Genomic DNA, 57,671 nt, shown 5'->3' with positions numbered 1-57,671 from the left:
GCAGGGATATGACAGTATCATTACAACTGACGCATTGCATTTTGTTGAACAGCTTGAAAGACATTTTGGTGAAAAAAGAAAGAAACTGTTACAGTACAGAAATGAAAGACAGAAGGAGATTGACGAAGGAACACTTCCGCATTTTTTGCCCGAAACGAAGCATATTCGTGAGGGAGAATGGACGATAGCGCCTTTACCAGATGATTTAGGGGACCGTCGTGTAGAAATTACCGGGCCAGTTGATCGAAAAATGGTTATTAATGCGCTTAACTCTGGAGCGAATGTATTCATGGCATGTTTTGAGGATGCAACATCGCCTACTTGGGACAATGTAGTAGAGGGACAAATTAATTTAAATGATGCTGTAAATAAGACGATTACTTATGAAGGTCAAAATGGGAAAAGCTATTCACTAAATAAGAAAACAGCTGTATTAGTAGTACGTCCAAGAGGATGGCATTTGGAAGAAAAACATGTGCTAATCGATGGAAAACCGATCTCCGCAAGTCTATTTGATTTTGGTTTGTATTTTTACCATAATGCTATCAGGCTAACACAAAATGGAACAGGTCCTTATTTTTACTTGCCAAAGCTGGAAAGCCATCTCGAAGCTAGGCTTTGGAATGAAGTCTTTACTTTTTCTCAAAAATTTATTGGAATTCCAAATCGGTCGATAAAAGCAACAGTTTTGATTGAAACCATTATGGCTGCTTTTGAAATGGATGAAATTCTTTATGAATTGAAAGACCATTCGGCTGGACTAAATTGTGGACGCTGGGATTATATTTTCAGTTTTATTAAGAAACTGAGAAACCAAGAGAATGTGATTTTACCAGATAGATCTATTGTGACCATGACGGTTCCGTTTATGAGGTCGTATTCGCTACTAACCATTCAAACCTGTCATCGACGTAAAGCACATGCAATCGGAGGGATGGCAGCACAAATTCCTGTTAAGAATGATCTAAAGAAAAATGAGGGAGCATTTGCAAAGGTTAGAGCGGATAAAGAAAGAGAAGTGCTTGATGGGCATGATGGCACATGGGTGGCGCATCCAGGGCTGGTGCCTATCGCTTTAGAAGTATTTAACAAAGAAATGCCGACACCAAATCAAATTCATACATCGAAGCAGAAACATATTCAAGTTTCCGAGTCTGATTTATTAGAAATACCTGTTGGGTTTATAACTGAAGGGGGAGTACGGCAAAACATAAGTGTCGGAATTCAATATATAGAATCTTGGTTAAGTGGGAGAGGGGCTGTGCCGATTGACCATTTAATGGAGGATGCGGCTACTGCTGAAATATCCCGAGCGCAAGTTTGGCAATGGATTCGCCATTCAAGGGGAGTTTTAGAGGATGGTAGAAAAATAACAATAGAAATGTATGAGGAATTTAAACAAGAGGAGCTTGAAAAAATCCGCTATGAAATGGGGGAAGAAGTGTACTCTTCTAGAAGATTTGAAGAAGCAGTTCGATTGATTGACAGGCTAATAAAGGAAGACGATTTTATCGAATTTTTAACATTACCAGGTTATGAGATTCTTTAATTGGGAGGCTGGAAGACGATGAATGAGAGAGTAGAAAAGCTGCAAAATGAATGGGAGTTAGCGGAAAGATGGGAAGGTATAACAAGAACGTATAGTGCTGAAGAAGTCATTAGACTAAGAGGGTCTATTGATATTGAACATACTTTGGCAAGGCGAGGATCAGAAAAATTGTGGGAATTGTTGCATACAGATGATTATGTTCCTGCACTTGGAGCCTTAACTGGAAACCAGGCGGTCCAGCAGGTGAAGGCAGGGCTTAAAGCCATTTATGTAAGCGGTTGGCAAGTTGCGGCGGATGCGAACCTTACTGGGCATATGTATCCTGATCAAAGTCTTTATCCAGCCAACAGTGTCCCACATGTAGTAAAACGCATCAATCAGGCACTGCAGCGAGCAGACCAAATAGAGCATGTAGAAGGTAGCGCTTCAACTGATTGGTTTGTTCCGATTATTGCAGATGCTGAAGCAGGGTTCGGCGGCCAACTAAATGTGTTTGAATTAATGAAATCAATGATTGAAGCGGGGGCTGCTGCCGTTCATTTTGAGGATCAACTTTCCTCTGAAAAAAAATGCGGTCATTTAGGTGGAAAAGTATTATTGCCAACACAAACAGCTATTCGGAATTTAATTTCGGCACGCCTTGCTGCAGATGTTATGGGGGTACGGACGGTGTTAATTGCTCGAACGGATGCAAATGCAGCGGATTTAATTACAAGTGATGTTGATCCAATTGATGCGAAGTTTATTACTGGAGAAAGAACACCTGAAGGTTTTTACCGAACGAGAGCGGGTATAGACCAAGCAATCGCAAGAGGATTAGCTTATGCACCATATGCCGATCTTATTTGGTGCGAAACCTCAGAGCCTAACCTAAGAGAAGCGGAACAATTTGCAGAAGCGATTCATGAAAAGTTTCCTGGCAAACTATTAGCCTATAATTGCTCACCATCCTTTAACTGGAAAAAGAAATTGAGTGAGGAAAAAATTGCTACATTCCAGAAACAGTTAGGGAAAATGGGCTACAAGTTTCAATTTGTAACATTAGCCGGATTTCATGCACTAAACCATAGTATGTTTGAGCTTGCGAAAGGATATAAGGAAAAAGGAATGGCGGCCTATTCAGAAATGCAACAAGCTGAATTCTCCAATGAACAATATGGTTACACAGCCACTAGACATCAACGTGAGGTAGGTACGGGATATTTCGATGAAGTCTCCATGGTGATCACAGGTGGAACATCTTCCACAACAGCATTAAAGGGTTCAACAGAGGTGGAGCAGTTTTTGGTATAAAAGTAAAAACGGTTAATAGAGAAAGAATCGTTATTTTCAGAAGGTAATGATTCTTTCTCAATTTTTTTAGAAATCCATATGAAGATACGATCATTTTTGTAAAAAAATAATAAAATTTACTATTTATGGATAAATTGTACGGTTGTTGCTTTCATATGATAATCTATTAATATAATATACAAAATTATTAAAATATTTTGCAATTTATAAAATAATCGTTGTAAAATAGAAGGTGAATAGACAATTACTGAAAAGAGGTGGATTATTTTGGAATTAGATCAAAATTGGAATGAAAGAAAAGCTATTCAACTGCGAATGCAGCAGCTGCAAGAGGAATCAAAGGCCATTCGAATAGAGTATGAACGATTATTTAATCGATTAAGAGAATTGGATTCGTTACATAAAAATATTTCTAATAGCCAAGAGGTTGAAAATATAAATAATAAGGATGCCACTAAAACGCAAAAATCGAAAGAATCCCAAATAGAAATAAACACTCCGAAAGAGGAGAATGATGATATTTTTTCCAAGATTGAAGAAATAAGAAGGAGCATAAGCGGTAAAGCCCCAGATTCTTCAATCTTGTTACCAAATATGATAGACCAAAAGCAAAATGAAGCTATCCTTGACGGAGAGATAACAAAAATCGAAACTGCGCCAAATACAAGTAAGAAAATAGCTACGGCAGCGGAAATTTTAAGTAACCCACCAAGTAGAAATAAATCCCAATATAAAGATTACATTATTTTGACTCATTTAAAATCGAAAAAGATGCTAAAGACAGCCCAGGTAAAAGAGATTTTGACGGAAAATGCATTAGATATTAAAAACACAACAGTAGTATTAAAGGTTCTAATGGAGAAATACCCCGAAATTACCAAAGTCGGTCATGGAATGTATAAGTGGGTAGAACTATAATATCATACAGCTTCTTCAAAACAGTTCACTTATCTATTCAGAACTGTTTTTTCTTATGTGGCATAAAATATCTGCTCGTTTTCGTTGTGGCTTCAATAAAAGGAAAGATTTAATTCCCTGACCATTCAAATTTGCTATAATATTTTTAATTACATTCAAGGAGGAATTTTAAATGTCAAAAATGACTACAAGATTGCTAAATCAAGAAGTGGGAGTGAATAGTTACTAATAAAAAAATGTACACTCCTGCTTCTTCTTCAACTGAATTCTAAATTTTATTGAAGTGGGAGAATATGATGAAAAAGAAACGAACAGCAAAGCATAATATAACTGTTTTATTTTGGGTGCAGTTTTTTTCGACGATGAGCTTTTTGCAGCCTGTCATGACGCTTTTTTATATGGAACGAGGACTTACCGAAAAAGAGATTCTACTCGTGTTAATGTTTTGGAGCGTAGCCGTTATGTTAGGGGAAGTGCCTTCGGGTATATTTGCGGATCGCTTTGGTGCAAAGAAGTCCTTTCTAGCAGGGGCAATTATTAACATTGTCAGCTATAGCTTATTGTTTTTTGCACACGAGCCCTGGGTTTTCTTTATGTATAGTGCATTGAACGGTTTGTCTGTTACCTTCTTTTCAGGAGCTGATGAAGCGCTGATTTATGAATCCTTAAAGGAAAGCGATGAACAGCATTTAATGGACCGGGCGATGGGAAAAATCCAATCGGCAGGATTTATTTCGGCGATGATTGCCGTCCTATTTGGGGCGTATGTTGCAAAGGATTTAAAAGAAACACAGTTCCAGTTATTAATTGCATTAGGACTTGTTTTCTATACTGTCCAGCTCGTTCTGCTCTTCTGGATTAAAAATCCGAGTTCCTTCACTGCATACAGAGAAAATCCTTTTAAACAGGTGTCAGAAGGTATAAAAGTAATTAAAGATGCACCGCAGCTGTTATATATGTTTTTAAACGTAACCTTAGTGTTTATCCCGGCAAGTGCTGTATACGAGAATTTCAATCAACCATTGTTTACACATGCAGGCTTACCAGTATATTTAATTGGAATCGTCTATGCGATTGCAGCCATCATTGGTTATTTTGCTTCTCAATCGGTAGGCTGGCTAGGAAAACGCTTTTCAAGAATTATAATGTTAAATATAACCGGACTGTTAGCCGTAGTTGGACTCTTATTGTCTGCTATGTATGGTCAAACACTTTGGATTGTACTAGGAGCTTTTTTTATTTTAAAATTTGTGCGGGCAGTCAGATATCCTATTTATTCGCAGCTGAGCAATGATATCATTCCATCTGAAGTAAGGGCAACAACAATATCCTTACTTTCGATCATAGATTCCATTTGCGATTTACTTGTATTTGGAATTATTTCCATCATTGCTGTGAAAGGGTTAACAGGTATTTTTGTAGGCTGTGCAGCACTAGCTTTAGTTGGGACACTGCTGCCAATAAGAGCAGTGAAGGCAAAAATGAAATTAGAAAATAGTTAATGTGGGGGGACAAGTCGAAAAAGGCTTGTCCTTGCCTATTAATGGACGATTCTGCTATCATCAGTACAAATGCGGAAGCCGTTAGGTGCTGTAGCTAGACGTAGACAACATTTATTAAAGAATACCCACAGTGTGAAATTTTAACATTTCCTAAAGTATATTTAAATTATTAACGCGAGGTGACATCAGACATGTCAAGGATTTCAAAGGAACAGGTTTATCATGTTGCGAATTTAGCTCGACTAGAAATAAATGAACAAGAAGCAGAAAAGTTTACAAAGCAGCTGGATGATATTATTAATCTTGCAGAATTATTGAATGAGGTTGATACCTCTGATATTAAACCAACCTCCCACGTATTTAATATTCAAAATGTCATGCGCGAGGATGTGGCGGAAGAAGGTTTGCCACGTGAGGAAGTATTGAAGAATGCACCGGATCATAAGGATGGACAAATACGAGTTCCGTCCATCATAGAGTAAGGAGGAGAATAGATTGTCGCTGTTCGAACACAAGATTTCAGAGCTGCATGAATTCATACATAAAAAAGAAGTCAAAATCTCCGAATTGGTAGATGAATCGTTTAAAAGAATAGGGGAAGTCGATCAAAAAGTCCAAGCTTTTTTAACATTGGATGAAGAAAATGCACGAAAAAAGGCAAAGGAATTAGATGATAAAAACGGGACGGATTTCTCTAAAAATCCTCTATTTGGTCTGCCCATTGGAATTAAAGATAATATCGTCACAAAAGGACTGCGCACCACCTGTGCAAGTAAAATTCTAGAAAACTTCGATCCAATTTATGATGCGACAGTAATGGACAAATTACATAAAAGCGGGACAATTACCGTTGGGAAATTGAATATGGATGAGTTTGCAATGGGTTCTTCGACCGAAAATTCAGGGTTTCATAAAACGTTAAATCCATGGAATTTAGAAGCAGTACCAGGCGGTTCCTCCGGTGGTTCAGCGGCAGCGGTCGCTGCAGGTGAGGTTCCATTTTCATTGGGGTCTGATACTGGTGGATCGATTCGCCAGCCAGCAGCTTTTTGTGGGGTTGTTGGATTAAAGCCTACGTACGGACGTGTTTCACGTTTTGGTCTTGTTGCTTTTGCATCATCATTCGATCAGATTGGTCCTATTACGAGAACGGTAGAAGACAATGCATATCTTTTACAAGCCATTTCAGGTGTCGATCCTCATGATTCTACATCTGCAAATGTTGAGGTGCCAAATTATCTTGGGTCGCTTACAGGTGATGTAAAAGGGTTACGAATTGCGGTACCGAAGGAATACTTAAATGAGGGTGTTAGCGTAGAAGTACGGGAATCTGTACTTGCTTCATTGAAAGTCCTTGAAGGATTAGGAGCTACTTGGGAGGAAGTTTCCCTACCACATTCGAAATATGGAGTAGCAGCTTATTATCTTCTCTCCTCATCTGAGGCATCGTCTAACTTATCTCGTTTTGACGGAGTACGGTACGGATATCGCACCCAGAATGCAGAGAACTTAATTGATTTATATAAAAAGACTCGATCAGAAGGTTTCGGAGAGGAAGTAAAACGCCGGATCATGCTTGGAACTTTCGCATTAAGCTCCGGATACTATGATGCTTATTATAAAAAAGCACAACAGGTTCGTACATTGATTAAAAATGATTTTGATGATGTCTTTGCAAAATACGATGTGATTGTTGGGCCAACAGCACCAACTCCTGCTTTTAAAATTGGTGAAAAAATTGCCGACCCATTAACGATGTATGCAGAGGATCTTTTAACAATACCTGTGAATCTTGCTGGTGTCCCGGGAATTTCAATTCCATGCGGATTTGCGAACGGTTTGCCAATTGGCTTGCAGATCATTGGAAAACATTTTGATGAAAGCACTGTCTACCGAGTTGCACATGCATTTGAGCAGGCAACGAATTATCATACACAAAAACCACAGCTGTAAGGGGTGAAAAACATGAACTATGAAACGGTAATTGGGCTTGAAGTCCATGTGGAATTAAAAACGGATTCAAAAATATTTTCTTCTGCTCCAGCTCATTTTGGTGCGGAGCCAAATACGAATACGACGGTTGTGGATCTTGGCTATCCAGGTGTTTTACCGGTTTTAAATAAACGTGTTGTTGAATTTGGTATGAAAGCTGCAATGGCGTTAAATTGCCAAATTGCAACTGAAACAAAATTTGATCGCAAAAACTACTTTTATCCGGACAACCCGAAGGCATACCAAATCTCACAATTTGATCACCCAATTGGGGAGCATGGTTGGATTGAGATTGAAGTAGATGGTTATAAAAAGAAGATAGGGATTACTAGAATTCACTTGGAAGAGGATGCAGGTAAATTAATGCATACTGGTGATGGCTATTCCCTTGTTGATTATAACCGACAGGGGACACCGTTAATTGAGATTGTATCTGAACCAGATATCCGTACTCCAAATGAAGCATATGCTTACTTGGAAAAGTTAAAATCCATTGTTCAATATACAGGTGTATCCGATTGTAAAATGGAAGAAGGCTCCTTACGATGTGATGCCAATATTTCATTACGACCAGAGGGACAAGAAGAGTTCGGGACGAAAACGGAATTGAAAAACTTGAACTCTTTCAACTTTGTCAGGAGAGGATTAGAGTTCGAGCAGAAACGTCAAGAAGAAACTCTTCGTTCCGGAGGAGTTATTGAACAAGAAACACGTCGATTCGATGAGGCAACAGGCCATACCTTATTAATGCGTGTCAAAGAAGGTTCTGATGATTATCGCTATTTTCCTGAGCCAGATTTAGTTCCGATTTTTATCGATGAGGAATGGAAGGAAAAAGTTCGTGCAGAAATCCCAGAACTTCCAGACGAACGCAAGAAACGTTATGTGGAAGAACTCGGTCTTCCTGTTTATGATGCTGGGGTTTTAACGATGACAAAGGAAATGGCTGATTTCTTCGAGGCAACCGTTGCAGCTGGAAGTGAAGCGAAACAAGCGTCGAACTGGATCATGGGTGAGTTATCAGCTTATTTAAATGCGGTACAAAAGGAACTTCATGAAATACCACTAACACCGGAAAGTTTGGCAAGTATGATCAAGCTTATTGAAAATGGAACAATCTCTTCTAAAATTGCGAAGACCGTATTCAAGGAGCTAGTGGAAAAAGGCGGAGATCCAGAACAAATTGTGAAGGAAAAAGGACTCGTACAAATTTCTGATGAGGGCGCCATATTAAAGGTTATCACGGAAATATTAGATACCAATCAACAATCAATAGATGATTATAAGAGCGGTAAGGCGAAGGCAGTTGGATACTTGGTTGGCCAAGTGATGAAAGCAACAAAAGGTCAAGCAAATCCACCGATGGTAAATAAATTATTGGTGCAGGAATTGGATAAGAGATAATCAAGTGAGGTAGATTCTTTTGCATCTACCTCGTTTTTATGTGCAAAAACATTGGTGCTTAATAAGGTTGCGGAAAAATCGGATGAAAGTGCTGAAAGAGTAGGTGGAAACGCTGAAAAAATCGAGCAAAATGCTGAACTTTTGAAAAGAAATGCTAAACTCCAAGAAGGAAATTGGTTAATTGTGTAGGAGATGGAAGCTTTTACACAATCCTGATAGAAATAGAAATTTGTCGAAAATTATCCAAGCACCTTTAAGTTAATTTTAATCTTTAAGTGTAAAAATTAAGATGTAAATAAATTTAAGGGTGTGAGAACAAACAATGTGTAAAGGACATTTCGATTTTACTCAAACATGCGCATATTGTTTGCGAAGAACAGGTGAAGGAATTGATTTTGTGCTACCTGTTTATGACTGGAGAAGTGAAAAGTTGCTCGGATATTTTTGCAAGGAGCATTATTTACAAGTAAAAGCTCGTAACATTATTCAATATAAAAAAGCTAACTAAGTAGAAAAGTGAAATTTCCATCATCGTCATTTATAATGAAGAAAAGGAGGATGGATATGACTACTTTAAATGAATGGTTTGATAAAGGAATGACCTCCAAGGAATATATTGATTCCATGCAGGTACATAAAGAAAATTTATTATCGATATATGAAGGCTTTCGTCTATCTAATGAAGATGAGCCCTTTTTCAAAGCGCTTAGTGAAAAAGGTTTAAGAACCATTGTTATTACAGAGGACTGGTGCGGAGATGCAATGGTGAATGTACCAATCCTTTTAAAGATTGCGGAAGCAGCAAATATTGATGTTCGTATGATCTTAAGAGACCAAAATTTAGAGCTAATGGATCAATATTTAACAAATGGAACAGCACGTTCGATTCCAATTTTTATTATTATTGATAAAAATGGTGTTGAAGTAGCAAAATGGGGACCGCGTGCTCCGAAAGTTCAAGATATGGTTACTGAAATGCGCTCAGGATTGCCACCCAAGGAAGATGAAAGCTTCAATGAAAAACAAAAAGAAGTATTCGCCAAAATGTTAGCCGCATATACACAGGATACCTCTGTATGGGAAACAATCTATAGCAGCTTAAAATCAACATTGAATATGGCATTGTAATTAATAGATTTCCGTGTGTTCTGATAATATGGGAAAACAGAATAAGAACAAAAATAACACTCAATAATCGCTTTGAGTGTTATTTTTTTATAGATGTGGACAGAGGATCCGTTATTTTTATATAAAGCATCTAATATAAGAAATAGGCGGACACAGAGTACTTTATTCGGGAAAAACATAAGGAAATAACGGCTATTTTACACGAATAACGGAATCTAGGTCCTCAAACATAAGAAAATAGTCCTTTTTTATGCAAATAACGGAACTAGGGTCCTCCTAGCTAGAAAAAGTAACATCAATACTAGTAATCAATTTAACAATCTAAATTTCAAGACGATAATATAATAGAGTGTAAAACTCTAAGAAAATAGCGCACCAGCTTCCAAATCAGCTCGTTATGTATTTTCTATACGGTCTAGGGTCCGCCGAAATATATAGTATACTCACCATTTGTAATATTATGAATTTAGTTATTTTTCACTATATAATCATAGTGTTTTGCATTATAATGTGGGTAGAAAGTCTTAACAAAATAGGGGGTACAATGTGAAAGAAACTAAAAAGAGCCTTTTTGGTAAAATACTTCTATTTAATTCTATGTTTGTAATTTTATCCGGAGTATTCGTCACTGGAATATCATTTTACTTTAAAAATGCCAATGCGAATACCCTCTATATTTCATTAGCTGGGACGATTGTCATAGCTATTATCAGCATTAGTCTTTTTATTTTGTTTTATAAAAAGAAGTTCACGTTATTAAAAGAACTTGTCGTTCTTACTGAAAATGGCGGAAACGGAGATGTTTCCAAGCTATACATAAAGAATTCAAATGACGAAATAGGGTCGCTTAGCAGTTCACTACAAAAATCTTATAAGGATGTAAATGAATTAATCAACAGTTTCAATGAAGCAAGTTCCAACATCCTTGAATCCGCTGCTGAGCTCTCGGCTATTTCTGAAATAACTACTGGAAGCAGTGAAGAGATAAGTAGGGCGATTTCGGAAATATCCGAAGGAACACTTAATCAAGCCTCTGAACTTGAGACAACCATTGAACGAGTGAATGCCTTAAACGAATCAATTAAGACAATGAATGAACAAAACGAGATGATCAAGAATATTACTTCAGACACTGAGAGCGCAACAAATCAAGGGAAAGAAATAGTTCAATTATTGAAAAAGTCAAATGAAGAGTCGATGAAAGCATCTGATGAAATCAGTATTGGGATTACGAATTTATATAATCAAACGAAAAATATATCCAATATAACGGAAACCATTGAGAATATTGCATCTGAAACAAACTTATTGGCTTTGAATGCTAGTATTGAAGCTGCAAGAGCTGGAGAGCATGGAAAAGGTTTTGCGGTTGTAGCAAGCGAGGTTCGGAAACTAGCCGAGCAATCAAACACAGCAACAAAGCAAATCCAAGATATGATTGCGGGAATTGAACAAGAAACAGAGAAAACCGTTATGGTCATGACGCAAACCATTACACACTCGCAACAACTAGATGAAGCAGTGAAGTCTACAGAAAGAGAATTTAATTCCATTACGGATGCTGTAACGCAAACCATTGTGGCTGTTGATAAGCTTTATGTAGAACTTCAAAACGTTACCGAGCAAAATAACAACATTACACAGGCAATTCTGCATGCATCTAGTGTTTCTCAGCAAACAGCGGCTTCGGTTGAAGAAATAACGGCATCGATTGAAGAACAAAATACATTAATTTCAAATGTTTCCGAATCAGCTCGGAAATTAAGTGAAATAAGTGGAAATCTTTTTAACATAGTAGATAAATATATGGTTTAAGTAGATTAGCTTGTCTTTCGTAGACAAGCTATTTTGTTGGATTTTAAACAAGAGGACAAAAATCATGCGGAAAAATGGTATAATTTCATCAATTAAAGATTAGCAGGAAATTTGGTATCTCTTAGAGAAATAATCCTTTAATCAGGAAGGATTGATCAACATTGGAAAATGCGATTCTTACATACTTGAAATATTTGAAAATAGAAAAGGAAACCCCATCACTGAACTATTTGCAACGATTAATTCATCATCATCTTTCACTCATTCCATATGAGACCATTAGTAAATTTCACTATTTCCAGAAAGAGCTAAACTTTCTCCCCTCATTAGAAATGTTTGTAGAAAATTTGGTGGAAAGAGGATGGGGAGGAACATGCTATACATTAAATATTAATTTTATGAGACTATTATTGGCTCTAGGATTCGACTGTTCGCTAGTAAGGGTAATTCCCGGGCATGTCGCTATCATGGTGACGATTGATGGGCGAAAACTATATGTAGATGTCGGCTACGGTTCGCCGATTATGAAACCGGTAGAGTTGGATGCGAAGAGGAGGCATGTTCTCCACGGATTTGGGGAAGAAATTGTCTTTGAAAAAAGAAATTCTGAGCGCTATGAAATTGATCGGCGCTCAAACGGTAAGTCGTTTGTCCGCAAAGAAATTGAATGGATTCCCCTTACAGAAGAAGATATCAAAGTGGATATTGAATCTTCTTATTTCGATCATGATCATAATACAACGATGAGGCGCATTACAGCGGTGCGTTTTAATGGGCATGAATGCTACTTTCTGCGTGATCGCTCGATTAAAGTAATGACCTATCGAAATATAAGAGAAATTCAGCTAAAAGATATGAATAAATGGTTAAAGCTAGTACAGGAAGTCTATCAAATTGATGAAACTTCACTGATAGAATCGGTTGGCTTTCTAGCAGAGCGTGGGGTTCATTTATTTGGGAAGGTATGATGAAGATTTATGGTGAAATCAAGGGGGAGTTATGCGAATAGTAGAAGTGGTTCCATATAATCATCAATGGCCGCAAATGTTCGAAGACGAAGCTAGTAAAATTAAAACGATATTGAATGAAATAATGGTACAAATTCATCATATCGGCAGTACATCCATTCCTAATATGTCTGCAAAGCCGGTGATTGATGTTTTAGTAGAAGTTCATTCGATTGAAAAAGTAGATTTGTATAATCAGGAAATGATGAAGTTAGGGTATGTTCCTAAAGGAGAAAATGGCATTCTGTATAGGCGCTATTTTTCCAAAGGGGGCGATAACCGAACGCATCATGTCCATATTTATCAAACGGGAAATCCGGAGATCACACGGCATTTACAATTTCGGGACTACTTAACGGAACATCCTGAGGATGCAAAATTATATAGTGAGCTAAAACAGTCACTTTCCAAGCAATTTCCTGCAGACATAGAACAATATATTTTGGGAAAAAATGCTTTAGTAAAAGAATTAGATCAGAAAGCAAAGTTGTGGGGGTTAAGAAATAACCTCAAACATCAAAGCTAAGCCGATTCCACCTCCGCTTCCAATCGCAGCTATTACATACCTGCAGTCTTTTGTGCGTTGAACTTCATAAAATAATCTTGTAACTAATATGCTCCCGGAGGCGCTATAGGGATGTCCTAATACAATGCTTCCGCCTCTTTTGTTTAATTTTTCATAGGGAATTTCAAGCTCTTTTGCGCATGCGACAACCTTTGAAGCGAAAGCCTCATTAATCTCGAATAAGTCGATATCACCAATATCTAAATTTCGTTTTTCTAATAGACTTTTAATTGCAAATACTGGGGCAATTCCCGGATAAAAAGGATGTACTCCCGTTACCTCACTACCAACAAAGCGCAGGATAGGTTGTAAAGAGAGGCTTCTAGCCAACTCCTCACTCATTACTACCACAGCACATGCACCGTCATTGATGCTGCAGCTATTTGCTGCAGTCACAGTACCGTTTTTTACAAATGTAGAAGCAGCTCTAGACAAAAGACGTGTCATATCTCTTTTGCGGACTAATTCTTCATCGATAAAGTGTCTTTCAATTGGGAGGATTTCTGGTTTATACATTCCTTTTTCAAAAGCATCCCAAGATCGTTCAAAGCTTAAAGTTGCGAATGCATCTTGTTCTTCACGGGTAATTTGGTATTTATTTGCTACATATTCCGCAGCCACTCCCATATCAGGATCGCCGATTTCGTCCGGAGAAAATCGAGCTCTTTTTTCAAAAGGAGATGTACTAACGCTCTCGACTCCACCTGCAATATAACAATCGCCTGCTCCCGCCTCTACTAGATAGCAAGCAAGTCTAATCGCCTCTAGCCCCGCACTGCATTGTCTGTCGATGGTTAACCCGGGCAATCGAAGAGGTAAACCTGCTTGTAAGCTCGATAGTCTAGCAATGTTACCGCCTGGCCCGACAATATTCCCTATAATGACATCGTTCAAATGATCCTCTAATCCTTCACCCAAATGTTTTATAATGGGTGCTAATAAATCCTGAACCTCTAAGTTCTTAAACAATCCGTTCTCTTTCCCTATAGGGCTTCGCTTCGCTTTCACGATAACAGCTTTTTTCATTTCTTCAGCACTCCGTCCGAAAGCATTTTCCTTACTTGTAACCGTGCAATTTTTCCACCAGCAGTATGCGGTAAATCGTCGACAAAAAACCACTTACGAGGAATTTTAAAATTGGCTAATTTCCCCTTGCAATATTTTCTCAATTCGCGTTGTTCACTTGTTCCTTTAATTACCGCGGTTACGATTTCTCCCCAATATGGATCCGGTGTCCCAATTACCGCTACCTCTTCGACATCAGAGTGTGAAGAAAGAACAGATTCCACTTCCTCGGGGAAAATATTTATTCCGCCGTAAAGAATCATCGAATTTTCCCTTCCCATTATGTATAAAAATCCATCTTCATCAAGATATCCCATATCACCTACTGACATCCATTGATCATTTCTTTGTGGAAGTATTTCATCTTCACTTGTTAAATAACCAATAAAAATCATATCGCTTTTGACGAATATTTTTCCGATCTCATTTGGTGCGGCTACTTCTTCTTCCTTTTTTACTACTTTAATCTCTACATTATGGCACGGTTTCCCTACCGAAGTTGTCTTCTGGATAAAATCATTTTGTGTTAAAACGGAGACAAAGCTCAATTCAGATGCCCCGTAAAACTCATAAAGCATTGCTGATGGAAAGAGTGTCTGTAATTTTGCTTTCGACTCCTTTTCCCATTTAGCACCGGAGGAAAAAATCTTGAGTGGCCTAGAAAATGGTTTTTTCTCTTTCAAAAGAGCTTCTACCATAGTAGGCACTGAATACATCACTGAAATTGGCTGACTCTCCAGGATTTTCAGAGTCGACACTGGATTAAAGCTTTCTAAAAGATGAACGGTTCCACCTAGAAATAGTGTGCTAATGGCTCCGTATAAAAAATGTGAGTGGATAAGAGCTCCCGGGACTAGAACATGTTCTTCTGCTTTCATATGAAAATCCACGATGTTGCAATCAAAGCTCTTAACCCATGAGCGATGAGAACGAATAAATGCCTTCGGTTTTCCTGTAGATCCGGAGGTAAAGCCCATGTAAAAAGGCTCTTCCTCGCTCACTACAGGTTCAATAGGATTGGGTTCGATTTCATGAAGCTTCTGCTGAAACTCATCAACATGTAGAATATGATGATTTGTTTGGGCCAAACTTTCAAAGCGTTGATCGGAAATGATAATAATATCTGGCTTGCAAATATCTAATCTATCCTGCAATTCAGATAGACTCCATTTAACATCGAGAGGAACTGCAGTCCATCCTGCATGTGCTGCTCCTGCAAAAATCTGCAAAAATGAAAGACTATTTGGCAATAAAATGCCTATTCTTTTATTGTTCGCTTGCTGCATTTGCAGCCAACTGCTAGTAATAGATACCTGATGATACCAATTCTCGTAGGTTACTATTTCATTCCTTGTTTTGATTGCAATACGATTTGGCAACTGTTTAGCATGTAAATGATATGTATGTGTAATGGTCATGGTAATCCCTCCATATTGATTAATTTATGGAAGCAATCTTTTTGGCAGCCGCTTTCTTATACTAATCGTCAATAGGGAAGCAAGAATTGCTTTTACAATATCTCCGGGTATGTAAACAAGGCTAAGCTTTATCGCTTGCATCAGTTTGATTTTCATCACAAGAGCTTGAACCGGAACGCCGATGCAATAGACAAATAGAATTCCACCTATAATGTTTACTATAAGAATCTTCGTAAAGGTTGCTTTTCTAAATTTCATTATCCCCCAACCAATGATAAATGCTGCGATAGTATAACTAATAATAAAACCTCCACTTGGTCCTACTAAAACACTTAACCCACCTCTACCGCCGGAAAGGATCGGTGCACCTGCTGCTACTAAGAGTAGAAATACTAACTGACTTAATCCTCCGAGTCTAGCTCCTAATAAACTTCCAGCCAGCATAACACCCAATGTTTGAAGAGTGATAGGAACCGGTGTAAACGACAAAAAGATAGGGGGAACAAAGCCCAAAGCTGCCATAATTGCTGTAAAAAGTGCTACAAAAACCATATCTCTGATTTTCATCATCGATTCTCCTTTTTATTTTATAGTAAAATTGATTAGAACATAAACATTCTATAAATCTTTTGTTCTAATTGTCAACTTATATTTAAAAATGGTTAACAATTAATTTTTTAAAAATTACTGTAGGGTTGTTTCATCCTAATTTCGTTTATAAAGGGTGAATGGAATAGAAAGGGGGGAGAGAGCACTTGGATGCAGCTTTAATTGAAAAAGCGAAGCATGGGAATGATCATGCATTTCGATTACTTGTTGAAAAATATCGGATACATGTTTTTCATACCGCTTTCGCAATTCTTCGCAATCAACAGGATTCTGAAGATGCAGCCCAAGAAGTGTTTTTGAAAATCTATGCCTCTCTCCCCCAATATGAGGATCAAGGTTTTAAAACATGGATAACAAGGATTGCAGTTAATCATACGATTGATTTGAAAAGAAAGAAGACCAGAAGACAAGAGGAAACAGTGATAGAGTTTCAGCCCGAATTCCATCACGCCGGAAAAGCAGAAACAACAGAGGTTATTGTTTTAAAAAAGGAGCAAAAGATTTTATTTCAAAAGCGATTAGGAGAAATTCCGGATAATTATCGTGATGTCATTGAAGGATTTTATATAAAAGAAAAATCCTATCAGGAATTGGCGGAAGAACAGCAGGTTCAAGTGAAGACCATTGAAACAAAGCTATATCGTGCAAGACAGTGGATGAAAAAGCATTGGGAGGAGGACGATTTCAGGTGAATCATATTTCATATGAAAAATGGCTTCAATATGTAAAAGGTGAACTAGATTCAGATACGCAAAAACAATACGATGATCACTTATATAGCTGTGACCAATGCTTGTCCGTTTATTTGGAGGCTGTCGAAGCGGTGGAGCAAGCGCTGCCAATCATGAGTAACGAGGATATCTTTACGGATATGGTAATGCAGCAAATTGAAGGACAAAAGAAGAATACAATCACTAAATCTCCAAAACAAAGCTTTTATCAAAAAGCCATCTTTCATTACTTAATTGCTGCAGCTATGACAATTATTTTAATGACTTCAGGTGTATTTTCACATCTGACAAATGCGTTGAATGATTTTGAAGCGAATAAAAAGAAGGAACCGTCCGTTGTTACAGGACTTATGAATAAATCTGTTTCATTGATTGATAAGGTTGAAAAGGAATCTAAGGAGGGAAATAAATAATGAATAACAATAAAAATCCCATCAAAGCGTTTTTACTCGGTTTTTTTCCGGGTGGTGGGTTGGTGTATTTAGGAAAAATAAGTGGTATTTTTTACACTATATCTGTCTGTGGGCTAGCCTTTATTTCTATATTGTTAGTGCTTAATTCTAATGATATACAAAATGCAGCAGCATGTACTTTCATTGGTTTTGTCATTTACATTGTTAGTATCATTGTTACGGCAGTTAACGCATCAAGACTTAACCAATCAAATGGAGAAGGAGTTCCTGGAGAATCAATCAATCATGATAGCCAGCGTTTTTACACTATCCTATTATCCTTTATCCCAGGTGTCGGTCATTTCCAACTAGGTTTAATGAACCGAGGATTAACACTTTTAACTACATTCCTCGGATTAGGTGTAATGGTCGTTTTTATTACTGCTCTTACGCATCGTGGAGAATTCATGGTTTTTCTCGCATTCTTGCCAATTATTTGGGTGTATGGATTTTTTGATGCGATCCGCCAGCTCACGAAAAAGCAACAAGGAGAAGCGTTAGTGGATCGCTCTATTTTCGAGGAGTTTGAGATGAGAAGAGAGGATGGGAAAAAGAGTAAGTCCATTGCAACCTTCTTATCCATCTTTCCAGGAGCGGGACACTTATATTTAGGATTGCAAAAACGCGGTATTCAATTAATGGCGGCATTTCTATTCTCCATCTATATATTGGACATTTTGAGATTGGGAATATTCTTATTTTTAGTGCCAATCATATGGTTTTACAGCTTTTTTGACGGCCTGCAAAAGGCATCGAAGTATGGGAAGGAAGAATTGGAGGATAAACCGGTGATTTCTTATTTAATCAACCATCAAAAATGGGTAGGGATTGGGTTAATCATTCTTGGTTTATATTATTTGATCTCTAACATTGTTTTACCAGTTGTATCTCCAGTGATATACAGCGCCATTCATATTGACATAAGATATTGGTTCAGTAATTACTTCCAAACAGTATTTGTTTGTATTCTCCTTATTGGTGGAGGGGTTAAACTTATGTTTGGCACGAAGCGGAAAGGGGAAGAAAAAAACATATGAAAACATGGAGAGTCGGGAGTATGTCAATGGGAGCAGCTCTAGTTTTTCTAGGAGTGTTCCTGTTATTGACACAAGTGTTTCATTGGAATACTGCTACTGTTTTAGTGACTTGGTGGCCACTTCTACTCATTATTTTAGGAGTGGAAATCCTTTTATCGTTATATTTTTCAAAGCAGGATAAGCCGGTGGTAAAATATGATATCCTTAGCATCTTTTTTATCGGTATCATTGGCATGGGCGGGATTGCACTAACTATTTGCAGTTCGACTGGAATTTTAAATAAAGTAACATATGCAATGGCTGCTGAAACAAAAACGTTAGATTTACCGAAATACAATAAAACCTTAAAAAATAATATTAAAAGAGTTGTACTAGAAACACAAAATCAGCCAGTAACAATTGAGTCCACAAAGGAAAAAACAATCTCAGCCTTTGGAACATATAAAACGGAAATGGTGGATAATCATTCTGCAATTAAGGAAGTGAATGATTATTTAATGGAGGAAGAAACAGGAGATACCATCTATTTGAAATTGAAAGATGGCGCAAATCAAAACCAGCCTTTTTATAATGATACTCAAGTATCCGCAACTATTCTGGTTCCCGATAATGTTAGGCTCGAAGTGGAAGGAAACTTTAATTCTATTATTTTAAAAGTAAGAGATTTATCAAATCATTGGTTTTTGAATAATGTTTCCGATGCTGCTATTCAAGTAATAGGTAATCCGAATTTAATGGTACAAGCTAATCAAGCTGATCAACTGTCGGGTGATGGTTGGATAAAAATGAAGAAAAAAGGCAATAATGGTGATGTCGAGCAGAAAAATGCAAAAATCACATTTGGGGACGGAACACATCACATCGTCCTAACAAAAACATCTACTGTTTCCGTCACACACTTGCCATAAGTGATGGAAACCTGTTAACTAGATTTTTACAGTGAAAAGAGTTATGATTATCGAGAGACAATTTCCATTCTGGCTTATGGCCAGTTTTTCTTTGCAATTAGAAAAGCGTAAGGTGCCTTGCACATTCGCTAACCGATAGGCGCTTGTGCTAGACAGATACTTAATTACGTGAAGCGAAGCCTAAATTTACGAATCATATTAATTTTCCAATGCAGTGTATACATATAGAGAATTCATCGTGAAGATATTAGATTAGGATGATGAACATGAAAAGAGCAAGAATTATCTATAATCCTACGTCAGGCCGGGAACTTTTCAAAAAGCATCTTGCAAACGTGCTGCAAAAGTTTGAAAAGGCTGGCTATGAATCGTCTTGCCATGCGACGACATGTGCGGGAGATGCTGTTGAAGCGGCAAAAGTTGCGGTTGCTCGTCAGTATGATTTAGTCGTTGCAGCTGGTGGAGACGGGACCATTAACGAAGTCGTCAATGGACTTGCTGAACAGGAATATCGACCAAAGCTAGGTGTTATCCCTGTTGGAACAACGAATGACTTTGCCCGTGCATTGCACATACCCCGAGATGTGGAGGCAGCAGCAGATATTATTGTTCGAGGAGATACCATTCCAGTCGATATTGGAAAATACAATGATGGTTATTTTGTCAATATTGCCGGTGGTGGAAGACTGACGGAACTAACGTACGAGGTCCCTAGCAAATTAAAAACGGTGATCGGTCAGCTTGCCTATTATTTAAAAGGAATCGAAATGCTGCCATCTATTCGAGCAACAGATATGAGAATCGAATATGACGGAAAGCTTTTTGAAGGAGAAGCCATGCTTTTTCTTGTTGGTTTAACAAACTCGATTGGTGGCTTTGAAAAATTAGCTCCTGATTCCTCGATCAATGATGGCTTATTTACGTTGATGATTTTGAAAAAAACAAATTTAGCAGAATTTATTCGAGTGGTATCCCTTGCAATTCGCGGGGAACATGTGAATGATCCAAACGTCATTTATGCTTCTGCAAATAGAATTAAAGTAAACTCCAGCGAAAAAATGCAAATCAATATTGATGGTGAATTTGGTGGACATGTTCCTGCCGAATTCGAGAACTTGTACCGTCATTTAGAAGTATTTGCACCGATTGATCAAATACGGCCACAAGATAAGATAGAATCATAAGAAAAACGTTTACCGACGAGGTAAACGTTTTTTCTTGCATTTAGCGATTATGAGCTGGATTAATGGGAATAGTCTATCACCGCTCAAAATTTTACCGTTATAATCTATTTTGAGAAAAATACCCTAGTAACACCGTATAAATAGTCCTGCAAGATGAAAGAATTGGTCCCATCCCAAATGCATATTCCCCATAAATGGTGACAGAATAACTTTATGTATAAGAAAGGGGACAACGGGTTATGCAGACGGAACACAATATTAAATTAACTTCAAATGAAGTTGCCCAACTTTGGTCGGCGTATATGGATAGCAGCCTAAGTAATTGTGTGTTTAGGTATTTTTTGGAGATAGTTGAAGATGTACAAATTAAAGAACTTATCGAAAGAGGGTTACGTCTTTCCGAAGAGCATATTCAGAAGCTGTATACCATTTTTACGAAGGAAGGCTATCCAGTTCCGTATGGGTTTAAAGTAGAAGAAGATGTGAACCCTTCTGCACCAAAATTATTTTCAGACATTTTTATTCTTTATTTCATTCATCATATGGGTGTAATGGCATTAGGCTTCTATCCGATCGCCAAAACAGTCTGTTCCCGAGCGGATACTCAGAAATATTTTTCAACTTGTATAAGTGAATTGGATGAGTATGATACGTTAGCTTCGAATTTATTGTTGTCAAAAGGATTATATATACGTTCACCACATATAACCCCTTCAGAAAAAGTTCATTTTGTGAAAAACGATCACTTTTTAGCAGGGTGGTTTGGAAGAAGGAAAACATTAACCGTGATGGAAATTTCCAATCTAGTTGTTAATTTGCAAAGAAATACGTTGGGGAAGGCAACGATGATTGCCTTTAGTCAGGTAGCAAAATCCAAAGAGGTTCGACAATTTATGATAAAAGGTAAGGAAATTGCTGAAAAACATATGAAGGTGTTTGGCAATGTTCTATTGGAGAGTGATCTTCCTGTTCCTATGGGATGGGAAACAGGTGTCACCTCCTCTCAAGTTGCACCTTTTTCAGATAGATTAATGATGTTTGCGACAACAGCGTTAATTGGCTTAAGTATTGGATTTTATGCGACTAGCATGGCAACCTGTTTTAGAAAGGATGTTGCCCTTGATTATGTACGGTTATCAGCTGAAATCGGTGAGTTTGCTGATGACGGAGCAAAACTTATGATCAAAAACAGATGGTTAGAAGAACCGCCTCTTTCGGAAAATCGGGATCGACTAGCGAAACAATAGCAAATGGAATTTTTTTATACAAACGATTGATTAAATAGGTGAATGCTATGCCCAGCAAGGGATAGCGTTATTAATCAATCGATTGATTAATATATAATTTTGTGAAAATTTATTCATGAAAGAATTTTTCTTGAAATTAGTTCTTGAACTTTTGAATTTCTCATGCTAAAATTCATTTCAATCTAAATAATATATTCTAAAGCAATGATGAGGATATGAATCATTTCTAATTTTTCTTAAAAGAGAACAGGGTCATCGGCTGAAAGCCCTGAGGAAAACGAATGATTTACCACCTTGGAGCAATGACGGGGAAATGCGAGGAGCGAAAGTAACCGTCATCGGGAAAACCGTTACTAAATTGAGCATAAATGCGGAGAACTTGCGTTTATGGAATTAGGGTGGAATCACGACCGCACTCGTCCCTTATAGGGGAAGGGTGCGTTTTTATGTACAATTTTATAGTTCAAAGCAATGAAAAGGACATGAATCATTCTTAATTTTTCTAACAAGAGAACAGGGTCATTGGCTGAAAGCCCTGAAGAAAAGAGAATGATTTACCACCTTGGAGCAATGATGGGGAAATGCGAGAAGCAGATTAACCATTATCGGGAAAACCGTTATTTTACTTGAGCATAAGTATGATGTACTTATGGAATTAGGGTGGCACCACGACCGCACTCGTCCCTTACTGGGGATGGGTGCGTTTTTATTTTACAATTTTATAGTTCAAAGCAATGAAAAGGACATGAATCATTCTTACATTTCTTTACAAGAGAACAGGGTCATCGGCTGAAAGCCCTGAAGAAAAGAGAATGGTTTACCACCTTGGAGCAATGATGGGGAAAAGCGAAAGTAACCATCATCGGGAGAACCGTTATTTTTACTAAAGCATAAAGCACAATTGATGTGATTTATGGAATTAGGGTGGAACCACGACACACTCGTCCCTTTAGCGGATGAAGTGTGTTTTTTTATATAAAAAAATTAGGAGGAATAAATGATGTCGAAACAAATTGAAGTGGATAAAAGAAATCACAGGAAATTAGGCCAAGAATTAGAACTCTATGCATCCATGGAGGAAGCTCCGGGAATGCCGTTTTTCCTGCCAAATGGGATGGTCCTTCGCAATGAGTTAGAAAACTTTTGGAGGAAAAAGCATCAAAAAGCAGGCTATCAAGAAATCAAAACACCGATTATGATGAAGCAGGGGCTTTGGGAGCAGTCAGGTCATTGGGATCATTACCATGAAAACATGTACTTTTCAGATGTGGACCAGCAGAGCTATGCTATAAAACCAATGAACTGCCCGGGTGCTATTTTAATTTTTAACCATAAAAAAAGAAGCTACCGGGAACTTCCTATCCGTTATGCCGAATTAGGCTTAGTTCACCGTCATGAATTATCCGGATCACTAAACGGCTTGCTGAGAGTTCGGTCATTTACTCAAGATGATGCCCATATCTTTGTTAGAAACAATCAAATCGAAGCGGAAATTGGGAAGGTTCTAGAATTAATTGATGAGATATACTCTCATTTTGGTTTTAAGTATAAGATAGAGCTTTCTACTCGTCCGGATGAGTTTTTGGGTTCAATAGAAATGTGGGACCAGGCAGAATCAGCACTAGAATCCGTATTAAAGACAAAATCGTTAAATTATCAAGTAAATCCAGGAGATGGTGCATTTTATGGACCGAAAATAGATTTTCATATACTAGATTCCCTTGGTCGAAGCTGGCAATGTGGAACAGTTCAATTAGATTTTCAAATGCCGGAAAAATTTAATTGTTCCTATGTTGGAGAAGATGGAAAGCTACATCGTCCAGTATTGATTCACAGAGCAATCTATGGTTCTATTGAGCGTTTCATGGCTATTCTAATCGAACATTTTGCAGGCGACTTCCCGCTTTGGCTAGCACCAGTTCAAGTGAAAGTACTTCCGATTGCTGAACCTCATAAGGACTATGCCTTTTCCCTTAAATCCATGCTAGAATTGGCGGGTATTAGAGTAGATATCGATGAAAGAAATGAAAAAATAGGGTTAAAAATAAGGGAAGCCGAGAAACAAAAAATCCCTTATATGCTTGTGGTGGGAGACAAAGAGGTCGAGAGTCAATCAGTCGCAATAAGAAATCGGATAAACAAAAGCCAAAGTTCCATGAGTGCAGAGGAAGCATTTTATTATTTCAAACAGGAGATTATGAAATAATAATAATGGATTAACAGTAAAAAATAGAGACTGATTCTAGGTGAATTCGTCTCTATTTTATGGCTGTAAGTATGCTATTTAGACGGACTGTAAACAGAGTAGTGATCCAATTCTACGCTTTGACTGTTTATAGAAAAAACAAATTTTAACGTATAAGCACCATTTGAATAGCTGAGTATCTCTTCATTATTTCCAGTTGTAACATCTGAGGTTGGTGAGCCAAAGTAATTTTTTATATCGATACGGGCTAAATTATTCAACTTGGGGTCAAAGGACCGGATTTCAAATAATAGTTGCTCTTTATTATATGCAACGACTACATGTTTTTTGCTGTAAGTGCTGTATGTCCCTTTAGCTACTGCTACATAGTCGCGTTTATCATCTTCTCCCCATTTTTTTCTAACAGTATCTATTGTGCTTCCAAGGTGAAACTCAGCATTTATGATTTCTCCCTTTTTCGCTTTTGTAGCAATATCCTTGAGGAGATTATTTTTTGCTGAATCAGTTGTAGAGGAACTAGTTGAAATAGCTTTTTTAATTTGCGCATTCAGCTTTGTTATATTGACAGGTGGAACTTTATTATTCGTAAGTTTATATTTTCGCTTAAGGGATAAAATCCTGTAGACACTCTTATTAATGGTGCTTTCGGAAATGGTGTGATTTTTGGCCGCTTTGTATAGACTGTTGTATACAGTACTAACATTTTCTTTTCCGTGTCCGACTAGAATCATATCACTTCCGGCATTTACAGCCCTCACAGCAGCATCTTTTAGGCTATAGTGTTTAGCGATCGCTCCCATGGTCATGTCGTCCGTTATAACAACTCCATCAAAACCTAGTTGTTTTCGTAAAATCCCCGTAATAACAGTCTTAGACATAGAAGCGGGATACTTAGAATCTAACTTTTTCATCAATATATGTGCCACCATTACCATATCTGCTTGGTTTTTAAAGGCATTTCGGAACGGTATTAGTTCCAATTTATTTAAACTAGATAAATCTTTATACACTACAGGAAGCGCTAAATGAGAGTCAACAGAAGTATCTCCGTGTCCGGGAAAATGTTTGACTACAGGAATGATTTTTCCAGAACGAATTCCCTTCATCATAGCTACTCCTTGTTTAGAGGCAATACTTGAATTGGTACCAAATGAACGATCGCCAATTACGGTATTTTTAGGATTACTTTGTATGTCTAGCACTGGAGCGAAATCGACGTTGAACCCAAAAGATGTCAACTCATTTGCAATCACGTTTCCGATATTATACGCGTATTTTTCATTATTTGTTTCCCCGATTGCCCTTGCGCGAGGGGTGTTTATTATTGATGCAGGCATACGGTTAACTCTTCCACCTTCCTGGTCAGTGGAGATAAAAAGAGGTACCTTATTTATAGAATTGGCTGTTTTCAGCGCATTTGTTAAGTTTACCAATTGGGTATCACTTTTCACGTTTGTTCCAAAAAGGATCAGCCCACCTAATTTGTAGTCCTTTATAAGATCGGCAGCATCGGTCGTTACGCTAGTCCCGTCAAAACCTCCAATAATCATCTGTCCAATCTTTTCAGATAAAGACAATCTATTAAGTTCTTCTTGAACTGGATCTGAATTATTTTTTATTTGTTTATCGTTTTTCATTCCACACCCTGTTATTAGAAAAAGCGTGCTTACTACTACTAAAATTTTCTTTAAGTAAGTTTTCATATTATATTCCCTTTCATTGAATGGTTGATTTAAAGGAATTAGATTTGAAATGAAGTCTATGGATTAGTATTAGATTAGTTTATGCAATATTCCTGCTGTAATCCATTAGTATATGTAGAATCCAACTTTTTGCATGTGGCATAATTTAATATATGCAGGTAGTAAATTTACCTAAAACACTGAATTTAGCAATGAACTCCCTGTTATGGTACAATCATCTCATCAAAAATTAAAGGAAGTCAATCCATGACCAATCAAGTTCCAGTTCAAAAAAACGAATATATAGATGTAATGTTTGAAGATTTAACTCACGAAGGTAACGGGGTCGCAAAGGTAGATGGGTATCCCCTCTTTGTTCCCGATTGCTTACCTGGTGAAAAAGCAAAAATTAAAGTAATAAAAGTAAACAAAGGCTATGGGTTTGGACGCCTCATAGAGCTGTACGAAAAAAGCCCGGAGCGAGTTCAGCCAGATTGCCCTATCTATAAAGAATGCGGTGGCTGCCAGCTCCAGCACTTGAGCTATCCTGGCCAGCTAAAAGCAAAGCATAAACAAGTCCGGGAAGTGCTAACACGTATCGGAAAACTAGATAACGTCATTGTACATCCTGTCCTTGGTATGGAAAATCCATGGAGATATCGGAATAAAGCACAAGTTCCAGTCGGTGAACGAGAGGGCGGATTAATCGCAGGATTTTTTCAAAAACGAAGCCACGATATTATTGATATGGAAGCCTGCCTCATTCAACAAGAAAAAAATGATACAGTGATCCAAAATGTCAAACGAATTTGTGAAAAGTATGGAGTTCGTGCCTACAATGAACAAAATAATAAAGGTACATTGCGTCACATCATGGCTCGTTATGGAATGAAAACAGGTGAAATCATGGTTGTGCTTATTACCCGCACTTCTGATCTCCCTAATAAAAATCAAATAATACAAGAAATAATCCAATCTAATTCCAATATAAAATCAATCGTTCAAAATATCAATCCAAAGAGAACCAATGTGATTTTCGGGGACGAAACAAAAGTCCTTTGGGGTGACGAATTCATCTATGATTATATTGGCATCATAAAATTTGCTATCTCTGCCCGCTCTTTTTATCAGGTTAACCCTGAACAAACTAAGGTTCTTTATGACCAAGCACTAAAATATGCGGGATTAAATGGCGAAGAAACTGTTATCGATGCCTATTGCGGAATCGGAACCATTTCACTTTTTCTAGCTGAAAAAGCCAAGAAAGTGTATGGAGTTGAAATCGTACCAGAAGCCATTGATGACGCAAAGCGCAATGCAAAACTAAACGGAATTGATAATGTTGAATTTGCCGTTGGAGAAGCGGAAAAAGTGATTCCAAAATGGTATAGCGAAGGTGTAAAAGCGGACGTTCTTGTGGTAGATCCACCACGTAAAGGTTGTGATGAGACCCTGCTTCAAACCATTATTGAAATGAAGCCGAAAAAGGTTGTATATGTATCCTGTAATCCTGCTACATTGGCAAGGGATTTAAGGATATTGGAGGACGGTGGATATAAAACGGTTGAAGTGCAGCCGGTGGATATGTTCCCGCACACTACACATGTGGAGTGTGTAGCGCAGATAGTATTAAAAGTGTAACTCAAAAGTAAACCTTACCTTGTAAAAATAAATATTACCGATTCCAGCCCTGATTTTGTGATAAAATACTTTTCCTATTTCAGGGTATTTTTTCGATTTTATCTTCATTCCATTATCGGAAAACTTTATTTTAACTCCCGAAAAAATGTGAAAAAAGCGAAAAAACAGGCGGAAAAACGGCCATTTTCGAATAGATAAGAGGTAAACACATCTCCGTTACTCGTTTTTAAGATTTCCGAACACAGAAAAAGGATTTACCGTTGAGAATAGGGAAATGGAAAATTAGATTAAAATGCAGTTTGAACACCATTACGTTCATTTTGCGTTTAGCTACTTATCAAAAAGGTTTAGGCTGTGTGCTATCGAGTATATGTTACACTTGAAATTATTGAATTTTCGAAATATACTAAAAGTATATTGCAACGACAAGGAGTTGAGTTCATGAAACTTCTGCTCACATCTGCAGGCATCAAGAACAAGAGCATACACGACTCGCTGGTTGACATGCTGGGCAAACCGATTTCCGAGGCCAGTGCCCTCTGCATTCCCACTGCGGGGTACGCCTTACCCGGTGGTGCAGGTAACGCATGGAAGTTCATCAGTGGACATGCCACTACACCGATGTGTGAGCTGGGCTGGAAGTCCCTGGGGGTACTGGAGCTCACCGCGCTGCCCAGCATCGATGAAGAGCTTTGGGTCCCTATGGTCAAGGAGACTGATATTCTACTAGTGAATGGCGGTGACCCTTTGTATCTTTGTTACTGGATGCGGAAGTCCGGACTGGCAGACCTCTTGCCGTCGCTGCGTGCAGTCTATGTGGGACTGAGTGCTGGGAGCATGGTGATGGCACCTAACATCGGGGAATTCTTCGTTGGCTGGACTCCACCCAACGGTGGCGATGAGACGTTGAGACTGGTCGATTTTGCAATGTTTCCGCACCTGGATCACGAGATGCTGCCGGAAAACACCATGGCTGCCGCAGAGAGATGGGCCGCCGAGATGCAGGGGCCGGCGTATGCGATTGACGATCAAACCGCCATCAAAGTGATCGACGGAGCAGTCGAAGTTGTCTCAGAAGGGCATTGGAAACTGTTTTCTCCCTGATATTACTCCGCCGCTAAATATATCAACAACGTAGGCGAGATTCTTGTGATGAAAATATGATTTCATTTGACTAGGTCTTCGCTTCAACCAACGTTAATAGATGAAGTGCGGGCATTGCTTGATAACTTTGGGGCAAAGAATCTTGATGGTATGGGGGATCAGTAGGCGTGTTCTAATTTAAGGTAAAAGCAAAGTAGGACGTTCAACTGGTGTGCCCCTAATTTAAGCTTTAATAGATTAGAAAGTTATGCTTAACGGAATCAGGCAATACTGGTTCCGTTAGTTTTTTTTTTTGTAAAATCACCAGCATCACTTGTGTTGCTACATTCACTCTGGACATGTGGAGTGTGTAGCGCAATTAATGCAAAAATTGTAAGCCTAAAATAAACTTTTCCATAACAAAATAAAAATTTTCGATTCCAGCCCTTATTTTGTGAAAAAATACTTTTCCGATTTCGGGGCTGTTTCATGCTCAATGGAGTTTCTTTTATAAGTGTACGGACGAAACGATGCACCTACGGATAAAGTCAGTTTCAATTTGGGGATCTCCTTCTCCCGGAAGGAGAAGGTCCTAATCCATTCTCAATTATCATGCACGGTGGCTTTTTTGTAAAACATTTGGGTTTAGATATAATGGAACCTGTAGCAACGGATTTGGTGTCCATTGGAATAGCGACTTGGATCATCGAATGTCACCTTGTTAGTGATAAAGGCGGAGGATGACTGGGTACTTTTATAGATTAACACATCTCCATGTAACTGCTAGCGCAAGGGTCCTCGTTGACAATGCTATTTTATCTTTTTATACCACTCTTTTGCTTGCGACGGCGTAAAGTGGTTTTCTTGTTTTCTAGAACTTTTCCTCAAAAGAATTCATTTCTCTTCTACTATTGCTTCTAATTACCAAGCAGAACACTTCTTCCATTTTGTAAGTGATATTCCATTTCCTTTATTACTGCCTTTTCATCCCCCTTTTCCAGCTCGGATAAAATCTTTTGATGCTCCTCGTACGACTTCCTTAAACGTTCAAAGTTCTTTTTTATAATTTCTCTTCCATAAAACGATAGTTTTTCTTTAATGGTACTGAAGGCATTGTACATTTCCTTGTTATCGATAAACTCCATTAACTTAAGGTGAAATAAAGTATCATATTTGATAAACATATAAGCATCTTTTAGTTGTAATTGTTCAAATTGTAGTTTTAATATTTCCTCCAACTCTTTAAGTTGGGAATTTTCAATTGTATGAACAAGCTTCTTAATCGCAAATGTTTCAAATGAGGTTCTCATTTCGTAAACATCATTTATTTGTTTTACTGAAATTTCACAAATATAAATCCCCTGTTTTGGCAGAATTTTAACAATTCCCTCATGTTCTAATCGCTGTAATCCAGAACGAATCGGAGTTCTGCTCATATTTAGCTTTTCACTTAGCAAACTTTCAGAAATAAACTCACCTGGAGTTAATTTTCCATTCATAATCTCATCTTTTATCGCTAGATAAGCTTGGTCTTTAAGAAATCCATTTTTGGGTATTTGACTACTCATCTTATCATCTCCTTAACTTTTAATTTGAGAAAAAAATATATCGCTTAACGGAATATAACTCTATTTAATAAGATATTTTTAGTATACTTGTTGTATACAACAAGTACAATTCATTTATTAACTAATTTTACAGTTCTTCAAACGGATAAAATTGTAAAAAAACTTTATTGACAAATAATTCTGAATCATAGTAGAATAACTTCATATCTTGTATACAAGGTGGATACAAGATGAATGCAAGTTCAAAATATCTTTAGCTTATAAATAAAGGAGATGGAAAAAATGAGTGTTAAAACAAATTTCTTAAAAGAAATGAGTTGGAAGAAATTTAAGGAAAGAAAGGCGCAAACGGATTTAGTAATTATCCCATCTGGTGCCTTTGAAGTTTACGGTCCACATTTACCCCTTGGTTCTGATACCTTAGTTTCAGTCAAAGTTTCTGAACTAGTAGCTGAAAAAGTCGATGCAATTATCTCTCCTACTTTGGAAGTTGGGGATTCTGCTATGCTAGATGCATTTCCAGGAACAATCACAATCAAACCAGAAAGTTTTAAAGCTTACTTAACAGATGTAGTGAACAGCTTGAAAAAATGGGGATTTAAAGACTTTTTGTTCATTAACACTCATCTTGGTAATGTTCCAATTATAGGTTCGGTCGCTCACGAATTACAGCGAGACCCAAATATTCGCTGTGTACAAATAGATTATTGGCGTTTTATTAAATCGCTGGACAAAGGCATTATCGAAACAGGAGATTTAGCTCATGCCCATGCAAGTGAGGCAGGTACATCTGTGTTATTGCATCTCTACCCTCATCTTGTCGATATCAATCAAGCAATCAATGAACCTCCTAAATTTAACAATCAATTTTCTGATTTTATTCAATATGTAAATTATGATGAACATACTACCTCTGGTACTATTGGAAACGCGACCGTGGGAACTGCTGAAAAAGGAAAGGAATTGGTCGAACGTTCGGTGGATCGAATTGTCCAATTCTTACAACAAAATTGGGAAATAAGAGAAAAGATCACAATTGATAGATAGTCAATCTTATAGAAAAGAAGAATTTAATGGAGGGATAAAAATGTTTCGAGTACATCCAAGAGTACAAGGTGTTAATTCAAAATTAATTGACCTATATCAAAAGGTAGATCCTTCTACCATCGGACATATGACGGACTTTGGTTTTTTAAAAGGCCTGCAACCTCTTTCACGGCCAATCCGTTTTGTTGGAAATGCAGTTACCGTCAGGATTCCCCACATGGATTCAACAGCAGTTCACAAAGCTATTGAATTGGTGGAGCCAGGTGATGTAGTTGTCGTTGATATGTCTGGGGACACCCAAAGATCATGTTGGGGTGGTATGGTCTCCTATGCAGCTAAAAACAAAAAGGTAGCAGGAGTAATTGTTTCCGGCTGCATTAATGATGTACCTGAAATTTTGGAATTGAATCTACCTATTTTCTCTTTAGGAGTTAGTCCTTTAACAACAAGAATCCTTGGAATCGAAGGAGAAATTAATACAACTATAAGTGTATGCGGGGTAAGTATTAACCCCGGTGATTTAATTGTGGCTAGTGATGATGGCGTTTTTGCAATAAATCCTAAAAATGCAGAGGAATATGCTAGAACTGCAATTGAAAAACAAGAGGCAGAGATCGAAATGAAACGGCAAGTAGATGCAGGGGTGAGCCTTGCAATACTGAGTGGTGCGGAAAAATTCTTTAATTAAATACAGAGGTGAATTGTATGAAACATAGTAATATTAGATGGCGTGTAATATTTTTAATCATGTTGCCGATGCAATTAATTATGTCGTTGGACCGCATTAATATCGGTGTTAGTGCACCTTTTATTCAAAAGGATTTTGATTTCAGCTTAACTCAGATCTCATTTATTTTATCGGCATTTGCCTGGACCTATGCATTCTTTCAAATTCCAACTAGTATTTGGGTACAAAAGATTGGATCCCATAAAGCAATTGCGATTGCGGGTATTTTTTGGTCACTGTTTACTTTTGTAACCCCTTTCGGTTCCAGCCTCTTTCTATTGATAGTATTTCGTAGCTTATTGGGTGTAGCACAAGCCGCAGATATTCCGGGTGGTATTAACGCCATTAATACTTGGTTTCCTAAGAAGGAAAAAGCTAGGGCGAACTCTATTTTCCTTAGCTCGGGTTATCTCGCATCAGCAATTGGAACCATAATAACCGCATGGCTTATTTCCAAATTTGGCTGGAAAATGAGCTTTTATAGTTTTGGTATTATCGGTATTGTCATTGCAGTATATTGGTATAAAAATTTCCGTAATAGTCCAAAAGAACACAATAAGGTCAATCAGGCTGAGCTAGAGTTAATTAATGAATCCCATGAGGATAAAAATGAAACCGTTATCAAAACGTCTTGGAAGCAGTGGAAAAAATTCCTTAGAAAATCACAGTTTTGGGCAATCGGAATTCAATATTTTTGTTTGGTGCTGGTCGAAAGCTTCTTTATTACATTATTACCCACCTATCTTATTCAAGGCCGTGGATTATCGATTGTAAAGACAGGAATATCTGCAGCTCTACCTTGGGTATCCTTAACAATTATGGTTTTAGTAATGGGGGGAATAATTGATTTAGTATACCGAAAAACAAAATCTCGTGTGTTCTCACGTGTTCCTTTTGGTATTGCGGGGTTCATCGTCAGTTCTTCGTGTTTATGGCTTGCAACCCAGGCGAGCAGTACTATCGGCATGTCTATTCTATTAATGATATCCATGGCAGGTATAGGCATGATTCAAGTACCAAACTGGACCGCTGTTCAAGACATTGGTGGTAAACATAGTGCATCTTTGTCAGGTTATGTTAACTTCTGTGGTAATTTATCCACGGCAATTGGGACCATATTAATTCTCCAGTTAGTCAATCATTTTGGAAATTGGAACATTGGGATATTAACCTTAACGATTGTAGGAGCATTAGGAGCAGTTGCATGGTTATTTATTAAACCTGACAAACCTCTTCTTGAAGAGGCTCATATTGAACCTAATAATTCCTTAATGGTCAATACTGAAACTAGTAATCAATTAATTTAATAAATTTTATAATTATTTGGGGGTAATGTAATTGAAGGTTGCTGTAGCTCAATTAAAGTCAAGTATGGACAAGAGAGCAAACTTACAAAAAGCGAAAGAATATATAAGAAAGGCAGCGGATTTAGGCGCGGATTTTGTTCTTCTTCCTGAAATGTATATGGCTTTTAACCCCGCTTCATCGGGGATTCGGTATGCTGATGTTGCAGAACCATTGGATGGTCCTTTTGTAACTGGTTTAGCAGAATGTGCACGAGAAAACCAAGTGTACGTAATCTGTGGGGTATACGAATCTAAACCTGGTGAAGAAGCAAGGTGCTATAATACCACTGTTTTTCTTAATCGTTCCGGTGAATTACTGCAAGCCTATCATAAAACACATTTATATGATGCCTTTAATTATAAAGAATCGGATTCTATTATTCCCGGATCAAAGGCACAAGAAGTAGTTGAAACAGAGTTTGGTAAAGCAGGCATGATGGTTTGCTACGAGATAAGATTTCCAGAAATCAGCAGACAGTTAGCGCTTAAAGGGGCAGATTTCTTCTTTATTCCCGCTGGCTGGGTAGCAGGTTCTATGAAAGAAGACCATTGGCAAACTCTCCTACGTGCAAGAGCAATTGAAAATACTGTTTATATCTTTGCAGCAGACCAGGTAGAAAATATTTTCTCTGGGCAAAGTATGATTATTGATCCAATGGGTGTCGTCAAGGCCAATGCTGGAGAAGAGGAAACTCTAATTATATCAGAAATTGACATCGACCGAATAAAACGAGTTCGGGAGAAGCTACCAAGTGTAGCGGACCGTAGACCCGAATTTTATACAACAGTTTAATAAGGGGTACGGAAATAGTTCTGGGGTGCGACCGGGATACATGTAATTTTAGGTCCACTCCTTTGTTTATTCAATTGTGGGAAATAATGGTGAATATATTGTGAAGAGATTTCTGGTATGGGATTATATTCAAAAGTCAACTTGGATATCCGAGCAACTTCAATGTAGATTGTATAGCCAGTGGCAGTGACGGGGAAACTGAATAACAGTCATTTTCAAAGCCACCGGCAAGTATTAAATACAATTTTATTTCCAAAGTTTAGAATGGAACATATTCAATTTGTTTAATTTGTCTAATTATTGAATAATTGCATCAATATCAAAAGACCCTTGTTGTATATTAAACTCGTATTTTCCTTTATAAGTTAATATATTGCTTATTACTAGAGATATTTGTTTCATAACATCTGGCAATATGTTCGGGATCAATTTTTCGTGGTTTCCAAAGAATGTTTGAGCATCCTATGAATCCTTTAGTATTCCATTAACGAATATATCTTGATAGTATTTTTTCTTGATTTCCAATCTTTCCTTTTCATCAGTAATATCGTTATCTCGAAAGTAGTTCAATATATTAAACATGGATGTTGTGTATAAATGGAAAATAAACTGGATGTCAACTGAATCCTTTAATTTACCAGCATTTTTGTATTCCATAAGCTCATCCATCAAAAACGCATTTAGCTCCTTGCAATATTCCCCAAAGTAAAACTTTTGCATCACTTCCATGGGCACCCGATACCATGTCCGATTAAAATCAATCTCTATTTTAGTGCATACTTCCTCGATGGGAACTGTTTCTTTTCCGAATATGATACTGCTTATTTTTTCCTTTTGCTTGTCCCAGTATTTCATTTCAATCTTAGTAAAAAAATATAGATACAAATCATCTTTGTCATGAAAATATTGATAGAAACTACCAATTGAAATATCAGCTTTTTTAGCAATATCACGGATATTTACATCCTCATATTTTTCATTAATGAAAATTTCATAGGTAGCGTCTATTATTCTTTGTTTTTTGGAGGGTGGTAAATTAAAAAATGTTTGTTTTGGCATAGATCTATCTCTCCTAAGTATTATATTTTTGCCTACTTCGATAATAATAACTTAACTGAATTAAGAAATATTTAAAATAATCAGATTTTTAGTTGACACCATTAGATAATGTTGCTAATATCTTTATTATAATATGAACGTGTTCATATGTGGAGAAAGAAAATGATAAAATCTATATTTCCTAGATTAATAGTAATCTTTAGGGGGAATCCGAGTGAAAAGGTATGTGACCAGAAGGCTCTTGATGGGGCTATTAACCATTTTGGTGGTTTTTACAATCAATTTCATGATCATCAAGTTGGCTCCTGGGGATCCCATATCAACAATTATGGGTAAAGATAACGATGATCCTGCTTTAAGAGCTGCGTTGGAACAAAAATATGGATTTGATAAGCCTATGGTAGCCCAATATGCTATTTATTTGAAAAATGCCATAACTGGAGACCTTGGAACGTCCATTATTTATAATAAGCCGGTCATCACCATGATAGCCGAAAGAATCGCCCCAACTCTTTTATTGGTACTTACTGCCGCCGTTTTGGCACTAATAATTGGAACATTGATGGGGATGTATGCAGCAAAAAACGAGGGATCTAAAATTGACGTATTATTTTCGGGCGTAGCCTATATTTTCAATTCCACGCCTGCCTTCTGGCTTGGTTTGATGTTAATTATTGTCTTTTCATCTGTGCTTGGTCTTCTTCCCTCCTACGGTATGATTAATTCCCGGGATGCAAATACCGGATTCAATTATATTCTTGACGTAATCGTACATATGATTTTGCCCGTGGCTACATTATTGCTTGTGGAAATACCCATTTATTTTCGAATTGCCAAATCCTCCATCTTACAAGTAACGAATGAGGATTTTATCGTCACCTTACGAGCGACAGGAATGGGTGAGAGGAAAATTTTCAATAAATACATACTGCGGAACGCTATTTTACCTACGATCACCATCTTTGGCATTTCGATGGCCTATTTAATTACAGGGGTAGCCCTGATAGAAACCGTTTTTGCCTGGCCGGGAACCGGTAGTTTAATGCTTACAGCCATAACCCAGCGTGATTATCCCACTTTAATGGGAATTTATCTGGTTATGTCGGTCTCCGTTGCGGTTGTTATGATGTTGGTAGATATCATATATGCCGCATTAGACCCAAGAATCCGTTTCTAAAAGGGGGGAACTTATAATGTTGAGTGTAAAGAAGAATACTTATACAGCCTTTAAAAAAAAGAATACCTTTAAACCTTTTAAATTTATCAACAATGACACACAGCTTAGGTTAGGAGTGTACGGCATACTCCTTCTACTCCTTGTTGTCATCTTATCACCAGTTATTGCTCCATTCGACCCTTATCATTTTGGCAAAGATATATTAAATGGCATAGGAGTGAATGGACATTTACTTGGAACGAATCATTTGGGTCAGGATATATTCAGTATGATTATCTACGGGGCACGGACCTCCCTGATGGTAGCTGTTATTTCTGCGCTCATCTCCGCTGTGTTAGGAATAATAATTGGAGGTATCGCCGGCTATTTTGGCGGAAAGTTAGATTTAATTATTACAGAGGGTATTAACGCTTTCATGATGGTACCTACATTTTTTTTAATCCTTTTAGTAATCGCATTTTTTGATAACAGTATTACGAATGTCATGATCGTAATAGGTCTTACTACTTGGCCTAGTAATGCAAAATTGATTCGAGCGCAGGCTCTTTCACTAAGGGAAAGAACATTTGTAAAGAGTGCTATTGCAATGGGGGAGAGTAAGCGTCAAATTCTATTTAAATATATTATTCCAAATGGTATTTTTCCAGTCGTGGCAAATACGACAATCGGCATGTCGAATGCGATTTTAACAGAAGCAGGGTTAAGCTTTTTAGGGCTTGGTGATCCTAACGTAATTAGCTGGGGACAGATGATCTATACGGGTAAACAGTACATTACCACCGCCTGGTGGATTTCCGCTTTTGCTGGAGCAGCGATTGTTCTGACAGTTACAGTATTTTATTTATTGGGTGATGGGTTGAACCATGTTCTGGATCCGAAACATAAAAACGAGAAGGGTGTGGAATAATGGATCCAATTTTAGAGGTCAACAATTTTAGCGTAACCTACGTGAATAAAAGTAAGAAGGTATATGCTGTAAAAAATGTGAACTTAAAAATGAATAAGGGCGATTCCTTGGGGATTGTGGGAGAGTCAGGTTCTGGTAAATCTACCTTAGCAATGGCGCTATTAAGGCTATTACCCGAAATGAACACGCAAATTACAGGAAGCGTGAATTTTATCGGAAAAGATTTAGTTCAGTTAAATCAGCGAGAAATGAGAAATATTAGGTGGAGTGAACTTGCAGTCGTTTTTCAAAAATCCATGAATTCACTTAGCCCAGTACATCGAATTGGGAAACAAATAGAAGATATTTATAAGGTTCATAAACCAAATGCGAAAAAAGAGGAGATATTCAGTAGGATTACATATCTACTTCGATTGGTAAATCTTTCGGAAAGAGTGTATACGATGTACCCACACGAACTGTCTGGAGGGATGCTGCAAAGGGTATCTATTGCTATAAGTCTAATCCATAACCCAAAACTTTTAATCATGGATGAAGCGACGACCGCACTTGATGTAGTAACCCAAGGACAAATATTGAATGAAATCGTAAAAATGGAACAAACCTTGGATGTAACCAGAATTATGATTACCCATGATATATCTGTTGTAGCTGCTTCCTGCAATAAAATTGCTGTCATGTATGCCGGTGAGTTTATGGAAGTAGGATATGTGAAAGATGTTTTAAAGAATCCGAAACACCCTTACACAAAAGGGCTCTTGTCCTCTTTTCCTTCCCTAAAGGGAGAAAAGTCGAAATTAACTAGTATTGGAGGTTACCTACCAGACTTATCCAAAAAATATGAGGGCTGTATTTTTGCTCCTAGATGCCAACATGCCACGAAAAAATGCAACCAAGTGAAACCGGTTGGCGAAGAAATACATGATGAGAGCACGGTATGGTGTCATTTGTATTCAAACGGAGGTGAGGTAATTAATGATAAAAGACAACCCGTTTATAAAGATTGAACAAATCTCCATGTGGTATCCACAAAAATCCAAGAAACTTTTAAAGGCGATACGGGAGAAAAACCAATGGATAAAGGCAGTGGATCAGGTTTCGTTAGAATTGGAACGCGGGGAAATCTTAGGCATAATCGGAGAAAGTGGTTGTGGGAAATCCACTTTGGGCAAGGTGCTCGCAAGGCTTGAAAATCCAACACATGGGGATGTATATATTGATAGCGTTTCGACCAAAGAACTGATTAAGAATGATTCAAAACAATTTAGAAGACAAGTGCAAATCGTCTTTCAAAATCCATTTGATACGTTTACCCCAAGGGATACAATCGAAAAGATTTTAATGAGGCCGCTTAAAATTCATGGAATTGGAAAAACGAATGAAGAAAGAAGAGATATATGTATAAAAACATTGGAATCAGGCGGTCTTCGTCCGGCTGAAGAGATCATGAAAAGATACCCGCATGAACTATCGGGTGGCCAACTACAGCGAATATCTATACTACGTTCTATGCTTTTCGAACCCAAATTTATCATTGCCGATGAGCCTGTTTCCATGCTGGACGTTTCGGTCCGTGCCGATATTATCAATATGCTTTTATCCCTAAGTAGAGAAAACAATGCAACGGTTATATTTATCAGTCACGATATTGCTTTGACACGATACATTTCAGACAAAATAGCCGTCATGTATTTAGGCAAGGTGGTCGAATATGGGGATAGTGATACAGTTATAAACAATCCAAAGCACCCATATACCCAAGCTTTAATTTCCAATTGTGCATCAACCGATCCAGAAGAATTGAGAGAAATCATTAATATTCAAGGGGAACCACCTACCCCGGTTAATCCGGGTCCGGGTTGTTACTTTGCTTCACGTTGTTTTAAGGCTACGAAGGAATGTTTTAATAAATATCCGGCTACTGTCGAGATTGGTAAAAGGCATATAGTGGCCTGTGATAGAGTTAATAGCTAGAATAATAGAAATTGTTGATAAGGGAAGGGGATGATTTATGAGACATGAATGAAAATCAGTAATAGGTTCGGGGGTAAGGAGGGCTTCGGTCCCTTTAACGGAATTAAATCCTAGTAAATTTATGCGATTAGTATATTTTGGGAGGTACATTGAGTATTTGCCAACAAGGATCTTCCATGTACATTATGACGAGGAGAGATAATATGAAGGGGAAATTTTTATACCTAACCTTAATGATGGCTATGGTTTCTGTACTCATAATTGGGTGCTCCAGTACTTCAACAGGAACGGGAGGGAAAAAGGGTTCTCAAAAAGAAAAAGTACTGATCGTAAGAGCGGTGGGTGACCCGATGTCGTTTAATCCAGATACAACAGCCGATGATAATGCATATGCGATTGTTCAGAACGTTTTTAACAGGTTGGTCAAATTAGATGCATCCAAACAGATTATACCTGACTTGGCCAAGGAATGGACCGTAAGCGATGATGGGTTAGACATTACTTTCCATTTAAAGGATAACGCAAAATGGCATGATGGGAAGCCTGTGACAAGTAAGGACGTAAAGTACACTTTTGATACGATAAAGGCTAACAAAGCCTACTACTTCAGCACAAGACTTGAAATTGTCAAATCTATTGAGACACCGGATGAACACACAGTCATATTTAAATTAAATAGTCCAGATGTTTCGTTTATTGCGGACCTTGGTTGGTATGCGACATTCATCCTACCAGAACATGTCTTTAATAATGGGCAAAAGTGGGAAGACAATCCTGCTTCCAAAAAACCAATCGGATCTGGTCCGTTTAAGTTTTCCGAATTTAAACAAGGTGTAAGTGTAACTTTGGTACCAAATAAGGACTACCATGACGGGTCACCAAAACTGGATAAGCTTGTTTTCTCCATCATCCCAGATGACCAAACCGCTGTTCAGGCACTGGTTAATGGTGAAATTGACGTATTTGGCAATGTACCTGCTTCCAGCGTTGATCAGTTAAAGGCAAACGACAAAGTAAGATTGGCTTTAAATGAATATCCATCACCTGCTCGCATCATATTTAATTTGAAAGATAAAATACTCAAGGATAACAACGTTAGAAGAGCGATTGCAACTGCAATAGATAAGGAAGAAATATCAAAAAAAGTATTCAATGGTGTCCAAAAGCCGGAGTACAATATGTATCCAGCTCTTATCAAATGGGTATCCAACAGTGAGGAGACATCTCCGCATTTCAACATTAATGAAGCGAAGAAAATCTTAGAAGATGCTGGTTACAAAAAGGATAAAGATGGTTTCTATATCAAGGGAATCACGCTGGATGTATTTGAAGGAGGAGGTTATCCGGATATGGCTAAATTAATGAAAGCGACTTTAGCCGAGGCCGGTATTGGCTTGGAAGTAAAGGTAAGTGAATTTAATGCATGGAGCCAAAAGGTTAGTGTAAAGAGAGATTTTATGATTGAAATGCAAGGTGGATTTATGGGACCTGACCCTGCAGCTTTGGCTAAACGATTGGGTACTGGTGAAGGAAGTAACTACGGTGAATACAGTAATCCTAAGTTTGACGAATTAACGGCTAAAGGAGCAGAAACCGGAGATCAGGAGAAAAGGGCTGAATATTATAAGGAAGCTCAGGCAGTGCTAGCTAAAGACCTTCCATATGTTCCGATTGTCGCTTATGCAGGATATGATGCCAATAACTCCTCCTACGTAAACCTACCGATTGACGGCGCCGGAAAATGGGGCTGGGAAGAGTATACCTATACGGATTTAAAATAATCCACGTCTTGAAATGAAATGACCATGTTATAAAATGCAAAGTGAAAATCTCAAATCAAAATTTGGACTCACGATAATTGCTGAGCTAATTATCCCAAAATATGAGGAGGTATAGTATGAATACAATATTTGATGAAGTAATCCAAAAAATCCCCGACTACAAAGAATTTCTAACTGTCGAAGAGATGGATACAAGTAGTCAAAGACTAGCCGAAGAATTTCCGGAAGTAGTAGAGATATTTGAAATGGGCAGAACACGGGATAACCACCCTCTCCATTGTTTGAAGATTGGAAATGGATCCAATAATGCTCTTATGTTCGGTTTACCACATCCCAATGAACCTATTGGAGCTATGATGCTGGAGTATTTTACAAGGGAGCTCGCAACCAATGAAGCCCTACGGAAAGAGTTAGATTATACCTGGTATATTGTTAAAGCATGGGATGCAGACGGTACAAAACTGAATGAAGATTGGTTTAAGGGGCCGTTTACCCTTTACCAGTATGCACGTAATTTCTTTAGACCTGCTGGACATCAGCAAGTAGATTGGACTTTCCCAATTGATTATAAAAATTTACATTTCCATGATACCATTCCGGAGACTAAAGCGATGATGAAGCTTATTGATGAGATACAACCAAAATTCATCTATTCGCTACACAATGCTGGTTTCGGCGGTGCGTACTGGTACATTACAAGTGAAACCCGTGAAATCTATGACAATTTAAGAAATACGGCAACGAAACACGGAGTTCCACTAAATTTAGGAGAACCAGAAGCGCCTTACTGTGTAGCCTATGATCCTGCCATTTATCAAAGCTTGGGAATTCGTCAAAACTATGACTATTATGAAGAGTACGGTATTGAACATCCGGAAGAAAGTTTAAAGGTTGGAACGTGTAGTGCTGATTACGCAATGGAAAGGCACGGATCGTTTACCCTGCTAACCGAATTACCTTACTTTTATGATGAAAGAATCAAAGATCTGTCGGAATCGGATATAAGCCGAAAGGATGCTGTTCTACAAAGCCTCGAATTTACGGATGAGTCCGATAAATTTATCCTAAAAACGTTAAATAATATCAAACCATTTACAAGTGAAAGAAATCCATTCCGCTTAGCATTGGAAGCATTTACGGACAATAAGGAGAGTAATGAAGCCACCAGAACCATGGTTTCGGTAAATTCTGATTTCTCTAGGAATGCAACGGTTGCCGAGAAGTTTGATAATTTACTAGTTACGAAGTTTTATAAAATGCTCGCCTATGGTTTGCTGGTAAGGGTAAGTGAAACTGAATTAGCAGCAATGGTAGTACGCAATGAAGAACAACAAGAAAAGAAAAATGCTTTGGAAGAGGCGTTTAACCACTCGCTTGAAGAATTAATAAAGCTGAGTGAAGAGTTGGAAGAGAAAATTAATTACCAGGTCGTTCCGATTAAAAATCTTGTTGCTATTCAGTTGGAGTGCGGGCTGTTAGTTGCAGATTACTTACAAAAGAATAAAGTTCATAGCTAAGAGAAAGTGACTGGTCCTTCGCTTTATCTGTACTTTTGTACGGAAAGGTGCGGGACCCCATTTATTTAGAAATGCAAGAGGTTCAACCGATATAGAGGTACGAAACGATTCAAGGAATAAGAGACACAAAGGCTCATTCTTAAGCCTCTTTTTCTTTAATCTCATAAAGTCTTGATGAGTGAACTCTGTTTTTTTGTCTCAGCAACTTTTAAAACTTTATCGAGGATATTTGATTGTCCAGACCATCAGCCCCCGCTTTATATAAGCATGCTTAAGACCACTTAAAAAATATATCTCTAACTTTCATATGATCACTCCAGATTAATATTGGTCAATTGCAGATTCATTCTTAATGATTCATATAATAGCTCTTTTTTCTTTAAAACAAGTTGTTATCACCGTTCACAAAGCTATAAAAATATTCCCATATCACACAAGAGTTTAAAAATGTGTATTAACGATGGAAATTAGGAGGTATGACAGCTGTTAATGTTGTGAGGGAATTAGGCAGGAAGAAAACCACTTTTAATAAGCTTGTTAAAGAGTTCGAATCATCCCTTCAAAGCTAGCTATATAATAGTAGAAACTAGGTTTTGAAATGAATTTTATATCCTTTTTTTAGAAAATAAAACTTATCATTCATGAAGATTTATAAAAAAGACTGATTATAAGCATATAATTTAACCTTTAATTTAAATGTCAAAACTGTTATTAAAATTATAAATTGGAGTTAAAAGTGAATTAAAATGGCTAAAAACAAGAGTACACCATAACTTAAAAGATTATTACTTAGTTGATTTTCCAAATGTTCCAATGGAAGGGTTAATGGCAAGAAAGCCATAAACCTTCATTTTTTTTTATGGGGGGAATCAAGAATCGATAGTGAATTCTAAGCCCCCAATAAATATCAACTTCAAATTCGGTCAATCAGACGATACAAAAATTAAGTAGTTATTTCATCGAGATAAAAAGCTGAGATTTTCTTGTCTTAGCTACACTACTGATATTGTAAAAAACTTCCTATCAATATATCATTAGATATAGAGAGAAAGATATAAGGGGGAAACACATTTATGATCCCAGCAAAATTAGAACCCATTTCAATCACTATGAAAAGTGACAAAGGCATGGAATCCATCGTTGATTGGTTCGATCAGCATATGTATAAGTTCTATACTCTTGGTTGGTTCTATCTTAGGAATCAGCAGAAAATGGAAGAACTTTTTTTTCGTTCCATTATTAAAGTCCATAGTGAAATGCCTCGATTCAAAAATGAAACATCATTCGAGACGAGGGTCACAGCTATTTTTATAGATACCTGTAGGGAGCTTTCTAACAATAGGAGTTTACAAGTTTCTGAGGAAAGTGAACAACATAAGGATTTATTTAAAGCACTCGATCAATTGGAAGAATTTGAGAAAGAGGCACTAGTTCTTACATATATAAAAGGAATTTCTAAGGAGGAAACAGCAGATCTTCTCCAAGTATCAGTGGAAGGGATCAAAGAGCATTTGTTTTCTGGAATCCAGTCAATGAAAAAAGGCATGGGTTATGGGTCAAGCTTTAATGGCTGTAAAGAGTACTATGAGAATTACATCGATTATTTAGAAGGAAACATGGATCGGTCGAAAAAGGTAGATTTCGAGGCACATATGTTTCATTGTCAAGGCTGCCAGGAGGATTTGGCTTCGTTTCAGGATGTCATGTTAACACTTTTATATTTCACTGAAAAGATGGAGGATTTCCATGTGCCATCTGATTTCATGAAGAACGTCAAGGCTAGGCTGGCAGAAAAGGAAAAGCATAGACAAGGAAAGATTAAGAAACGTAAAAGAATCGGGATTGTTTTAGCAAGTGTTATCGCTTTATTAATGGGCATAGAAGTTTTTACAGGGGTTTTTACCAACCTCTACTATTCATGGACTGAAGAGGACCAGCAATTGCGAGCATTTCTGCAACATGGCATGGGTAAAAGGCTTAACCTGGAAGCGGAAAGCAATGGGGTAAAGATTAGAATCAAGAGCGCAATTGCTGATGATGTGCAGACGCTTATTTTTTATGAAATAGAGGATTCATCTAAAGATAATCAATATATGATAGATTATGATGGTGCCACTGTGGAGAACATGAATGAAATCATGAACGATGAAACAAATCACAGATATTATCCTCCTGACCTTAAATCGAATGTAAATAAAAAAGAAAAGAACGTGTTTCACGGAAAGTTGAGTCTGCCGCCACTGAAGAAGGATAACGGAACAATCAAGCTTAAGATTACAGGACTACAGAAATTGATTCGTGATTCCTCGAACAAAAATCGCTCCAATCCTTACGCGGACATGGAATATAAATCGGGGAAATGGAACTTTAAGGTTCCTGTAACAAAACATCCCTCTAAAGAATATGCATTGGATGAAATAACGGCAGTCGAAGGGATCACGGTTCGATTCAAAAAACTAACGATTGCTCCAACGGCAACAATTCTGGAGATTTCAGTTAATAATGATTTGCCAGAAAAGCGGATAGAAAACCTTAGTGTTGACAGTCTCGAAGTGAACAATAAAAAAGTGAAAGTCGATATATATGGAGGCGGAGGTTATTTTTCGGGGGATATGAATCGGTTAACTTTAAAAACCAATTTTGATCCATTTTTTGGAGGAAAGCCTAAGGAGGTTAAGGTTCATTTTCAATCTGTAAATTTAACGCTTGAAGACGAAAAAACCATTAAACTGGATGCATCCAAAAGATATCCTCAAACTTTTGAATATGCTGGCAGCACCATTTCAATCGACAAGGTGGAGGTTGGAAAATCCGCCAATGTTGTGTTAAGTAATCATGAAATCAAGAATCGAGCATATGAGTCGCTTCAATTCGATATTGTCGGTGAGAATGGAATGAGACCTAGTTCAATGGAGATGAATTCTGAAGTAGTGATAGTTGATAGAAATGGAAATGAATACGATATGAGTAAGATCCCTGTCCCATACGAAGAAATCAAGCAGCCGCGGTATTTCATTACAGTTCAAAACATAACCTTACAAAATGAAGACTCTGGAGAGATGGTGATTCCAAAAGAGCTCCAGATTCATGAATATAGTACGACAAAATATTTGGATAATGTTGAGAATCTTTCATTGAAATAACATGTATCGGTTACTTGGTTGTAAAAAAAAATTTTTCTTTTTATAAGATTAGAGTAAGTAAGTGGACTTCATGTATCGCCACAAATACTCTTGACATATTCGAGACATCCCTGTGCCCATAACTTAACCCCCGATTACCGGGGGTTAGAATTTTTTATTCGCTATCGACGCCGAGCTTATCAAGAATAAATGCATAGCAGGCAGCAGCTTCCTTTAAGTGGTTGAAACGGCCTGACGCACCGAAGTGGCCGGCACCCATGTTCGTTTTGAGTACAAGGACATTGTCATCAGTTTTTACGTCTCTTAGGCGTGCAACCCACTTTGCCGGTTCCCAATAAGCTACTCGCGGATCGTTCAGACCGGTTGTGACATACATATGCGGATAGTTTTTCGCTTCTACATTGTCATATGGGCTATAAGACTTCATATAGAAATAGTACTCTCGTTCTTGAGGATTGCCCCATTCATCCCATTCGAGGGTTGTAAGGGGAATCGTGGCATCGAGCATCGTCGTGACTACATCTACGAATGGTACTGCTGGAACGATGACCTGAAATAGTTCACCGGCCATATTAGCAACTGCGCCTACGAGCAAGCCTCCCGCGCTGCCTCCACGAGCAGCCATTTTACTTGGGGTTGTGTAGCCCTGCTCAATAAGATATTTCGCTGCAGCTACAAAATCTGTGAACGTGTTTCGTTTGTTCAGCATTTTTCCGTCTTCGTACCAACTCCGTCCCATTTCGGAACCGCCACGCACTTGCGCTGTGACAAATATTATTCCTTTCTCCAAGAGCGGAAGTCGATACGGGTCAAAATGCGGATTGCTGTTTGCTCCATACGATCCATACCCATGAAGAATAACCGGGGCTGGCCCAGACTTAAGCGCTCCTTCTAGGTAGACGATGGTCATCGGTACTTTGACTCCATCCTCGGCTACCGCCCACAATTGCTCTTGACGGAAGCGGGAAGGATCATATTCTCCGCTGACAGGCGCAACTTGCAACAGATGCCTTTCGAAAGAATGCAAATTCAGCTCGTAAGTTGTTTTTGGAGTGAGCAGGGACTCATATTGGATTAATACTTTCGCTGTCTCATAGCTTTGATCGGATAAAATCGATACTGTGTATAGGGGTTCATCCCATTCAATTCGTTTTAACTCATCGTCCTGCAGCACCCAGATTTGCGTCAACCCGTTCTCCCTGCCAAAGATAAGCAACGAGTCTTGAAACGGGTACATTCCTTGAAGATAGCGTACTTCGCTATTCTCAACTAATTTTACCCTCGAATAAAGGTCACCTAGAGGACAACGGAGTAACTGAAAGTTTGACGCCGCTTCGTTTGTCAGTATGAGCAGGTCATCTCCCCAATCCTCAACATCATATTCTATTCCTTCACGCCGTCCGTCTAGTAGTTGTAAAGGAGATAATGGGGAATTCGCATCTAACAGGCGAATCTCACTCGTCGTTTTTGACTTTGAATGCACAAAAATAAATTTCCCACTTTGCGATTTAGTCACGAATAATGTAAATGTCATGTCTTTTTCTTCGTAGATCAGTTCATCACTATCACTTCCCAAACGATGGCGCCACAACTGGTATGGCCGTTGATTTTCATCAACGGTAATGTAAAAAATATATTGGCCACACCGACTCCATTCCATACTGTAATATAAATAAACATCCGGAATCCGGTCGGGAAGAAGCTCGCCCGTTTCCATGTCCTTGACATGGATGGTATATCGGTCTGTGCCATCCCGATTCTCCAAATAAGCGAGTCGGTTATGATCGCTACTCATACGCTGCTGCATCACGCTTAAATATTCACCCTCTACGGCCAATTCATTTAGATCGAGCACTACTTCTTCTGGTGCTTCTGGCAGAAGGTCGCGGCTATCCGCCTGCTTACGTGCATAGATTGGATATTGCTTATTTTTGTCCAAACGGGAATAATAGAAGAATTGTCCATGTTGCACCGGCACTTTTATTTCTGAATCGGGAACTCGGTCAACCATGCTTAGATAAATTTGTTCGGTTTGTTCCTCCAGTGGGCGCATGATTTCATCGTAATACCGATTTTCTTCCTCTAAATAATGGATAACCTCCGGATTGGTACGCTCCTTCAGCCAATAAAAGTCGTCTTCGCGCACATCACCATGCAATTCATGGGGATGTGGAATGCGTTTTGCTACAGGTGGTTTCATAAAATCCTCCCTTCGTTATAGGTATTATTTCGTGACTTAGTCCGCGAATTCCTCTTTTATTTCGACTATTGGCTCTATTTGTGATGTAAGAAAAACTAGTGGTAAATCGATCATTTCATTCTCCCATCAGCTTCTCATCGTATCTTTATCGTTTTCGTTTAAATTATCATAAAAGCACTAATCACAAGTATCGATCCTAGAAGTGAACTCTTTTCCGATAAATTATACGAAGTTAATCTTATTAAGGCGTATGGAAATTCACTTTGTAAGATTGCTGTAGATTAAAATAAACTTCGTGGAATATCCTTCCATAACCAAGTGGGTAAGTTACATTTATTAGGAAAAAAACATGTGATAAAAAAGTGTTTTCACCTGAGCAAAATGAGAGATCTATGTTAAAATTTATTATATGGAAATAAATGAGAAATTAAGAACGTGGGTTTGAGATGGAGCAGAGTTAATGTTCTATGCTGATTAGTCTTTTTTAGCATTTTGAAAAGCGGGTACCAAGATATTTTAAAAGATTACTAAAATATTGAGCTAACATTAAACACGAGGAGGGATAAAATGTTTGAATGGTTTTATTATATGGATTATGGAGAGGCTTTATGGATGGGAATTGGGATTGCTGCCATCAACTTCATTTTTTCATTTTGGCTTAGTACTTATCTTCCAAAGTATCATCGGTTAAGCGGATCTCTTGAGCAAACTTTACATCGGTTAAGGGTGCTGGAGCAATACATATATAGAATCTTGTTTGTTGTGACATTTATCGTTACTAGTGTATTGTGTTTATTTCAGTTTGATTGGTTATTTGGTAATTCAACAGTTCAGACCATCCTCTCCTTATTTATTTCTTATCTTTTATTTGGAATTATTCTGTCAGTAAATAGGATGATTACGTATAAGATAGGAGCTTCAATAAAAGGCAACGATACGACGCGATTAAGAATCATTGGGCAGGTTTTTTTGAGTTTACTTTTCCTTTATATCCCTATCATCATTACAATATCTTTCTTTCTCACATTATATCAAGGTGATATTAATAGTTTTTATAGTATTGGTTATTTGATCCTATTTGAATTATCTTTATTTTTGGTGCTTTTTATTGTTGTCATACCCATGACCATTGGAAAAAGTCTAAAGGCTGTTCCAATGGAGGGTTCTTTAATAGAAGATAGGCTTATTGCTTTCGTTGACAAAGCAGGCATTAGTCATGTAAAGCTCTATGTTTGGCCAGCCAAAAATAAGAAAACGAATGCTTTAGTTACCGGGTACAGAAAAATGAGAATCTATATCGCTGATACGCTAATGGAACAACTTACAGAAAAGCAAATTGAAAGTATTCTTGCACATGAAATCGGTCATATAAAACATTTCCATTTATGGATTCGCCGTGGTCTTATTGTTTTGTTTCTGATTCTTGTATACGGACTGGTTGTTTTACTTTCTCCATATGTGGATTCATCCACCATCTCAAGTAAAATGGCGTTTCTTATTATGATGCTTTTTATTATTTTGTATTTAGGGTTCTGTATGCGTATGGTCACCCGATTACAAGAGAGGCAAGCAGACAGTTTTGTTTTAGAACTTGGTGTTGATTATCGGGACTTTACTATTGCTTTGTTAGAAATAGCAAGGTTAAATCAAATGCTGACAAAGTTGAATAAAGTAGATGAGGTATTTCAAACACACCCTTCCATAGCACGAAGGATAAAGTGGATTATTCAAAAAGCAAACGGATCTTATGAAGAAATTGAAAAATATAAGAATGTGCCAATAGAATAGTATATTTCTATTGCCTTATTTTTAGCGTTCCATTAAATGTTATCCTAGCTTAATACCTATTATGTTTTTAACAAAGCCTTTTTTAATAAAAAATTTATAAACGAGGTAAATGTAATGAAAAATTTAATGATAGTTATAACCGGTATTATTATCATGATTGGCGTAGTCATTGCCATAATGGGTTACCGAGAGCCCGCCCAAATAATTAGGCAACTATTTGAAGCTAAAAATATACCCAAACAATTGGAGACAGAGAAAATAAATGAAGAAAGTTCAATTGATTACTCTTTACAAAACGACCAGCTAGCCATCACGTATGATAAGGGTAAAAGCTGGATTCCTGTACCGGTGGAAAAGGATCAATTATTTGATGGTGAATATAATGGAAACAAACAAGAATTAATTGATAATAGCTATATTCTTACGAAAAATAAGGCTGCATTTTTATACGGAGATAATAAACGAATTCTACTAACTTATTCACTTGATCAGGGTAAAACGTGGCATGATGCTACGGTTGTTAAACAATTAAATGGTGTACGTTTCAGAAAGGTCAAGTTTCTGGATGATAACTTTGGTTATGTGATTATCTCAGGCGACCGGACAATGTCTCAAGAATATTCAACGGTCTTTTTAACACATGACGACGGAAAAAGCTGGCATGAAACAAAAAATTCAGGAGTAACAAGGCTAATATCAGATGGAGGATTTATAGATGAGGCCACAGGCTTTTTGTCTTATGGAATTATTAATCCTGAGGAACCAGATTTTTATGTTACACAAGACGGTGGAAAGTCATGGACTAAGGCAAAAATTAATATTCCATCACAGTATGATAAAATCTTCGTTACAGCTGAAATGCCGATTAAAGAAGGTAACCACCTTGCAGTTCTCGTGAATCAGGGTCCCAATGGAGATTATGAAGGTGGAAAAGTAAAAGGAAAATTTATTTCAAAAGATAACGGCTTAACATGGAAGTTTTCAACGGAGGTAAAACCAACTGAGGCAGGGGAAGGGTAAAATGAGTGTATGTTTGTGAGTTATAGTTTTATAGATTCTGTCCATCGATAGATTGTTTGTAAAAATGCCAATAAAGGTGGAATAGAAATGGTAATGGAAAATAAATTAACAAAAAAATTATATCGAAGAATGGTTTTACAAGACTTATTGTTTGGAACGAAAAGCAGCCTGGTCATTTTTGTTCTTTATGTACTGTTGTGGCGAGTTTTACACACGATTACAAAATTTGGACAATTGAAAACAAATGTACCGATATTTTTAGGAATCAGTTTTCTGCTAATAGTAATGGTCATACGGGTTTTTATTACATATCGAAGGCAGATGAAAGAGGATTTCTTATTCCAACCTGGCAGCCAAATTGAAATGGAAGATCATCAATTGATAATTAGTCTAAATCAATCTATTGGACGTCATATTCTACCTTTGGAGGGGCTAATAAAAATAAAAGAAAATAAAAAATGGTATTTTCTTTACTTTCAAGATAACACCTTCTTCCCTCTTTTAAAGGAGAAAGAGCATTCTGCTGAAAAGTTAAGCGAAAGGTTTAAAAGTTTAAAGCCTATTCACACAGTCCTATGGAATTGGATAGGAATTTTATTTTTGCTGACTACTATTGTTGGTGGTTATTCTATTTATTCCACTGCGGTCCATTTTAATGGAAAATTAGCCTGGAAAATTAATGCGTTGAAAACAGATACAGGGGTAAAGCTTAAAAATGATAATTTCTATCAAACTAAGCTGAACGGTATTATCGATTCAGTAAAAACAAAGGTGAAACTTGAACCTTTTTTAATGACAAACGATTTAGAAATAAGATTTACAAAGGATGGAACCATCACAAGTATTGAAACATATATTTACGGTTTTGACCAAAATAAGAAACTGCAATCAGGATACTTAATCTATTTTGATAAAACAAAGGACAATAAAATTACCGTCCATAAACAAGATTGGCATGGACAAGGAACAACCGCTTACGATCCGAACAACGATTTATCAATTGTAATAAATATGCTGAAGTACATTCCAGTCGAAAATGACGTGAAACGTTGGAATGAAGAAAATGCTGCTGTTATGTATAAAGGAATAAAAAACTGGGGGTACAACCTAAGTGGTATTCGTTTTATAAGTAAAACGGGAACGATTAATGCTCCAGCTAATGCTATAACTGAAATTAAAGGACCAACTATTTCCTTATACGTTCCTGGAAAAGAAGATTTCATCACTCCAGAGCGGTATGTGTTTAGGACCTAAATTTAGCATGGGAATGATTAGCTACATTCAAATGAATGCGTTTTTTGAATTTATAAAAAGAAAGAACAGATTAAAGCAGTAATAGAAGGCAATTTAACGAGCAAATTAGGGGGTTCAGTTTTAAAAGGGTAATTTGTAAGTTCTTGAAAAAATTGTTCAATAAGTTGGTTAAAGCACAACCTCGAACAAGGGAAAAAAACCGTTGTGGAAGATTGTTGAAGTTAATCCCACAAATATGGATCCCCTCTATGGCCCCATTGTTTCGGCCTGTTTTCTAAAATTATAGATACTGACTGTACCATAATATCCCTCCAATATTTTTGTTTATTCTCTTATTACTGTTGTAAATCTTGAAAAAGAAAATGGAGAGAGAAGTTTTAAATATATAAACAAATATTTACCGCACTAAAGATTATTAAAAAATGTGTTAGAATATTCAATAAAGGGGGAGGATTATGACAAAAAAGTATCTTTCTATCATGTCCTTAATTATCGCGATAATTGTCTTTTTATATATGTCTCTCGGGCATAGATTTGGGGCATCACCATATATTCTGGATATTTTCTTCTTCATTGCTGCACCTATTACCGCATTCTATATGCCAAAAGGAAAGTTGAAATACGTTGTAATGTCGTTGTCATTTGTTTGCCTGTTTACATTTGCTGGGTTTACATTTTGGATGATTTATGCACTTAATCATATTGGACCAAAATAAAAACGTAGTTGAAATTATAAAGGAGGAAAAATGAAAAACATCGCTAAAGTAGTACCGTTTTTCTTGATATTAATATTATTGAATGGTTGTTCTGAAATGAGGAATTCTATTAAAATAACTCCCGAAATGGATAAGGTGATTTCACAATACATTTTAGAATATAATCAAAAAGCCTATGGAAAAACGGACAAAGAATTTGAAACTCATAAAATATATGGTGCAGCTAAAAAGAATACTGGAACAATTGAAGTATATGTGTACTCTCTCTATGAAGGATTCAACTCAAAAGGAAAGGAACAGTCGGGCGGTTCTTTGCCAGTGTTAATGAAAATAAAAAAAGTAAATGGTACCTACGAAGTAGTTGATTACAAAGAAGCGGAAGATGGAACAAAATGGGCTAGCTCCGTAAAGAAAATGTTCCCTCGGAAGTATGCAAATCAAGCATTTAAGGACACTGGCAATGTAAATGATCTTCATAAACAAATCGATCAAAAAGTAAATGAATGGTTAAAAAGAAAGTGAACTTGGATATCCAAGCTCACTTTCTTTGCTTAATTATCAATATTTTTTCCGTTTTCAAAAATTTATCAAATAAATATGCAGTGCTTACTTCTAGTAATTATAGAAAGAGCATTGAATATTTATGTTAAAAAAATAATATGGAAGATTATTTAGAAGGAAATAAACAAAGACGCTCTTTAAGGGCGTCTTTTCAGCATAGAACATATGTTCTATTTGTGCGTTCTGTTAATAAAAAAGGTACTAACCTTAATTTTCGTATTATTAGTATAAATCAAAAAAATATATAAGTCTATATTTAATATAAAAATTATTCTATATTTTAGTAACTGGCCAGTAAATTCAAGATTTTATGTGGGGAGAGGGTAGAGTGAGTTTGGTGAAAGTGCAAGAAAGGGGAAGAATGCTTACATTTTTTCAGCTGTTTCAACAATCACCACAGTTTACAGTCTTGTTATTTGGACAGTTTTTTTCATTGTTAGGGAGTTCCATTACAAATGTGATATTGCCGATAGCGGTATTGCGGGAATCAAAATCAACGGCCATGATGGGAACGGTCATGGCCATATATATGATTCCAATTATTTTGCTCTTACCGTTTTCGGGCGTATTGGTTGATAAAATGCATAAAGTGAGAGTCATGCTTTTTGTAGACTTAATAAGATTCGCTTTAATGCTGACTCTTTCCGTTATTACTTTTTTGAATCACTTAAATATGATGTCTTTATTTATCATCATGTTTTTTATGGGTACCATGGAGAGCTTTTTTCAGCCCGCCTATTCAGGAGTAAGGGCTAAGGTTTTTACAAAAGAAATCCGCAATGCTGCAAATTCTCTTACACAAGTTACGATGCAAGGATTGAAAATATTTGGACCTATCCTCGGAGGGATTATAGTTTCAGCATTTTCCGCAGCTTGGGGATTTGGAATCGATGCTGTTACTTACTTCATTTCATTCGTTTTTTTATTATCACTGAGAAGGTTAAGTTTTCAGAGAGAGGGGAATCAACCGTCTGCTAAAAGTTCATTAAAAAGAGACTTTCTAGAAGGAATTGAAGTTATCAAGCAACAGTCATGGCTATGGATTACTATTCTTGTTTTTTCGTTGATTAACATTTTTTGGGGTGGCATTATGAAGGTTTTACTTCCTTGGTTGATCAATGTCCATTATAAATTTGATCCTACTGTGTTTGGACTTGTAATTTCCGCTTCAGGAGCTGGGGCGATTGTCTGTGGGCTCATTTTCGGTTTGCGCAAAAAATGGAATAAAAGAGGGATTCTTACCTATCTGAGTGTCGCATTAACGGGCATAGCTCTTCTGCTGTTACCTGCTTTTGCGAATGTACCTTTTCTCATGCTATTGATGTTTTTGGTAGGTGCCTCCAATATGCTTGGCGGTCTCATTTGGGAAACAAGTCTTCAAGAGCTTGTACCAGAAGAGAAATTTGGCAGAGTCGCAAGCTTAGATATGTTAGGTACCGTTGTATTGTTGCCAGCTGGCTATCTTTTAACAGGCTGGATAGCAGAAGGTATTGGGGAAATTACGACTCTTGTTGTTTTTAGTGCGGCCATCGTGTTAATTGGTATATTAGTTCTTTTTAATAAAGGAATTAGATCTTTTAATTAAGGGTAATTCCTATTTGTTTCTAAAAATTAGTCAAAGGCTTATAAAAATTGAGATGATTGGGTCCCATTGGGGATTAGATCTCTTTTTTACATGGGAAGTTATTCCTTATCTGCTAGTAATGTAATTTGGTCAAATCGATTTAAAGTGATAACAGCAAATAACATTTCGAATCTATTATGTTTTTGTTTTCAAATTAAAAATATCGGGTAAATGGATAGAAAGTCAGAAAACGAAAGGAAGATGAAAAATGTATAAGCATATTCTTATTAGCTTTGATGATTCTAAGGATGGTATGAAAGCATTAGAAAGAGCAGCACAAATTTATTCCCTGAACTCTGACTGCAAGGTTACAGTAGCACATGTTATTCAAGAACATACAAATGAACTTAGTTATGATCATTATCGTTTGAATTTTCCTCTAGGTCCAAGACCGGATGGTGGACTATATCCTGCACAAGTTATGGTAAAGGATGAAGAGCTTTCACGAAATACACAAGAGATTATGTATGATCCAACGGAAGAGATCATGAATCACGCTAAAGCATTTTTAAATCATCAAGGTGTTCCTGCTGAATTCCAAACATTAGATGGCAAGCCTGGTACGGATATATGTGATTTTGCCTTGGAGCATCATGTCGATTTAATTATTGTTGGGAACAGTGGGAAAGGGCTGTTAAAAAAGCTGCTTGTTGGCAGTGTAAGTGAAACGATAATGAAAAATGCGGAGATGGATGTTCTCGTTGTAAAATAAATAGTGAAATATCCCTCAATAATAAACTAAATGGAATTTGTTTTTTTTCAACAGATTGCAATTGATCCTCTAGTCGTGAAAGTAGAGTCCGTTGTGATTTTGAAGGCGTTGAAACAAAGAGGAATGGAAGTTTAATATCTTGTTCTTGATGGTGAGGGACATGCATTCTCTAAAACAGAAAGTGCTATTAAAGTATACAAAACGATGGTTGGTTTTCTGAAGAAAATCATTTAAGAGCTTTGAAAGGCTTCTGTATATTTTGTACAGAAGCTTTTTTTATTGTGCTGGGAAATTAGATAAGATAGTTTAATTCAGACGTTTGAAAAAATTGTACAATTTATAATAGGGGTTAATTATATTATGACTAAGGTTGTATATTTACATGACCACTATATGGTATTGAATAGAATTTTTACATTTCGCATTACAATTCATTATTAAACTAAAAATCCCTTCATTAAAATTTCTCAATAAAATTTATTTCCATCAATGGAACGAATTAAAAACTAATGATGTCTAATAAGTGTAAAGGCTTGATAGAATTCCTATATTTATGAAAAGTCGGTTAAGATTTCTTTAGTAAGGGGGGGAGAAGGTATGGAAATTTTTAAATCTAATAATAATGTTTCGAGTGATAATTCCTTCGAAAGACTAATCCAATCAGAACAAGAGAAACTTTATAAAGTTGCATACTCTTATGTTAGAAATGAACAAGACGCGCTTGACATAGTGCAAGACACAATCATTAAGAGCTATAAATCCTTTCATAATCTTAAGGAAATCGAATATTTTTCTACTTGGATTACTCGAATATTAATAAATACTGCTCTCGATCACTTGGGAAAAAATAAAAATGTAATTCCATTAGAATTGGACCTTTTAATTTCTGGATACAATGAAGAAGATTTTTCAATTACCAAAATGGATATATCAAGTATATTTGAAAAACTAAAACCTCAACAAAAAACGCTACTATTACTTCGATTTTATTATGGTTATTCCATACAGGAAATCTCAAATTTTATGGATAAGCCAGAAGGAACCATTAAGTCACAATTACATCGTACTCTGAAGAAATTTGGAGATATTTTAGGAGAAGGAGGAGATTTATATGGTGAAACTCCAACTAGATATTAAAAATATGGTAGACAATATATCAGTACCTGTAGATCTACTTAATCAAACCGTTGAGAGAGCTATATCTATAGGAGAAAAACACCAACATAGAGTGAAGAAACAAAAACTATCAAAATGGAAAAGAATGTTAACTGCAGCCTCTATTACAATTGGGATAACTTCTGCAACACTATTCGGTCTTTCCTTTACAACTTTTGCAAAAGACATTCCCATTTTGAACAATATATTTAAATATTTCAATGGTGACGGACTTTATAAAAATTACCATGAAAACGCAAAGAACCTTGAGATGACGCAAGAAGATAATGGAATAAAAGTTACGGTTAAGGAAGCAGTTTTTGACGGACAGAACATATTCATTACCTATGATATTGAGAGTCAAAAAGATTTAGGGAAATCTCCTTTTATATCTGGCAAACCACAAATAAAAGGTGCCTTTTCGCAAGTGGAATCAGCTACCCATAAAATTATTAAAAAAGATAAAAATCATTACGTTGGAATTACCATTGGTCATCTTTATTCTGTTGAAGAAAAGGGTCATTTCGAGTTTAATATGGAAGGCTTTATGTTGCATCCGGAAACCCACAAAGTAGATATAAATGGCAACTGGAATTTTAAATTTGATTTGAAGGCTACAAAAAATCGTGAGCAAGTTGTGAATCAAAAAACCGAAAAGAAGGGTGTTATTGTAAATGTTAGGAACATAACTTATACCCCCATGTCTTTTAATATCTATAGCGATGGATTCATATCCAATGAGGTATATGGAAAGTGGGACTTTGTATTTGTAGGTATTGAAGTGAAAGATAATTTAGGGAATATTTATAGAAACAATTATTATGGTGGAGATATTAATTCAGACATACTTATTCAACCTTCGAATTCTTTTGAAAAACTGAACCCAAAAGCAACAAGTTTAATTATCACTCCAGTCGTACGGCTGTTGGATGCTGATAAAATAGATAAAGCGACTGGGGCTATAGGGAGTTCACGAGATAGTATTGCTCCTAAGAAAGTATTTAAGCTAGACAATATCGTTGTTAAAATTAAAAAATAACGAAATAATACTTAACTTGTACCACTGTATAAAATTTCTTATACAGTGTTTTTTTTATGGTTTCGAAAACCCCTGGCTATGCCGGGGGTTCTAAAGAGCTTCAAGCGTGGTATTAAAAAAACCTCAC

At 37.1% G+C, this 57,671-nt stretch carries 50 protein-coding genes and 3 other annotated features (1 of these 53 running past the window's edge); of the genes, 43 read left to right on the top strand and 7 right to left on the bottom strand.

Features of this window, described 5'->3' with window-relative positions; all coding sequences use genetic code 11:
- The 13 genes from aceB to AC3WJF_RS12060 all read left to right on the top strand — a co-directional run.
- A protein-coding gene (gene aceB, locus AC3WJF_RS12120) for a malate synthase A (RefSeq protein ID WP_492452476.1) crosses the window boundary here: on the top strand, nt 1–1,549 show its 3' portion. Its footprint begins 44 nt before the window's first position; only the last 1,549 of its 1,593 coding nucleotides appear in the window; its start codon lies beyond the left edge, outside the window; the stop codon is at nt 1,547–1,549.
- Nucleotides 1,550–1,567: 18 nt separating this feature from the next.
- Entirely contained in the window at nt 1,568–2,842 is a 1,275-nt protein-coding gene (aceA, locus tag AC3WJF_RS12115) for an isocitrate lyase (protein ID WP_492452474.1), read from the top strand.
- Between the two features lie 267 nt (nt 2,843–3,109).
- Nucleotides 3,110–3,760, top strand: a complete 651-nt coding sequence (locus tag AC3WJF_RS12110; RefSeq protein ID WP_492452472.1) for a Rok-like winged helix domain-containing protein — start codon at nt 3,110–3,112, stop codon at nt 3,758–3,760.
- Nucleotides 3,761–4,056: 296 nt separating this feature from the next.
- Entirely contained in the window at nt 4,057–5,262 is a 1,206-nt protein-coding gene (locus AC3WJF_RS12105) for an MFS transporter (protein WP_492452515.1), read from the top strand.
- A 191-nt stretch (nt 5,263–5,453) separates the two neighbouring features.
- Entirely contained in the window at nt 5,454–5,744 is a 291-nt protein-coding gene (gene gatC, locus AC3WJF_RS12100; protein WP_492452470.1) for an Asp-tRNA(Asn)/Glu-tRNA(Gln) amidotransferase subunit GatC, read from the top strand.
- 13 nt (nt 5,745–5,757) lie between these two features.
- Nucleotides 5,758–7,215 (top strand): Asp-tRNA(Asn)/Glu-tRNA(Gln) amidotransferase subunit GatA, encoded by a 1,458-nt coding sequence (gene gatA, locus AC3WJF_RS12095; RefSeq protein WP_492452469.1) that lies wholly within the window; start codon nt 5,758–5,760, stop codon nt 7,213–7,215.
- Nucleotides 7,216–7,227: 12 nt separating this feature from the next.
- Nucleotides 7,228–8,658 carry an Asp-tRNA(Asn)/Glu-tRNA(Gln) amidotransferase subunit GatB gene (gene gatB, locus AC3WJF_RS12090; protein ID WP_492452467.1) on the top strand — a complete coding sequence of 477 codons (1,431 nt, stop codon included), beginning with the start codon at nt 7,228–7,230 and terminating at the stop codon, nt 8,656–8,658.
- A 51-nt stretch (nt 8,659–8,709) separates the two neighbouring features.
- Entirely contained in the window at nt 8,710–8,847 is a 138-nt protein-coding gene (locus tag AC3WJF_RS12085) for a hypothetical protein (protein WP_492452465.1), read from the top strand.
- 133 nt (nt 8,848–8,980) lie between these two features.
- Nucleotides 8,981–9,166 (top strand): hypothetical protein, encoded by a 186-nt coding sequence (locus AC3WJF_RS12080; protein WP_492452464.1) that lies wholly within the window; start codon nt 8,981–8,983, stop codon nt 9,164–9,166.
- Between the two features lie 56 nt (nt 9,167–9,222).
- Nucleotides 9,223–9,786, top strand: coding sequence for a thioredoxin family protein (locus AC3WJF_RS12075; protein ID WP_492452462.1), 564 nt, complete (start codon nt 9,223–9,225; stop codon nt 9,784–9,786).
- Between the two features lie 546 nt (nt 9,787–10,332).
- Nucleotides 10,333–11,601 (top strand): methyl-accepting chemotaxis protein, encoded by a 1,269-nt coding sequence (locus tag AC3WJF_RS12070; RefSeq protein ID WP_492452460.1) that lies wholly within the window; start codon nt 10,333–10,335, stop codon nt 11,599–11,601.
- A 161-nt stretch (nt 11,602–11,762) separates the two neighbouring features.
- Nucleotides 11,763–12,569, top strand: coding sequence for an arylamine N-acetyltransferase (locus tag AC3WJF_RS12065; protein WP_492452458.1), 807 nt, complete (start codon nt 11,763–11,765; stop codon nt 12,567–12,569).
- Between the two features lie 31 nt (nt 12,570–12,600).
- A complete protein-coding gene (locus tag AC3WJF_RS12060; protein ID WP_492452456.1) occupies nt 12,601–13,134 on the top strand; it encodes a GrpB family protein in 534 nt (177 codons plus the stop codon).
- Here the strand turns inward: AC3WJF_RS12060 and AC3WJF_RS12055 are convergent.
- The 3 genes from AC3WJF_RS12055 to AC3WJF_RS12045 are packed head-to-tail and all read right to left on the bottom strand — an operon-like array spanning nt 13,105 to nt 16,223.
- On the bottom strand, nt 13,105–14,199 hold the full coding sequence (locus AC3WJF_RS12055; protein ID WP_492452454.1) for an acetyl-CoA C-acyltransferase: 1,095 nt from the start codon (nt 14,197–14,199) through the stop codon (nt 13,105–13,107). The genes AC3WJF_RS12060 and AC3WJF_RS12055 overlap by 30 nt on opposite strands.
- Nucleotides 14,196–15,656: an AMP-binding protein gene (locus AC3WJF_RS12050; protein ID WP_492452452.1), complete on the bottom strand. Its 1,461-nt coding sequence runs from the start codon at nt 15,654–15,656 to the stop codon at nt 14,196–14,198. Before AC3WJF_RS12050 ends, AC3WJF_RS12055 begins: the two co-directional genes overlap by 4 nt.
- A 24-nt stretch (nt 15,657–15,680) precedes the next feature.
- Nucleotides 15,681–16,223, bottom strand: a complete 543-nt coding sequence (locus tag AC3WJF_RS12045) for a biotin transporter BioY (RefSeq protein ID WP_492452513.1) — start codon at nt 16,221–16,223, stop codon at nt 15,681–15,683.
- A gap of 188 nt (nt 16,224–16,411) precedes the next feature.
- Here AC3WJF_RS12045 and AC3WJF_RS12040 point away from each other — a divergent pair, with 188 nt between their 5' ends.
- The 7 genes from AC3WJF_RS12040 to thrS all read left to right on the top strand — a co-directional run bounded on the left by AC3WJF_RS12040 (nt 16,412) and on the right by thrS (nt 24,030).
- Nucleotides 16,412–16,957 carry a sigma-70 family RNA polymerase sigma factor gene (locus AC3WJF_RS12040; RefSeq protein ID WP_492452450.1) on the top strand — a complete coding sequence of 182 codons (546 nt, stop codon included), beginning with the start codon at nt 16,412–16,414 and terminating at the stop codon, nt 16,955–16,957.
- Nucleotides 16,954–17,409, top strand: a complete 456-nt coding sequence (locus tag AC3WJF_RS12035) for an anti-sigma factor family protein (RefSeq protein ID WP_492452448.1) — start codon at nt 16,954–16,956, stop codon at nt 17,407–17,409. Before AC3WJF_RS12040 ends, AC3WJF_RS12035 begins: the two co-directional genes overlap by 4 nt.
- Nucleotides 17,409–18,485 (top strand): hypothetical protein, encoded by a 1,077-nt coding sequence (locus AC3WJF_RS12030; protein ID WP_492452446.1) that lies wholly within the window; start codon nt 17,409–17,411, stop codon nt 18,483–18,485. The genes AC3WJF_RS12035 and AC3WJF_RS12030 overlap by 1 nt, the downstream gene beginning before the upstream one ends.
- Complete coding sequence (locus tag AC3WJF_RS12025) at nt 18,482–19,393, top strand: LiaF transmembrane domain-containing protein (protein WP_492452444.1); 912 nt, start codon at nt 18,482–18,484, stop codon at nt 19,391–19,393. The genes AC3WJF_RS12030 and AC3WJF_RS12025 overlap by 4 nt, the downstream gene beginning before the upstream one ends.
- Before the next feature lie 266 nt (nt 19,394–19,659).
- Entirely contained in the window at nt 19,660–20,577 is a 918-nt protein-coding gene (locus AC3WJF_RS12020; RefSeq protein ID WP_492452442.1) for a diacylglycerol kinase, read from the top strand.
- 239 nt (nt 20,578–20,816) lie between these two features.
- On the top strand, nt 20,817–21,824 hold the full coding sequence (locus AC3WJF_RS12015; RefSeq protein ID WP_492452440.1) for a DUF3231 family protein: 1,008 nt from the start codon (nt 20,817–20,819) through the stop codon (nt 21,822–21,824).
- Nucleotides 21,825–22,019: 195 nt separating this feature from the next.
- Nucleotides 22,020–22,251 (top strand) — a binding site (T-box leader).
- A gap of 35 nt (nt 22,252–22,286) precedes the next feature.
- Nucleotides 22,287–22,513, top strand: a binding site (T-box leader).
- 36 nt (nt 22,514–22,549) lie between these two features.
- Nucleotides 22,550–22,776: a binding site (T-box leader), on the top strand.
- A gap of 48 nt (nt 22,777–22,824) precedes the next feature.
- Nucleotides 22,825–24,030, top strand: a complete 1,206-nt coding sequence (gene thrS / locus AC3WJF_RS12010) for a threonine--tRNA ligase (RefSeq protein WP_492452511.1) — start codon at nt 22,825–22,827, stop codon at nt 24,028–24,030.
- 74 nt (nt 24,031–24,104) lie between these two features.
- Here the strand turns inward: thrS and nagZ are convergent, their stop codons facing one another.
- The gene (gene nagZ, locus AC3WJF_RS12005; protein ID WP_492452438.1) at nt 24,105–25,733 is read right to left on the bottom strand and encodes a beta-N-acetylhexosaminidase; all 1,629 of its coding nucleotides are present in this window, start codon (nt 25,731–25,733) and stop codon (nt 24,105–24,107) included.
- A gap of 246 nt (nt 25,734–25,979) precedes the next feature.
- Here nagZ and rlmD point away from each other — a divergent pair, with 246 nt between their 5' ends.
- Both rlmD and AC3WJF_RS11995 read left to right on the top strand, forming a co-directional pair.
- Nucleotides 25,980–27,353, top strand: coding sequence for a 23S rRNA (uracil(1939)-C(5))-methyltransferase RlmD (gene rlmD, locus AC3WJF_RS12000; RefSeq protein WP_492452436.1), 1,374 nt, complete (start codon nt 25,980–25,982; stop codon nt 27,351–27,353).
- Nucleotides 27,354–27,794: 441 nt separating this feature from the next.
- A complete protein-coding gene (locus AC3WJF_RS11995; protein WP_492452434.1) occupies nt 27,795–28,457 on the top strand; it encodes a Type 1 glutamine amidotransferase-like domain-containing protein in 663 nt (220 codons plus the stop codon).
- A gap of 896 nt (nt 28,458–29,353) precedes the next feature.
- Here the strand turns inward: AC3WJF_RS11995 and AC3WJF_RS11990 are convergent.
- Nucleotides 29,354–30,004 carry a GntR family transcriptional regulator gene (locus tag AC3WJF_RS11990; RefSeq protein ID WP_492452432.1) on the bottom strand — a complete coding sequence of 217 codons (651 nt, stop codon included), beginning with the start codon at nt 30,002–30,004 and terminating at the stop codon, nt 29,354–29,356.
- Between the two features lie 282 nt (nt 30,005–30,286).
- On the opposite strand from AC3WJF_RS11990, the gene AC3WJF_RS11985 reads away from it, so the two are divergent.
- The 4 genes from AC3WJF_RS11985 to AC3WJF_RS11970 are packed head-to-tail and all read left to right on the top strand — an operon-like array spanning nt 30,287 to nt 33,917.
- Complete coding sequence (locus AC3WJF_RS11985; protein ID WP_492452430.1) at nt 30,287–31,051, top strand: creatininase family protein; 765 nt, start codon at nt 30,287–30,289, stop codon at nt 31,049–31,051.
- A gap of 40 nt (nt 31,052–31,091) precedes the next feature.
- Nucleotides 31,092–31,739, top strand: coding sequence for an RraA family protein (locus AC3WJF_RS11980; protein ID WP_492452428.1), 648 nt, complete (start codon nt 31,092–31,094; stop codon nt 31,737–31,739).
- A 17-nt stretch (nt 31,740–31,756) separates the two neighbouring features.
- Entirely contained in the window at nt 31,757–33,085 is a 1,329-nt protein-coding gene (locus AC3WJF_RS11975) for an MFS transporter (protein ID WP_492452426.1), read from the top strand.
- 31 nt (nt 33,086–33,116) lie between these two features.
- Nucleotides 33,117–33,917 (top strand): carbon-nitrogen hydrolase family protein, encoded by an 801-nt coding sequence (locus AC3WJF_RS11970; RefSeq protein ID WP_492452424.1) that lies wholly within the window; start codon nt 33,117–33,119, stop codon nt 33,915–33,917.
- Between the two features lie 462 nt (nt 33,918–34,379).
- Here AC3WJF_RS11970 and AC3WJF_RS11965 read toward each other — a convergent pair whose 3' ends face one another.
- Complete coding sequence (locus AC3WJF_RS11965) at nt 34,380–34,976, bottom strand: TetR/AcrR family transcriptional regulator (RefSeq protein WP_492452422.1); 597 nt, start codon at nt 34,974–34,976, stop codon at nt 34,380–34,382.
- A gap of 214 nt (nt 34,977–35,190) precedes the next feature.
- On the opposite strand from AC3WJF_RS11965, the gene AC3WJF_RS11960 reads away from it, so the two are divergent.
- The 8 genes from AC3WJF_RS11960 to AC3WJF_RS11925 all read left to right on the top strand — a co-directional run bounded on the left by AC3WJF_RS11960 (nt 35,191) and on the right by AC3WJF_RS11925 (nt 45,475).
- A complete protein-coding gene (locus AC3WJF_RS11960; protein ID WP_492452420.1) occupies nt 35,191–36,153 on the top strand; it encodes an ABC transporter permease in 963 nt (320 codons plus the stop codon).
- Nucleotides 36,154–36,169: 16 nt separating this feature from the next.
- A complete protein-coding gene (locus AC3WJF_RS11955) occupies nt 36,170–37,060 on the top strand; it encodes an ABC transporter permease (protein ID WP_492452418.1) in 891 nt (296 codons plus the stop codon).
- Nucleotides 37,060–38,067, top strand: coding sequence for an ABC transporter ATP-binding protein (locus tag AC3WJF_RS11950; protein WP_492452416.1), 1,008 nt, complete (start codon nt 37,060–37,062; stop codon nt 38,065–38,067). The genes AC3WJF_RS11955 and AC3WJF_RS11950 overlap by 1 nt, the downstream gene beginning before the upstream one ends.
- Nucleotides 38,036–39,034, top strand: a complete 999-nt coding sequence (locus AC3WJF_RS11945; protein WP_492452415.1) for an oligopeptide/dipeptide ABC transporter ATP-binding protein — start codon at nt 38,036–38,038, stop codon at nt 39,032–39,034. The genes AC3WJF_RS11950 and AC3WJF_RS11945 overlap by 32 nt, the downstream gene beginning before the upstream one ends.
- A 203-nt stretch (nt 39,035–39,237) precedes the next feature.
- Nucleotides 39,238–40,815, top strand: coding sequence for an ABC transporter substrate-binding protein (locus AC3WJF_RS11940; protein ID WP_492452413.1), 1,578 nt, complete (start codon nt 39,238–39,240; stop codon nt 40,813–40,815).
- Nucleotides 40,816–40,931: 116 nt separating this feature from the next.
- A complete protein-coding gene (locus tag AC3WJF_RS11935) occupies nt 40,932–42,332 on the top strand; it encodes a M14 family zinc carboxypeptidase (RefSeq protein WP_492452411.1) in 1,401 nt (466 codons plus the stop codon).
- Between the two features lie 723 nt (nt 42,333–43,055).
- On the top strand, nt 43,056–43,175 hold the full coding sequence (locus tag AC3WJF_RS11930; protein ID WP_492452510.1) for a DUF5348 domain-containing protein: 120 nt from the start codon (nt 43,056–43,058) through the stop codon (nt 43,173–43,175).
- Between the two features lie 230 nt (nt 43,176–43,405).
- Nucleotides 43,406–45,475, top strand: a complete 2,070-nt coding sequence (locus AC3WJF_RS11925) for a DUF4179 domain-containing protein (RefSeq protein ID WP_492452409.1) — start codon at nt 43,406–43,408, stop codon at nt 45,473–45,475.
- Nucleotides 45,476–45,629: 154 nt separating this feature from the next.
- Here AC3WJF_RS11925 and AC3WJF_RS11920 read toward each other — a convergent pair whose 3' ends face one another.
- On the bottom strand, nt 45,630–47,675 hold the full coding sequence (locus tag AC3WJF_RS11920; protein ID WP_492452407.1) for a S9 family peptidase: 2,046 nt from the start codon (nt 47,673–47,675) through the stop codon (nt 45,630–45,632).
- Between the two features lie 567 nt (nt 47,676–48,242).
- On the opposite strand from AC3WJF_RS11920, the gene AC3WJF_RS11915 reads away from it, so the two are divergent.
- The 9 genes from AC3WJF_RS11915 (at nt 48,243) to AC3WJF_RS11875 (ending at nt 57,544) form a co-directional block, all read left to right on the top strand.
- Nucleotides 48,243–49,463: a M48 family metalloprotease gene (locus AC3WJF_RS11915; protein ID WP_492452405.1), complete on the top strand. Its 1,221-nt coding sequence runs from the start codon at nt 48,243–48,245 to the stop codon at nt 49,461–49,463.
- Between the two features lie 114 nt (nt 49,464–49,577).
- Entirely contained in the window at nt 49,578–50,483 is a 906-nt protein-coding gene (locus AC3WJF_RS11910; RefSeq protein ID WP_492452403.1) for a WD40/YVTN/BNR-like repeat-containing protein, read from the top strand.
- Nucleotides 50,484–50,570: 87 nt separating this feature from the next.
- Nucleotides 50,571–51,737 (top strand): hypothetical protein, encoded by a 1,167-nt coding sequence (locus AC3WJF_RS11905; RefSeq protein ID WP_492452401.1) that lies wholly within the window; start codon nt 50,571–50,573, stop codon nt 51,735–51,737.
- Nucleotides 51,738–52,192: 455 nt separating this feature from the next.
- On the top strand, nt 52,193–52,453 hold the full coding sequence (locus AC3WJF_RS11900) for a hypothetical protein (RefSeq protein ID WP_492452399.1): 261 nt from the start codon (nt 52,193–52,195) through the stop codon (nt 52,451–52,453).
- A gap of 30 nt (nt 52,454–52,483) precedes the next feature.
- Nucleotides 52,484–52,975 carry a hypothetical protein gene (locus AC3WJF_RS11895; protein WP_492452397.1) on the top strand — a complete coding sequence of 164 codons (492 nt, stop codon included), beginning with the start codon at nt 52,484–52,486 and terminating at the stop codon, nt 52,973–52,975.
- Between the two features lie 367 nt (nt 52,976–53,342).
- On the top strand, nt 53,343–54,599 hold the full coding sequence (locus AC3WJF_RS11890; protein WP_492452395.1) for an MFS transporter: 1,257 nt from the start codon (nt 53,343–53,345) through the stop codon (nt 54,597–54,599).
- A 247-nt stretch (nt 54,600–54,846) separates the two neighbouring features.
- Nucleotides 54,847–55,350 (top strand): universal stress protein, encoded by a 504-nt coding sequence (locus AC3WJF_RS11885; RefSeq protein ID WP_492452393.1) that lies wholly within the window; start codon nt 54,847–54,849, stop codon nt 55,348–55,350.
- Nucleotides 55,351–55,947: 597 nt separating this feature from the next.
- Nucleotides 55,948–56,487, top strand: a complete 540-nt coding sequence (locus AC3WJF_RS11880) for a sigma-70 family RNA polymerase sigma factor (RefSeq protein ID WP_492452392.1) — start codon at nt 55,948–55,950, stop codon at nt 56,485–56,487.
- On the top strand, nt 56,465–57,544 hold the full coding sequence (locus tag AC3WJF_RS11875) for a DUF4179 domain-containing protein (protein WP_492452390.1): 1,080 nt from the start codon (nt 56,465–56,467) through the stop codon (nt 57,542–57,544). Before AC3WJF_RS11880 ends, AC3WJF_RS11875 begins: the two co-directional genes overlap by 23 nt.
- Nucleotides 57,545–57,671 lie beyond the last annotated feature (127 nt).

It is taken from the genome of Heyndrickxia sp. FW510-T9 (assembly GCF_058781025.1).
Note: the sequence above shows the minus strand (reverse complement) of the source record. Positions and strands in the feature narration are given on the sequence as shown.

Bases quoted from the DNA above. Each gene is read 5' to 3' on its own strand.
- AC3WJF_RS11940 (WP_492452413.1), top strand. From the start codon at position 39,238: ATGAAGGGGAAATTTTTATACCTAACCTTAATGATGGCTATGGTTTCT.
- AC3WJF_RS11975 (WP_492452426.1), top strand. From the start codon at position 31,757: ATGAAACATAGTAATATTAGATGGCGTGTAATATTTTTAATCATGTTG.
- nagZ (WP_492452438.1), bottom strand. From the start codon at position 25,733: ATGAAAACTTACTTAAAGAAAATTTTAGTAGTAGTAAGCACGCTTTTT.
- AC3WJF_RS12015 (WP_492452440.1), top strand. From the start codon at position 20,817: ATGCAGACGGAACACAATATTAAATTAACTTCAAATGAAGTTGCCCAA.
- AC3WJF_RS11980 (WP_492452428.1), top strand. From the start codon at position 31,092: ATGTTTCGAGTACATCCAAGAGTACAAGGTGTTAATTCAAAATTAATT.
- AC3WJF_RS11955 (WP_492452418.1), top strand. From the start codon at position 36,170: ATGTTGAGTGTAAAGAAGAATACTTATACAGCCTTTAAAAAAAAGAAT.
- AC3WJF_RS11950 (WP_492452416.1), top strand. From the start codon at position 37,060: ATGGATCCAATTTTAGAGGTCAACAATTTTAGCGTAACCTACGTGAAT.
- AC3WJF_RS11965 (WP_492452422.1), bottom strand. From the start codon at position 34,976: ATGCCAAAACAAACATTTTTTAATTTACCACCCTCCAAAAAACAAAGA.
- AC3WJF_RS11985 (WP_492452430.1), top strand. From the start codon at position 30,287: ATGAGTGTTAAAACAAATTTCTTAAAAGAAATGAGTTGGAAGAAATTT.
- AC3WJF_RS11880 (WP_492452392.1), top strand. From the start codon at position 55,948: ATGGAAATTTTTAAATCTAATAATAATGTTTCGAGTGATAATTCCTTC.
- AC3WJF_RS11925 (WP_492452409.1), top strand. From the start codon at position 43,406: ATGATCCCAGCAAAATTAGAACCCATTTCAATCACTATGAAAAGTGAC.
- AC3WJF_RS11895 (WP_492452397.1), top strand. From the start codon at position 52,484: ATGAAAAACATCGCTAAAGTAGTACCGTTTTTCTTGATATTAATATTA.
- AC3WJF_RS11885 (WP_492452393.1), top strand. From the start codon at position 54,847: ATGTATAAGCATATTCTTATTAGCTTTGATGATTCTAAGGATGGTATG.
- aceA (WP_492452474.1), top strand. From the start codon at position 1,568: ATGAATGAGAGAGTAGAAAAGCTGCAAAATGAATGGGAGTTAGCGGAA.
- AC3WJF_RS12060 (WP_492452456.1), top strand. From the start codon at position 12,601: ATGCGAATAGTAGAAGTGGTTCCATATAATCATCAATGGCCGCAAATG.
- AC3WJF_RS11900 (WP_492452399.1), top strand. From the start codon at position 52,193: ATGACAAAAAAGTATCTTTCTATCATGTCCTTAATTATCGCGATAATT.
- rlmD (WP_492452436.1), top strand. From the start codon at position 25,980: ATGACCAATCAAGTTCCAGTTCAAAAAAACGAATATATAGATGTAATG.
- AC3WJF_RS11945 (WP_492452415.1), top strand. From the start codon at position 38,036: ATGATAAAAGACAACCCGTTTATAAAGATTGAACAAATCTCCATGTGG.
- AC3WJF_RS12030 (WP_492452446.1), top strand. From the start codon at position 17,409: ATGAATAACAATAAAAATCCCATCAAAGCGTTTTTACTCGGTTTTTTT.
- gatC (WP_492452470.1), top strand. From the start codon at position 5,454: ATGTCAAGGATTTCAAAGGAACAGGTTTATCATGTTGCGAATTTAGCT.
- AC3WJF_RS12105 (WP_492452515.1), top strand. From the start codon at position 4,057: ATGAAAAAGAAACGAACAGCAAAGCATAATATAACTGTTTTATTTTGG.
- AC3WJF_RS11920 (WP_492452407.1), bottom strand. From the start codon at position 47,675: ATGAAACCACCTGTAGCAAAACGCATTCCACATCCCCATGAATTGCAT.
- gatB (WP_492452467.1), top strand. From the start codon at position 7,228: ATGAACTATGAAACGGTAATTGGGCTTGAAGTCCATGTGGAATTAAAA.
- AC3WJF_RS11905 (WP_492452401.1), top strand. From the start codon at position 50,571: ATGGTAATGGAAAATAAATTAACAAAAAAATTATATCGAAGAATGGTT.
- AC3WJF_RS12075 (WP_492452462.1), top strand. From the start codon at position 9,223: ATGACTACTTTAAATGAATGGTTTGATAAAGGAATGACCTCCAAGGAA.
- AC3WJF_RS11935 (WP_492452411.1), top strand. From the start codon at position 40,932: ATGAATACAATATTTGATGAAGTAATCCAAAAAATCCCCGACTACAAA.
- AC3WJF_RS12025 (WP_492452444.1), top strand. From the start codon at position 18,482: ATGAAAACATGGAGAGTCGGGAGTATGTCAATGGGAGCAGCTCTAGTT.
- AC3WJF_RS12080 (WP_492452464.1), top strand. From the start codon at position 8,981: ATGTGTAAAGGACATTTCGATTTTACTCAAACATGCGCATATTGTTTG.
- AC3WJF_RS12045 (WP_492452513.1), bottom strand. From the start codon at position 16,223: ATGAAAATCAGAGATATGGTTTTTGTAGCACTTTTTACAGCAATTATG.
- AC3WJF_RS12020 (WP_492452442.1), top strand. From the start codon at position 19,660: ATGAAAAGAGCAAGAATTATCTATAATCCTACGTCAGGCCGGGAACTT.
- thrS (WP_492452511.1), top strand. From the start codon at position 22,825: ATGTCGAAACAAATTGAAGTGGATAAAAGAAATCACAGGAAATTAGGC.
- AC3WJF_RS11995 (WP_492452434.1), top strand. From the start codon at position 27,795: ATGAAACTTCTGCTCACATCTGCAGGCATCAAGAACAAGAGCATACAC.
- AC3WJF_RS11910 (WP_492452403.1), top strand. From the start codon at position 49,578: ATGAAAAATTTAATGATAGTTATAACCGGTATTATTATCATGATTGGC.
- AC3WJF_RS12055 (WP_492452454.1), bottom strand. From the start codon at position 14,199: ATGAAAAAAGCTGTTATCGTGAAAGCGAAGCGAAGCCCTATAGGGAAA.
- AC3WJF_RS12050 (WP_492452452.1), bottom strand. From the start codon at position 15,656: ATGACCATTACACATACATATCATTTACATGCTAAACAGTTGCCAAAT.
- AC3WJF_RS11915 (WP_492452405.1), top strand. From the start codon at position 48,243: ATGTTTGAATGGTTTTATTATATGGATTATGGAGAGGCTTTATGGATG.
- AC3WJF_RS11990 (WP_492452432.1), bottom strand. From the start codon at position 30,004: ATGAGTAGTCAAATACCCAAAAATGGATTTCTTAAAGACCAAGCTTAT.